The 55,946-nt window shown below is 70.3% G+C and carries 56 protein-coding genes (2 of these 56 cut by a window edge); 30 read left to right on the top strand and 26 right to left on the bottom strand.

The annotated features are described in order from the left end of the window. Positions 1-1,475: the 3' portion of an OmpA family protein gene (locus tag HNR00_RS11785; protein WP_183569427.1), read on the top strand. 472 nt of this gene lie to the left of the window's left edge; only the last 1,475 of its 1,947 coding nucleotides appear in the window; its start codon lies off the left edge, out of view; its stop codon occupies positions 1,473-1,475. Further along, positions 1,472-1,753: a hypothetical protein gene (locus tag HNR00_RS11790; protein WP_183569429.1), complete on the top strand. Its 282-nt coding sequence runs from the start codon at positions 1,472-1,474 to the stop codon at positions 1,751-1,753. The genes HNR00_RS11785 and HNR00_RS11790 overlap by 4 nt, the downstream gene beginning before the upstream one ends. On the opposite strand, the gene HNR00_RS11795 is transcribed toward HNR00_RS11790, so the two are convergent. From HNR00_RS11795 to HNR00_RS11805, 3 genes are all read right to left on the bottom strand, one after another. After that, complete coding sequence (locus HNR00_RS11795) at positions 1,693-2,964, bottom strand: adenylate/guanylate cyclase domain-containing protein (protein WP_183569431.1); 1,272 nt, start codon at positions 2,962-2,964, stop codon at positions 1,693-1,695. The two genes, HNR00_RS11790 and HNR00_RS11795, sit on opposite strands and share 61 nt — an antisense overlap. Before the next feature lie 91 nt (positions 2,965-3,055). Then, positions 3,056-3,826: a potassium channel family protein gene (locus HNR00_RS11800; protein WP_183569547.1), complete on the bottom strand. Its 771-nt coding sequence runs from the start codon at positions 3,824-3,826 to the stop codon at positions 3,056-3,058. Between the two features lie 251 nt (positions 3,827-4,077). Then, entirely contained in the window at positions 4,078-6,396 is a 2,319-nt protein-coding gene (locus HNR00_RS11805; protein ID WP_183569433.1) for a lytic transglycosylase domain-containing protein, read from the bottom strand. A gap of 310 nt (positions 6,397-6,706) precedes the next feature. On the opposite strand from HNR00_RS11805, the gene dapA reads away from it, so the two are divergent. From dapA to HNR00_RS11820, 3 genes are all read left to right on the top strand, one after another. Continuing rightward, positions 6,707-7,597, top strand: coding sequence for a 4-hydroxy-tetrahydrodipicolinate synthase (dapA, locus tag HNR00_RS11810; protein WP_183569435.1), 891 nt, complete (start codon positions 6,707-6,709; stop codon positions 7,595-7,597). A gap of 68 nt (positions 7,598-7,665) precedes the next feature. Then, on the top strand, positions 7,666-8,139 hold the full coding sequence (gene smpB, locus HNR00_RS11815; RefSeq protein WP_183569437.1) for an SsrA-binding protein SmpB: 474 nt from the start codon (positions 7,666-7,668) through the stop codon (positions 8,137-8,139). 38 nt (positions 8,140-8,177) lie between these two features. Beyond that, positions 8,178-8,747 carry a peroxiredoxin gene (locus HNR00_RS11820; protein WP_183569439.1) on the top strand — a complete coding sequence of 190 codons (570 nt, stop codon included), beginning with the start codon at positions 8,178-8,180 and terminating at the stop codon, positions 8,745-8,747. A 4-nt stretch (positions 8,748-8,751) separates the two neighbouring features. On the opposite strand, the gene HNR00_RS11825 is transcribed toward HNR00_RS11820, so the two are convergent. The 6 genes from HNR00_RS11825 to HNR00_RS11850 form a co-directional block, all read right to left on the bottom strand. After that, the gene (locus HNR00_RS11825) at positions 8,752-9,411 is read right to left on the bottom strand and encodes a LabA-like NYN domain-containing protein (RefSeq protein ID WP_183569441.1); all 660 of its coding nucleotides are present in this window, start codon (positions 9,409-9,411) and stop codon (positions 8,752-8,754) included. Between the two features lie 412 nt (positions 9,412-9,823). Further along, complete coding sequence (gene pyrE, locus HNR00_RS11830; RefSeq protein ID WP_183569443.1) at positions 9,824-10,414, bottom strand: orotate phosphoribosyltransferase; 591 nt, start codon at positions 10,412-10,414, stop codon at positions 9,824-9,826. Positions 10,415-10,562: 148 nt separating this feature from the next. Further along, positions 10,563-11,111, bottom strand: coding sequence for a fasciclin domain-containing protein (locus HNR00_RS11835; RefSeq protein ID WP_183569445.1), 549 nt, complete (start codon positions 11,109-11,111; stop codon positions 10,563-10,565). A 178-nt stretch (positions 11,112-11,289) separates the two neighbouring features. Further along, positions 11,290-13,494, bottom strand: a complete 2,205-nt coding sequence (locus HNR00_RS11840) for a RelA/SpoT family protein (RefSeq protein ID WP_183569446.1) — start codon at positions 13,492-13,494, stop codon at positions 11,290-11,292. 196 nt (positions 13,495-13,690) lie between these two features. Next, entirely contained in the window at positions 13,691-14,449 is a 759-nt protein-coding gene (locus tag HNR00_RS11845; protein ID WP_183569448.1) for an endonuclease III domain-containing protein, read from the bottom strand. Between the two features lie 41 nt (positions 14,450-14,490). Then, entirely contained in the window at positions 14,491-15,276 is a 786-nt protein-coding gene (locus tag HNR00_RS11850) for a GyrI-like domain-containing protein (protein ID WP_183569450.1), read from the bottom strand. A gap of 182 nt (positions 15,277-15,458) precedes the next feature. Here HNR00_RS11850 and dapF point away from each other — a divergent pair, with 182 nt between their 5' ends. Beyond that, positions 15,459-16,349, top strand: a complete 891-nt coding sequence (gene dapF / locus HNR00_RS11855) for a diaminopimelate epimerase (protein ID WP_183569452.1) — start codon at positions 15,459-15,461, stop codon at positions 16,347-16,349. Then, positions 16,346-17,563 (top strand): tRNA (N(6)-L-threonylcarbamoyladenosine(37)-C(2))-methylthiotransferase MtaB, encoded by a 1,218-nt coding sequence (gene mtaB / locus HNR00_RS11860; RefSeq protein ID WP_183569453.1) that lies wholly within the window; start codon positions 16,346-16,348, stop codon positions 17,561-17,563. Before dapF ends, mtaB begins: the two co-directional genes overlap by 4 nt. Before the next feature lie 129 nt (positions 17,564-17,692). Here mtaB and HNR00_RS11865 read toward each other — a convergent pair whose 3' ends face one another. Beyond that, positions 17,693-18,451 (bottom strand): RluA family pseudouridine synthase, encoded by a 759-nt coding sequence (locus HNR00_RS11865; RefSeq protein WP_183569455.1) that lies wholly within the window; start codon positions 18,449-18,451, stop codon positions 17,693-17,695. Positions 18,452-18,497: 46 nt separating this feature from the next. Between HNR00_RS11865 and ftsY the strand changes: the two genes are divergently transcribed. Together ftsY and HNR00_RS11875 are read left to right on the top strand one after the other, a co-directional pair. Then, positions 18,498-19,913, top strand: a complete 1,416-nt coding sequence (gene ftsY / locus HNR00_RS11870) for a signal recognition particle-docking protein FtsY (protein WP_183569457.1) — start codon at positions 18,498-18,500, stop codon at positions 19,911-19,913. Next, the gene (locus HNR00_RS11875; protein WP_183569459.1) at positions 19,910-20,536 is read left to right on the top strand and encodes a septation protein A; all 627 of its coding nucleotides are present in this window, start codon (positions 19,910-19,912) and stop codon (positions 20,534-20,536) included. The genes ftsY and HNR00_RS11875 overlap by 4 nt, the downstream gene beginning before the upstream one ends. 8 nt (positions 20,537-20,544) lie before the next feature. Here the strand turns inward: HNR00_RS11875 and HNR00_RS11880 are convergent, their stop codons facing one another. Further along, positions 20,545-21,441 (bottom strand): carotenoid 1,2-hydratase family protein, encoded by an 897-nt coding sequence (locus HNR00_RS11880; RefSeq protein WP_183569461.1) that lies wholly within the window; start codon positions 21,439-21,441, stop codon positions 20,545-20,547. Further along, positions 21,399-22,931, bottom strand: coding sequence for a 1-hydroxycarotenoid 3,4-desaturase CrtD (gene crtD, locus HNR00_RS11885; protein WP_183569463.1), 1,533 nt, complete (start codon positions 22,929-22,931; stop codon positions 21,399-21,401). The genes HNR00_RS11880 and crtD overlap by 43 nt, the downstream gene beginning before the upstream one ends. 117 nt (positions 22,932-23,048) lie before the next feature. Here crtD and HNR00_RS11890 point away from each other — a divergent pair, with 117 nt between their 5' ends. The 17 genes from HNR00_RS11890 to HNR00_RS11970 all read left to right on the top strand — a co-directional run bounded on the left by HNR00_RS11890 (position 23,049) and on the right by HNR00_RS11970 (position 39,734). Continuing rightward, positions 23,049-23,918, top strand: a complete 870-nt coding sequence (locus HNR00_RS11890) for a polyprenyl synthetase family protein (RefSeq protein WP_183569465.1) — start codon at positions 23,049-23,051, stop codon at positions 23,916-23,918. Positions 23,919-23,927: 9 nt separating this feature from the next. Continuing rightward, complete coding sequence (locus HNR00_RS11895; protein WP_183569467.1) at positions 23,928-25,082, top strand: methyltransferase; 1,155 nt, start codon at positions 23,928-23,930, stop codon at positions 25,080-25,082. Between the two features lie 100 nt (positions 25,083-25,182). After that, entirely contained in the window at positions 25,183-26,121 is a 939-nt protein-coding gene (gene bchC / locus HNR00_RS11900) for a chlorophyll synthesis pathway protein BchC (RefSeq protein WP_183569469.1), read from the top strand. Then, positions 26,118-27,122, top strand: coding sequence for a chlorophyllide a reductase iron protein subunit X (locus tag HNR00_RS11905; protein WP_183569471.1), 1,005 nt, complete (start codon positions 26,118-26,120; stop codon positions 27,120-27,122). Before bchC ends, HNR00_RS11905 begins: the two co-directional genes overlap by 4 nt. A gap of 3 nt (positions 27,123-27,125) precedes the next feature. Further along, positions 27,126-28,655, top strand: coding sequence for a chlorophyllide a reductase subunit Y (gene bchY, locus HNR00_RS11910; RefSeq protein WP_183569473.1), 1,530 nt, complete (start codon positions 27,126-27,128; stop codon positions 28,653-28,655). Continuing rightward, positions 28,655-30,121 (top strand): chlorophyllide a reductase subunit Z, encoded by a 1,467-nt coding sequence (gene bchZ / locus HNR00_RS11915; RefSeq protein WP_183569475.1) that lies wholly within the window; start codon positions 28,655-28,657, stop codon positions 30,119-30,121. The genes bchY and bchZ overlap by 1 nt, the downstream gene beginning before the upstream one ends. 71 nt (positions 30,122-30,192) lie before the next feature. Beyond that, positions 30,193-30,417, top strand: coding sequence for a hypothetical protein (locus tag HNR00_RS11920; protein WP_183569477.1), 225 nt, complete (start codon positions 30,193-30,195; stop codon positions 30,415-30,417). 148 nt (positions 30,418-30,565) lie between these two features. Continuing rightward, positions 30,566-30,796, top strand: a complete 231-nt coding sequence (gene pufB, locus HNR00_RS11925) for a light-harvesting antenna LH1, beta subunit (protein ID WP_183569479.1) — start codon at positions 30,566-30,568, stop codon at positions 30,794-30,796. 10 nt (positions 30,797-30,806) lie between these two features. Next, a complete protein-coding gene (gene pufA, locus HNR00_RS11930; RefSeq protein ID WP_137828900.1) occupies positions 30,807-30,995 on the top strand; it encodes a light-harvesting antenna LH1, alpha subunit in 189 nt (62 codons plus the stop codon). A 76-nt stretch (positions 30,996-31,071) separates the two neighbouring features. Next, entirely contained in the window at positions 31,072-31,896 is an 825-nt protein-coding gene (gene pufL / locus HNR00_RS11935; RefSeq protein ID WP_183569480.1) for a photosynthetic reaction center subunit L, read from the top strand. 105 nt (positions 31,897-32,001) lie between these two features. Then, on the top strand, positions 32,002-32,979 hold the full coding sequence (gene pufM / locus HNR00_RS11940) for a photosynthetic reaction center subunit M (protein WP_183569481.1): 978 nt from the start codon (positions 32,002-32,004) through the stop codon (positions 32,977-32,979). After that, positions 32,976-34,076, top strand: a complete 1,101-nt coding sequence (gene pufC / locus HNR00_RS11945) for a photosynthetic reaction center cytochrome PufC (RefSeq protein WP_183569482.1) — start codon at positions 32,976-32,978, stop codon at positions 34,074-34,076. The genes pufM and pufC overlap by 4 nt, the downstream gene beginning before the upstream one ends. A 586-nt stretch (positions 34,077-34,662) precedes the next feature. Continuing rightward, positions 34,663-36,414 carry a type I secretion system permease/ATPase gene (locus HNR00_RS11950; RefSeq protein ID WP_183569483.1) on the top strand — a complete coding sequence of 584 codons (1,752 nt, stop codon included), beginning with the start codon at positions 34,663-34,665 and terminating at the stop codon, positions 36,412-36,414. Then, the gene (locus tag HNR00_RS11955; RefSeq protein WP_183569484.1) at positions 36,414-37,760 is read left to right on the top strand and encodes an HlyD family type I secretion periplasmic adaptor subunit; all 1,347 of its coding nucleotides are present in this window, start codon (positions 36,414-36,416) and stop codon (positions 37,758-37,760) included. The genes HNR00_RS11950 and HNR00_RS11955 overlap by 1 nt, the downstream gene beginning before the upstream one ends. Before the next feature lie 157 nt (positions 37,761-37,917). Continuing rightward, complete coding sequence (gene ykgO / locus HNR00_RS11960; protein ID WP_003601867.1) at positions 37,918-38,043, top strand: type B 50S ribosomal protein L36; 126 nt, start codon at positions 37,918-37,920, stop codon at positions 38,041-38,043. An 81-nt stretch (positions 38,044-38,124) separates the two neighbouring features. Further along, positions 38,125-38,730 (top strand): hypothetical protein, encoded by a 606-nt coding sequence (locus tag HNR00_RS11965; RefSeq protein WP_183569485.1) that lies wholly within the window; start codon positions 38,125-38,127, stop codon positions 38,728-38,730. An 8-nt stretch (positions 38,731-38,738) separates the two neighbouring features. Then, positions 38,739-39,734 (top strand): alpha/beta fold hydrolase, encoded by a 996-nt coding sequence (locus HNR00_RS11970; protein WP_312886041.1) that lies wholly within the window; start codon positions 38,739-38,741, stop codon positions 39,732-39,734. A 33-nt stretch (positions 39,735-39,767) separates the two neighbouring features. On the opposite strand, the gene pyk is transcribed toward HNR00_RS11970, so the two are convergent. Beyond that, complete coding sequence (gene pyk / locus HNR00_RS11975; RefSeq protein WP_183569487.1) at positions 39,768-41,204, bottom strand: pyruvate kinase; 1,437 nt, start codon at positions 41,202-41,204, stop codon at positions 39,768-39,770. Positions 41,205-41,531: 327 nt separating this feature from the next. On the opposite strand from pyk, the gene HNR00_RS11980 reads away from it, so the two are divergent. Further along, positions 41,532-42,431 carry an outer membrane protein gene (locus HNR00_RS11980; RefSeq protein WP_183569489.1) on the top strand — a complete coding sequence of 300 codons (900 nt, stop codon included), beginning with the start codon at positions 41,532-41,534 and terminating at the stop codon, positions 42,429-42,431. A 118-nt stretch (positions 42,432-42,549) separates the two neighbouring features. On the opposite strand, the gene HNR00_RS11985 is transcribed toward HNR00_RS11980, so the two are convergent. Beyond that, positions 42,550-43,086: a hypothetical protein gene (locus HNR00_RS11985; protein WP_183569491.1), complete on the bottom strand. Its 537-nt coding sequence runs from the start codon at positions 43,084-43,086 to the stop codon at positions 42,550-42,552. Then, on the bottom strand, positions 43,076-43,975 hold the full coding sequence (locus tag HNR00_RS11990; RefSeq protein WP_183569493.1) for a ParA family protein: 900 nt from the start codon (positions 43,973-43,975) through the stop codon (positions 43,076-43,078). The genes HNR00_RS11985 and HNR00_RS11990 overlap by 11 nt, the downstream gene beginning before the upstream one ends. Before the next feature lie 256 nt (positions 43,976-44,231). Between HNR00_RS11990 and HNR00_RS11995 the strand changes: the two genes are divergently transcribed. Next, a complete protein-coding gene (locus HNR00_RS11995) occupies positions 44,232-44,630 on the top strand; it encodes an MAPEG family protein (protein WP_183569495.1) in 399 nt (132 codons plus the stop codon). A gap of 100 nt (positions 44,631-44,730) precedes the next feature. Further along, positions 44,731-46,218: a carbohydrate porin gene (locus HNR00_RS12000; RefSeq protein WP_376770379.1), complete on the top strand. Its 1,488-nt coding sequence runs from the start codon at positions 44,731-44,733 to the stop codon at positions 46,216-46,218. Positions 46,219-46,313: 95 nt separating this feature from the next. Here the strand turns inward: HNR00_RS12000 and phoB are convergent, their stop codons facing one another. The 6 genes from phoB to pstS all read right to left on the bottom strand — a co-directional run bounded on the left by phoB (position 46,314) and on the right by pstS (position 51,905). Next, positions 46,314-47,018 (bottom strand): phosphate regulon transcriptional regulator PhoB, encoded by a 705-nt coding sequence (phoB, locus tag HNR00_RS12005; RefSeq protein ID WP_183569499.1) that lies wholly within the window; start codon positions 47,016-47,018, stop codon positions 46,314-46,316. Between the two features lie 187 nt (positions 47,019-47,205). Further along, positions 47,206-47,919 (bottom strand): phosphate signaling complex protein PhoU, encoded by a 714-nt coding sequence (gene phoU / locus HNR00_RS12010; RefSeq protein ID WP_183569501.1) that lies wholly within the window; start codon positions 47,917-47,919, stop codon positions 47,206-47,208. 68 nt (positions 47,920-47,987) lie between these two features. Beyond that, entirely contained in the window at positions 47,988-48,803 is an 816-nt protein-coding gene (gene pstB, locus HNR00_RS12015; RefSeq protein ID WP_183569503.1) for a phosphate ABC transporter ATP-binding protein PstB, read from the bottom strand. A 43-nt stretch (positions 48,804-48,846) separates the two neighbouring features. Further along, positions 48,847-49,752, bottom strand: coding sequence for a phosphate ABC transporter permease PstA (pstA, locus tag HNR00_RS12020; RefSeq protein ID WP_183569505.1), 906 nt, complete (start codon positions 49,750-49,752; stop codon positions 48,847-48,849). Between the two features lie 26 nt (positions 49,753-49,778). After that, positions 49,779-50,756, bottom strand: coding sequence for a phosphate ABC transporter permease subunit PstC (pstC, locus tag HNR00_RS12025; RefSeq protein ID WP_183569507.1), 978 nt, complete (start codon positions 50,754-50,756; stop codon positions 49,779-49,781). A 105-nt stretch (positions 50,757-50,861) separates the two neighbouring features. Next, positions 50,862-51,905: a phosphate ABC transporter substrate-binding protein PstS gene (gene pstS, locus HNR00_RS12030; protein ID WP_183569509.1), complete on the bottom strand. Its 1,044-nt coding sequence runs from the start codon at positions 51,903-51,905 to the stop codon at positions 50,862-50,864. A 333-nt stretch (positions 51,906-52,238) separates the two neighbouring features. On the opposite strand from pstS, the gene HNR00_RS12035 reads away from it, so the two are divergent. Beyond that, the gene (locus tag HNR00_RS12035; RefSeq protein ID WP_376770375.1) at positions 52,239-52,553 is read left to right on the top strand and encodes a hypothetical protein; all 315 of its coding nucleotides are present in this window, start codon (positions 52,239-52,241) and stop codon (positions 52,551-52,553) included. Between the two features lie 23 nt (positions 52,554-52,576). Here HNR00_RS12035 and HNR00_RS12040 read toward each other — a convergent pair whose 3' ends face one another. The 5 genes from HNR00_RS12040 to HNR00_RS12060 form a co-directional block, all read right to left on the bottom strand. Beyond that, positions 52,577-52,783 (bottom strand): hypothetical protein, encoded by a 207-nt coding sequence (locus tag HNR00_RS12040; protein ID WP_183569511.1) that lies wholly within the window; start codon positions 52,781-52,783, stop codon positions 52,577-52,579. 183 nt (positions 52,784-52,966) lie between these two features. Then, entirely contained in the window at positions 52,967-53,104 is a 138-nt protein-coding gene (locus tag HNR00_RS12045; protein WP_183569513.1) for a hypothetical protein, read from the bottom strand. A gap of 105 nt (positions 53,105-53,209) precedes the next feature. After that, positions 53,210-53,548: a hypothetical protein gene (locus HNR00_RS12050; protein ID WP_183569516.1), complete on the bottom strand. Its 339-nt coding sequence runs from the start codon at positions 53,546-53,548 to the stop codon at positions 53,210-53,212. Positions 53,549-53,606: 58 nt separating this feature from the next. Next, positions 53,607-54,185: an NADPH-dependent FMN reductase gene (locus HNR00_RS12055; protein WP_183569518.1), complete on the bottom strand. Its 579-nt coding sequence runs from the start codon at positions 54,183-54,185 to the stop codon at positions 53,607-53,609. A gap of 63 nt (positions 54,186-54,248) precedes the next feature. Further along, on the bottom strand, positions 54,249-55,946 hold the 3' portion of the coding sequence (locus HNR00_RS12060) for a putative bifunctional diguanylate cyclase/phosphodiesterase (protein ID WP_183569520.1). 243 nt of this gene lie beyond the right edge of the window; 1,698 of the gene's 1,941 nt are visible here — the last part of the coding sequence; the start codon falls outside the window, past its right edge; it ends in the stop codon at positions 54,249-54,251.

The raw sequence follows: 55,946 nt of genomic DNA on the forward strand, positions 1-55,946 counted from the left end.
CGCCGGACTTCCCCGACGCGGCGGCCTACGCGGTCGAGCGGCTCGCCGACCTGACCACAGGCTCGGTCGCCACCGTCCACGACACCGTGATCTCGATACGCGGGGAGGCCGCGAGCCTGGCCGCCTACGATGCGCTCCGCACTGCCCTGGCTCGCCCGCCGCAGGGCTTCAGCCTCGGCACGGTCGAGATCCTGCCGCCCGTCGTCGCCGATCTGCGCCTCACGGTGGAGCGTCGGCCCGACGGCAGCCTCGAACTCGGCGGCCACGTCGCCTCGCCCGAGGCGCGCGAGGCGATTCGCGCCGCCGCTGCGGAGAGCGCCGAGGGCGCCGCGATCGACGACCGGATGCAGGACGCCCGCAGCCTCGGCCTCGACGGTCCGGCCGTCGCCAGGACGTTGCTGAAAGTCGCCGCCCTGCTCCACGAGGGCCGCGTCGCCTACGAGCAGGGCCGCATCTCGGTCGCCGGCATCGCGCTCGATGCCGGAGCGGTCGGCGAGATCGAGGCGCTGCTGCGCGACGACCTTCCCTCCGGCCTCGCCGCCGGCTCCGTCGCGCTCACCGCCCGGCCGATCGTGCCCTACGTCCTGCGGGTGCGCCGCGGCGCGGACAGCGTGACGCTGAGCGGCCATCTGCCCGACGAGGCCGCCCGCGAAAGCCTGCTCGCCCGCCTGCGCCCGCGCCTGTTCCGCGAGGCGGTCCGGGACCGCACGCGGCTGGCGGCCGGCGCACCGGACGGGTTCACGATCGCCGTCGCAGCCGGACTCGACGCGCTGACGACGCTGTCGGGCGGCGAGATCGCCGTCCGCGGCACGAGCGTTCGGCTGTCGGGCACGAGTCTCTACCCGGAGGCCGCCGCCCGATTGTCGCGCACGCTGCCCGCGGCGATGCCGGCGGGCTGGAGCGCCGCCGTCGCGGTCTCGGGCGGCGAGACGGCGGCGCGTCTCGATCCGCAGGAATGCGGGCGCCGCCTCGCCGAACGGATCGTCGGGCACCCCTTGCGCTTCGCGCCGGGCAGCGCGGCGCTGGCGGCCGAATTCTACCCCGTCCTCGACGCCGTGGCCGCACTCGCCCGCGATTGCCCGACCGAGCGCATCGAGATCGTCGGCCATCTCGACCCGCCGAACGCCAAGCCGGCCGAGGCCGATCCCGTCGCGGCGGAGGCCGCGCGCGAATCGGCACCGAAGCCGACGCCCGCCCCGGCGAAGAAGGCGGAAGCGAAGTCGGCCAAGGACGAGAAGGGCAAGGACGACAAGAGCAGGGCGAAGCGGGACGACAAGGCCGACGCCAAGCCAGCTCAGATCGAGAAGCCCGTTCCCGCCCCGGTGGAGACCGGTGCCGATCTCGCGCGGGCGCGGGCGCTCGCCGTCATCGACTACCTGCAGAAGGCAGGCGTGCCGCTCGGCCGCGCCACGCTCGCGGAGGGCGCCGCGCCGCTCACCGAGCGCCAGGGCATCGGCCTCGCGCTTCGCTCGTGATCTCCCTCGTCGTCCCGCTCTGGCCTGGGCTCGCCGCCTCCCTCGCGCTCGGCCTCGCCATCGGCGCCCTCGCGGGTGTCCCGCGCGTGCGCGCGACGAGGATCGCCGCGGGCCTGCCGCTGCTCGCGCTCGGCCTGCTTCTGGGTCTCGCCGGGCTCGATACCGTGCCGGGGCGTGCCGGCCTGTGGATCGAGATCGCCGCGCTGGTGCTCGCCTGCTATCTGGCCGGCTGCTCGCTCGGCGCGCTCGCCCGGATGCTGTCCGGCCGCACCTCCTGAGGCAGGGCCCAGATCCGCTGCGCCCGCTCGACCCCGCGCAGGGCGAAGGCGCCGACCTCCGTCAGCGTGGCGGCGCACCGGCCGGCGAAGGCGTCCGAGATCAGGAGATGGCGGTCGAGCGCGTCGCAGAGCCGCTCGATCCGGCTCGCCTCGTTCACGGCGCGGCCGATCATGGTGAAGTCGAGGCGCCGGTCGGTGCCGACATTGCCGTACACCAGCGGCCCGAAATGCAGGACGAGGTCAGCCTCCAGCGTCGGCAGGCCGCGTCGGCGACGCGCGGCGTTGAGTTCGCCGTTGCGGGCCAGCGCCTCCTGCGCGGCGGCGAGCGCCCCGGCGCAGGCCGGGCAGGCGTGTTCCTCCGGATCGGCCGCGGAGAACACCGCGAGAAACCCGTCGCCGAGGAATTTCAGGATCTCGCCGCCGTGGCGCCGCACCGGCTCGCCGAGCGCATCGAAATGTTCGTCGAGCCAGCCGACGACCTTGAGCGGATCGTCGCGGTCGGCCAAAGCCGTGAAGCCGCGCAGATCCGCGAGCAGGATCGCCGCCGGCACCACCGCGCTCTGCCCGCGGCGGATTTCGCCCGCCAGCACCCGCGTGGCGGTGGCGGGGCCGAGATAGGTGCCGGCAACCTCGCGCAGGGTGTGAGCGAGGCTGAGCTTCGACGTCGCCAGGGCGATCGCCGGCACCAGCGCCGACAGCGCCTCCAGGTCCTCCGGCGTGAAGCCGCCGGCCCGGTCGGTGGAGAACGAGATGCCGGCGCCCTCGATGGCGCTGCCCGGCGCGAAGCCGACGAGGTGGAGCAGGTAATCGGTGCCGCCCGCCCTCCGAAGCTCGCCGAGCAGCGGGAGATCGGGCACCGACACCGCGCCGTCGAGCCGCCAGCGCACGCTCTCGCGCTCGTTCTCGTGCAGCCACGCGATCGGGCTGCGGGCGTAGCTCGCCTCGCCCTCCGGCCCGTGCGCGGCGGGGAACAGGGCGAGCCCCTCGCCGCGGCGCCACGCGAGGCTCGCGCCGCGGAACAGCGGATCGATCGTCGGCACCGACAGGCTGAGGCGCCAGAGCGGAAGCCCGGCGGCGACGAGGCCTTCGCAGAGTTCGGTCACGATCGCGTCGCCGTCGTCCGAGGCCACCGCCCCGGCGATGAGCCGGGCTTCGACGGCCCGAAGGTCGGACGCGCGGGCAACGGAGGATGGGGACGAGGACTCGGGCATGGCGCCCGGATTGTAGCGGAAACGGCGCCCCGGTGTCGTGCCGGCGTCTCGCCGGTCCCTTGCAGGCCCCTTGCCGACCCCTTGGCCGCGCTCAATCCGCGCCCTCGTCGGGAATGTTCAGGAGGTTGCCGCAGGCCTTGCAATGCACGGCGTCGGGCTCGTGGCGCAGCAGGCCGCAGGCCTTGCAGGGAAAGCGCACCTTGTAGGGGCGGAACACCACCTGGGCGAGGCGGAAGAACAGGGTCACGCCGCAGATCATCACGAAGACCGAAATCAGCCGGCCCGTCGTCCCCGGCAAGGTGATGTCGCCGTAGCCCGTGGTCGTCAGCGACGTGACGGTGAAGTAGAGCGCGTCGACCGGCGTGACGATCGCCGGGTTGCTGCCTTGCTGGGTCGTGTAGACGATGCCGGTCATCGTGAACACGAACACCGCCAGGTTGGTGGCGGCCAGGATCGCTTCCTCGTTGCGGCGGAACACGGCGCTGTCCGACCGCAGGCGCTCCAGCAGATGATAGGTGCGCAGCAGGCGCAGCGTGCGCAGGATGCGCAGGAACCCGACGCCTTCCACGAGGACCGGCGCGAGGAACGAGGCGACGGCCACCATGTCGGTCCACGTGCTCAGGCGCAGGAACTCGCGGCCCGGGCGCCGGCTGATGCTCAGGCGGGCGGCGAAATCGGCCAGCACGCACAGCCCCAAGGCGACGTCGCAGGCGATGATCCAGGGCACGAGCGGCAGGAACGAGGTCACGACCACGAAGGCGATCGTGGCGATATCGAACACGAGCAGCGCGTAGCGGAAGCGCTGCGCCCGGTCGGTGTTTCCCTCGTAGAGTTCGTGCAGGGTGGCGGTCAGGTCGCGCATCGGTCGCAGCATCGGAGCGTCGGGTCTCGCGCGTCGGCAGGGCGGGCGCGACCGGAGCGGATGCGCTGACGGAAGGCTTCGGTCCGGCTCCGTGCGCCGCCACCGATCCGGCGGCGCGCGCTCGATCTCCGGGCTGGCGTGCCGGAAAAACGACGCCATCGCGGCGGCGGCGGCTCGGTGCAGCGAGAGCGGGCCGCATTCGGTCCATCGCCGGGACCGCGCCGCAGCCGGTCGGCCACCGGGGCGGGCTTCTACGGCGTCGCCGGCTGCGCCTCGGCGCTCACCGCGGCGCGGGCGCCGCGGGCGAGATCACGCTCGATGGCGAGCGTGCTCTTGCCGTCGAGGCGGTTGCGGTAGACCTGCAGGTTCTCCATCACCCGCTGCACGTAGTTGCGCGTCTCGGTGAAGGGGATGCGCTCGACCCAGTCGATGGCATCGACCTCGGGCCGGCGCGGATCGCCGTAGGCGTCGATCCACTTCTTCACGTTGCCGCCGCCCGCGTTGTAGGAGGCGAAAGCGAGGATGTAGGAGCCCTTCCAGTCCTCCATCAGTTCGCCGAGATGGGCCTGCCCCAGCCGCGCGTTGTAGGCCGGATCGCTGGTCAGCCGGTCGGTGTCGTAGCTCGTCGAGACGCGCCGCGCCGTGCGCTGGGCGGTGGCCGGCATCATCTGCATAAGGCCCCGCGCCCCGACGCCCGACTGGGCGCGGGGATCGAACTGGCTCTCCTGGCGAGCGATGGCGAACACCATCGCCCGCTCCACCTGCGGCACCGCCGTGAAGGTCTCGTAATCCGGGATGCCGATGGTCGGGTAGGCATGGGTGTCGAGCGCCAGCCCGCGCTGCGTCGCGAGCTTGCCGATCGCCACCAGCGCGCGGGCGTCACGCGCCTCCACCGCGGTCTCGCCGAGGGCGTTGACCTGCGCCTCGTCGGTCAGCGACTTGGCCGCGTCGATGTAGAGCGGCAGGGCCAGTTCCTTGAGGCTCGCCGCGGCGAGCAGCTTGAGGCCCCGCACGAATAGGCGGTCGTCGAAGGCGGCCCGCGCCGGGGCCGACAGCACCGCGGCCTGCCGCAGCGGCAGGCTGTTCTGGCCGAGCTTGGCCCGCGCGAGCTGGCCGTAATAGGCGATCGGCTGGAGCGCGGCGCGCTCGTAGAAGTTTTTGGCGTCGGAAGCCTTCCCCGCGGCCTCCGCGGCGCGGCCCTGCCAGTAGGCGACGCGGGCGAGCGAGATCGGCGTCTCGGCGATTGCGGCGGCGAGCGCGAAGTGGCGCTCGGCCGCATTCGGATCGTCGAGGTAGCGCAGCGCGATCCAGCCGGCGTGGAACTCGGCCTCGATCCGCTTCTCGGTGGTGCGGGCGGAATGCCCCGCCGCGACGGCCTGGGCGGTCCTGGCGTCGCCGGCATCCATCAGCTTGCGGGCGACGATCCGGCGCTCGACCCACCACTCGTCGCCGTCGACCAGGATCTCGGGGTTGGACGGCGCGGCGAGCAGGACTTTTGCGGCTTCCTCGTTCTTGTCGGCCCGGCGGAAATACTGCGCCCGCGACAGCAGGTAGGAGGCGTCGTTGCGAAGCGACGGCGGCACGGCGTTGAGGGCCGAGGCGCCCCCCGACTTGTTCTCGACGGCGCGGCGCGCCCGCACGAGGCTGGCATAGGAGCCGCCCGCATAGTCGGCGGCGCGGCCGGCGGCGGAATAATCCTCCTTCAGGAGGGCGCGCTCCATCCGGGCGCGATGGTCGATCACGGTCAGCACGCCGGGGAAGGCGTCGGTCACCTTAGTCTCGAGGCTCTTGCCGAAGCTGTCCTCGCGCCAGAGGTCGCGGATCAGGGTCGCGGCGTCGGAATCGAGCCCCTCGGCGCGGAACGCCAGGGCGAGGGCGAACTTGCCCGGCGCGCTCGCCGGCTTCGAGGTCGCGAAGTAGGCCCGCACGATGGCGGGGCTTTTCTTCTCGGAGAGCAGCATCTCCTCGGCGCGCCGCCGCAGCAGCGGGCCGGCGGGCCAGTCGGGATTGGCGCGGGTGAAGGCCACGACCCGCTCGAAGCCGATGCCGGCGCCCGCGCGGATCGCCACCCATTCGAGCAGGGCGCGTGTCGCCGGATCGGTGAAGCCCGCGGCGAGCCGGTCGCCGTCCGAGACCTTGCCCTTGCGGTAGAGGTCGATCGCCTGCCGAAGCTGGTCGAGATCGGTGCTGCCGGAGAGCACTGGCCGGTTCGGATCGGGCACCTCCGGCGCGGGCGCCGCGGGCGAGACCGAGGCGTCGGGCAGCGGAAAGGCGACCGGCGCATCCGAATCGGTCGAGGCGTAGCCGGAGACCGCCGCGGGCAGCACCTTGTCGGCGGTCTCGCCGGTCCCCGTCGGATCGAGGCGGAGCGCATCGGCCGCGACCGGATCGGCGGCGGGCTTGGCCGCCTCCTTCACCTGCGCGGCGGGCGCCGTGGCATCGCTCGCGGGCAGAGCCGGGGCGGAGGCCGGATTCGGGTTGCGGATGTCGGCCTGCTGGGCGGCCAGCACGGCGCTGCCGGTCAACGCGAGACCGAGGAGGAGGGGCAGGGAGCGGGCGGGGAACGCCATGTGTGAAGACACCCCGACTCGTGAGGCCAAAGGGAAAGAGGGCCAAGCCTCAAGCTGGGCCCACGGTCGTTAAGAAGGGATAAACCACGCCGGGAATCGGACACCGATCCTGACGGATCGGCGCCCATCCCCGGCTTGTCCTGTCGGCGCGTCGGCTTGCGCCGAACCGGCCCCCGTTTCGGCTGCCGGGCGCGCAAGCGAAGCGTTTGCGCGAGGGCGAGGGAGCGCCTATGTCTGCGCGTCCCGTCGGCGGGCGGCCCTTGAGCCTTGCCCGCGCGAGGACACGAGACCTACGGCCGGGAACGCCAGGATGACCGAGACCCACGCCCGCCTCCGCGGTTCGATGACCGCGCTCGCGACCCCGTTTCGCGACGGCGCGTTCGACGAGGCGGCCTTCCGAAAGTTCGTGAACTGGCAGATCGAGCAGGGCACCCACGCGCTCGTGCCCACCGGCACCACCGGCGAGAGCCCGACGCTGAGCCACGCCGAGCACGACCGCGTGGTCGAGACCTGCATCCGCGAGGCCAATGGCCGGGTGCCGGTGATCGCGGGCGCCGGCTCGAACTCGACCGCGGAAGCCGTGGAACGAGCCCGTCATGCGGAAAGCGTCGGCGCGGACGCGGTGCTCACGGTCACGCCCTATTACAACAAGCCGACGCAGGAGGGGCTCTTCGCCCACTTCAAGGCCGTCAACGACGCCGTCGGCATCCCGATCATCATCTACAACATCCCCGGCCGCTCCGTGGTCGACATGAGCGTCGACACGATGAAGCGGCTGTTCGAACTGAAGAACATCGCCGGCGTGAAGGACGCCACGGCCAAGATCGACCGCGTCAGCCTCCAGCGGCAGGCTTTGGGCGAAGACTTCATCCAGCTTTCTGGCGAAGATGCGACGGCGCTCGGCTTCAACGCCCATGGCGGCCACGGTTGCATCTCGGTGGTGTCGAACGTGGCGCCCCGGCTCTGTGCCGACCTGCAGGAGGCGAGCCTCAAGGGCGACTACGCCAAGGCGCTGGCGATCCAGGACCGGCTGATGCCCCTGCACGTCACCATGTTCTACGAGTCGAACCCGGTGCCGGCGAAGTACGCCCTGTCGCGCCTCGGCCTGATGTCGCCGGAGGTGCGCCTGCCGCTGGTGCCGGCCACCGAAGGGTGCCGTCAGGCGGTCGATGCCGCGTTGGCCCATGCCGGGCTGATCTGAAGCCTCGCCTCCGGGCGCGGTTCTCCCCATATCGGAGGACCGCCGCCTTCAGGCTTCGAACGAAAAAAATGGCACCCAAACCCGAACCCGGCCGGCGCGTCGTCGCCGACAACCGCTCCGCGCGCTACCACTACGCCATCGAGGACGTGATCGAGGCCGGCATCGCCTTGACCGGAACCGAGGTGAAGTCCCTGCGCGGCGGCAAGGCGACGATCGGCGAATCCTATGCCGGGCCCTCGGGCAACGACCTGATGCTGTTCAACGCCTACATCCCGGAATATCTGGAGGCGAACCGCTTCAACCACGACACCAAGCGGCCCCGCCGCCTGCTGCTCCACCGCCGCCAGATCAACAAGCTGATCGGCGCCACCCAGCGCCAGGGCTACACGGTGATTCCGCTGAAGATCTACTTCAACGACAAGGGCCGGGCGAAGGTCGAGCTGGGGCTCGGCAAGGGCAAGCAGCTCCACGACAAGCGCGAGACCGTGAAGGAGCGCGACTGGCAACGCGACAAGGCGCGGCTGATGCGCGACAAGGGTTGAGCGCAGGGCAAGGGTCGAGTGCTGGGAAGGGGAACGCCGTGGCCGGACCGGATTTTTCGAGCCTTCCCGACGATCTGCCGGTGCCTCAGGACGACGGCGCCGCCGACCACCTAACCGGTTTGAGGCTCCCGGACGTGGCCCTTCGGGCGACCGACGGGAGCCTCGTCTCGCTGGCGCGCCTGCCCGGCCGCACGGTGGTCTTCGCCTATCCGCGCACCGGCGTGCCGGGCCAGCCGAACCTCGTGGCGGATTGGGACGCGATCCCCGGTGCGCGCGGCTGCACGCCGCAGGCCTGCACCTTCCGCGACGCCCATGCCGAGCTGCTCCGCCGCGGGGTCGAGCGCGTGTTCGGGCTCTCGACGCAGGACGGCGCCCACCAGCGCGAGGCGGCGACGCGCCTGCACCTGCCCTACGCGATCCTCTCGGACCGCTCCCGGGCGCTCGCGCTGGCGCTGCGCCTTCCAACCTTCGAGGCCGGCGGCGAGACGTTATTGAAGCGGCTCACGCTGGTGATCGACGACGGCGTCGTCGCAAAGGCGTTCTACCCGGTCTTCCCGCCGGACCGCAGCGCCGAGGCGGTGATCGCCTGGCTCGACGCCGCGGTCTGACCGATCAAACCTCCGAATCGTCGGACGGCGGGGCCGGCGGGCGGATGCCGTAGCGGCTTTCCAGGCCGGGATTGGCGCGGGGGCCGCGGTCGGCGAACTCGCGGCGGGGGCCGTCGCCGGGGGCGCGGATCGTGCGCTCGCTCGGATCGCGGCCGATGCGGCCGGCCAGATGGGCGAGGTCGACGAACTCGTCGGCCTGACGGCGCAGGTCGTCGGCGATCATCGGCGGCTGGGTCTGGATGGTCGAGACCACCGAAACGCGCACGCCCTTGCGCTGCACCGCCTCGACGAGGGAGCGGAAGTCGCCGTCGCCGGAGAACAGCACCATGTGGTCGAGATGGGCCGAAAGTTCGAGCGCGTCGATCGCCAGCTCGATGTCCATGTTGCCCTTGATCTTGCGGCGGCCGGAGGAATCCGTGAACTCCTTGACCGGCTTGGTGACGACCCGATAGCCGTTGTAATCGAGCCAGTCGATCAGCGGCCGGATCGAGGAATATTCCTGATCCTCGATCATCGCGGTGTAGTAGAACGCCCGGATCAGGTTGTCGCGGCTCTGGAAGTCCTTCAACAATCGCTTGTAGTCGATGTCGAAGCCGAGCGCCTTGGTGGTGGCGTAAAGGTTGGCGCCGTCGATGAAAATCGCGGTACGCTGACGTTCACTCATCGGATTGTCCATGCGTTCGAGCTGAAAGAAAAATGACGACCGCAATCGCGGCAAAGAATGTCCGTGATGAAATCGTATGGCACAGAAGACGTCCGCGCCCCCCGCGGGACCGCCGCCCCCGCAAAGCTGTTCGCGATCCTGCGACCGCGCGCGGCAGCGCCGATCCATCCGGCCCTGGGTCCATCGACTCCAAGACCGGACGATCCGCGACGGGATTGACGCAACTCGTCTGGCCGAGCTCGCACAAGGTGTCAAGAAAAACAAAAGGTAAGAAATTTACGCTCGCGATGTGTCTGCGAATTGGGTCGGACAAAGTCCGACTCACGGTTGCGGTTTTGTATTTTGTCGCACCATGGATGATCGCCAACGGGATTAACGTTGACTTCAGGTTGCCGCGCGCGATCCCGGCCGATCAGGGCTTCATTGCCGCACGACTGCCCGGCTTGGTTGCCGGGATGGCGGCGAGCTCGGGCGGCAGGGCGTCGGCCGGATAGGTTGGGATGTCGAGGGCGGCGAGCGAGACCAGCGGCAGGCCGATCTCGCCGCGTCCGCCCGAGCGGTCGATCAGGCAAGCCGCACCCACGACCTCGCCGGCCTCGTCCTGGAGCGAGGCGAGACATTCGCGGGCGGAGAGGCCGGTTGTCACGATGTCCTCGACGATCACCGCACGGGTACCGACCGGGATGGAAAAGCCGCGCCGCAGGGTGAAAGGCCCGCCGGGATCGCGCTCGACGAAGATCGCCTTGGCGCCGAGGTGCCGGGCGGTCTCGTAGCCCGGCACGATGCCGCCGATGGCCGGCGAGACCACGATGTCGACCCGCCCGAACCGCGCCGTGATCGCCTCCGCCAGCGCCCGGCACAGCCGCTCGGTCCGCACCGGATCGGAGAAGATCGTCATCTTCTGCAGGAAGGTCGGCGAGCGCAGACCCGAACTGAGGATGAAATGGCCCTGGAGCAGCGCGCCCGCCGAGCGGAATTCTTCGAGGACGTCGTCCGCTTTCATCGTCGCCTACCTGCAAACCCTCGTTCGGGCGCTTGTCGCAGTGGGACGGGTGGGGCGCAAGCGTGCAGCGTTGCGGCCCCGTTCGGGAGACGGCGATCCCTCGAAGGCGCGAGCCGGGCCCCGGCGGATGCCGGAGCCCGGATGCCGATCAGGGCATGAGCACGCCGTTGACGACGTGGATCACGCCGTTCGACTGCATCACGTTGGCCACGGTGACGGTGGCGGTGTTGCCCTTGGTGTCGGTGACGTAGATCTTCCTGCCCTTGGCCTCGACCGAGAGCGCGCCGCCATTGACGGTCTTGAGGGTGGCCTGACCGCCGCCTTCCTTGACCATCGCCATCAGATCCCTGGCCGTGAGGGCGCCCGGAACCACGTGGTAGGTCAGGATGCCGGTGAGCTGCGCCTTGTTCTGCGGCTGGACCAGCGTCTCGACCGTGCCCGGCGGGAGCTTGGCGAACGCGGCGTTGGTCGGCGCGAACACGGTGAAGGGGCCGGGCCCCGACAGGGTCTCGACGAGCCCCGCGGCCTTCACGGCGGCGACCAGCGTGGTGTGGTCCTTCGAGTTGACCGCGTTCTCCACGATCGTCTTGGAGGCGTACATCGGCGCGCCGCCGACCATCGGATTCTTGGCGAGCGCCGGGGCTGCGGCGCCGACCAGAGCGAGGCCGAGCGCGAGGCGGAGAAAGGTCTTGGACATGGTGTCTCCCTGAAGCTTCGCCCCTTCGAAAGGGCGTCGCGAACCTCTACGGAGATGAGGGGCCGGAAAGTTTCAACGCAGCGCTGCGGCTTTGCGCGGTTCGTCGAACGGCCCCGCGGCGCGACGGGGTCGGACGGTCCGACGACGGAGGCCCCCGGCGCGCCCCGATCCGAAAAACCTACCCGTTGATCCGCTCCACCCGGCTCACCGAGCGCTTGCCCCGCAGGTCCGCCACGATGGCGGTGAGGTGCTTGAGGTCGGGCACCGAGAGGTCGATGGCGATGTCCGTGAAGTCCTGGGTGCGGCGCTTCATCGAGACGTTGTCGATGTTGCCGTCGTGCTCGGCGATGACCTGGGCGATCTGGGCGAGCGTGCCGGGCTCGTTCATCGATTCCAGCGCGATGCGGGCGGGGAAGCGCTCGTTCGAATCCTCCACGTCCCAGCGCACGTCGAGCCAGCGCTCCGGCTCGTTGTCGAAGGCGGCGAGCGCCGCCGACTGGATCGGATAGATCGTCACGCCGATTCCGGGCGTCAGGATGCCGACGATGCGGTCGCCCGGCAGCGCGCCGCCGTTGGGGGCGAAGCTCACCGGCAGGTCGCCGGCCAGTCCCCGGATCGGGATGGGCCCCTGCGACGAGCCGTCGCCCGAGAAGGTCAGACGCATGGTCTGGTCGCCCGAGCGCGTCAGGCGCCCGGCCGCGCCGTTGGCCGCCGGGCCGCCGGCGCGGCGCTCGTCCTTGAAGTCGGGATAGACCGCCTTGACCACGTCGCCCGAGAACATCTCGCCACGGCCGACCGCGGCGAACACGTCCTCCGTCGAGGCACGAGCGAGCCGGGGCAGGGCGCCGCGCAGCTTCTCGTCGGAAAAACTCTTGCCCGCCCGCTCGAAGGCGCGGTCGAGGATCTGGCGGCCGAGACCGGCATATTGGCGCCGCACCGCGGCCCGCGTCGCCCGCCGGATGGCGGCGCGCGCCTTGCCGGTGACGACCAGCGATTCCCAGGCCGCGGGCGGCGCGGCGCCGTCCGAGCAGGCGATCTCGACCTCGTCGCCGTTGGCGAGTTCGTGCAGAAGCGGCGAGAGCCGGCCGTTGATCTTGGCGCCGACCGCCGAATTGCCGATGTCGGTATGGACCGCATAGGCGAAGTCGATCGGCGTCGCGCCCCGCGGCAGGGCGATGAGCCGGCCCTTCGGGGTGAAGCAGAACACCTGATCCTGGAACAGCTCGAGCTTGGTGTGCTCCAAGAACTCTTCCGGCGAGTCGCCCTCGGCCAGGAGCTCGATGGTGCGGCGCAGCCACTGGTAGGCGCCGCTCTCGGTGCCGAGGCGCGGATGCACCTCGCCGCTCTCCGAGCCCTCCTTGTAGAGCGCATGCGCGGCGATTCCGTACTCGGCGATCTCGTCCATCGCCGCGGTGCGGATCTGCAATTCGACGCGGCGCTGCTTCGGCCCGATCACGGTGGTGTGGATCGAGCGGTAGTCGTTCTGCTTCGGGGTCGAGATGTAGTCCTTGTAGCGGCCCGGCACCATCGGCCAGCTGGTGTGGACGACACCCAAAGCCGCATAGCACTCGGCCAAAGTCCCGACGATGACGCGGAATCCGACAATATCCGAAAGTTGCTCGAAGGCGACCGACTTGCGCTCCATCTTCGACCAGATCGAGTAGGGGCGCTTCAGCCGGCCCTTCACCTGCGCGGTCAGGCCCTGCGCCGCGAGCCGGGCGGTGAGATCGTGCTCGATGCTCTCGATGACGTTGCTGGATTTCGCCGAAAGGTCCTCCAGCCGCTTGGCGATGGTGGCGTAGACCTCGGGCTTGAGCACGCGGAAGGACAGGTCCTCCAATTCGTCGCGCATCTCCTGGATGCCCATGCGGCCGGCGAGCGGCGCGTAGATGTCCAGCGTCTCCTCGGCGATCCGGGTGCGCTTCTCCGGCGGCATGAAGTGGAGGGTGCGCATGTTGTGGGTGCGGTCGGCGAGCTTGACCAGCAGCACCCGCACGTCCTCGGCCACCGCCAGCAGCAGCTTGCGGAAGTTCTCGCCCTGCACTGCGCGCTTGGAGACGAGATCGAGGCGCTTGAGCTTGGTCAGCCCGTCGACCAGCGCGCCGATCTCGTCGCCGAAGATGCCGCGGATTTCGTCCAGCGTCGCGGCGGTGTCCTCCACCGTGTCGTGCAGGACGGCGGCGACGATGGTCGCGTCGTCGAGATGCAGGTCGGTGAGAAGCGCGGCGACTTCGAGCGGGTGGGCGAAGAACGGATCGCCCGAGGCGCGCTTCTGCGTGCCGTGCGCGCGCATGGCGTAGACGTAGGCGCGGTTGAGAAGCGCCTCGTTCGTGGCCGGGTTGTAGCGCTTGACCCGCTCCACGAGTTCGTATTGGCGCATCATCCGCCGGGAAATCCCAAAAGGCTCGATTGCACGACCGGGCCGGGATGGCCGCGACGTTCCGCGCTCAGCTTCCCGCATCGGGGACCTTCGCGCCAGATGCAAGGCGTCGCAGATCGCGCAGGTCCTTCGTCCTTATCCCGCATGCGGTGCATGAGGGCGTGCGATCCGCCCCATCGCGGCACGAACGGACGGCGCGTCAGGCCATGGTGCGTGCCTGCCCGGTCGGACACAGATCGAGCAACACGCAGGCGCCGCAGGCCGGGCCGTGGTGGAAGCACACCTTCTGCCCGTGCAGCATCAGCACCTCGTGATTGTCGTAGAGCGCCTGGGCCGACCAGTCGGCGGGAAGCTGGGCCCGCAGGATCGGATGGCTCGGGCCGACGTCCACGCTCTTGCCGATCAGCCCGGTGCGCTGCGCCACCCGGTGGTGATGGCTGTCGACGGGAAGCGCCGGCATCCGCAGGGTGCTGAAGGAGAGCACCGCCGCGCTGGTCTTGGGGCCGATGCCGGGGATCGCCTGGAGCCATGCGCGGGCCGCGTCCACGCCGAGGTCGGCCAGGCCATCGAGGTCGAGCGCGCCGTTGCGCTCGCGGACGGCCGCGAGCACCGCCTTGATGCGCGGCGCCTTCAGCTCCGGCCACGTGACGCCGCGGATCGTCGCCTCGATCTCGGCCACGTCGGCGGCCTCGACCGCCGCCCAATCCGGCCAGCGCGCCCGCAAGGCCTTGAAGGCGCGGCCGGACTCGGCGTTGCGGGTGCGGTGGGACAGGAGCGAGGAGATCAGCTCGGAGAGCGGATCGAGGTTGTGGAAATACGGGATCGGGCAGCCGTAGACGCCGCAGAGCCGGCGGTGGACGGCGAGCGCCTTCTCCTTCAGCGCCTCGGTCGGCGCGGGCGGCTCCGCGCGGCGGGCGCGGCGCGGGGCGGGGGTATCGAGTCCGGGCAGCATCGGCATGTGAGCCGAATCCGCGACCGGACTCGCCGGTTCCCGCGACCTTATTTCGCCTGATCTTTGATCGGCTCTTTCGGCAGAGCGTAGATGTTGATATCGAGCTTCTCTTCGGCGCCGCCCTTGAGGTCGCCGACATATTCCTCGACGAAGCGGTCCTGCACGTCGATCTCCTTCACTTCGAGATAGGCCGTCAGGGTCTCGTAGGTGCCGTCGATCTCCTCGTAGGTGCCGGTGTGCTTGTACCGCAGCGCCTTGCCCGAAGGCGTCGCGCCGAAGCGCACGCCATCGACCTCGGCGCCGCCCGCGGGCGCCGCCTCGATCGGGATCATCGCCTCGTACTGGAAGCCGTCCTCCTCGGTCTTGGTGAAGACCGAGAGCGGGCGCCCGGTGGGCTTGAGGCCCGCTTTGGCGAGCGCCGCCTCGATCTTCCGGAACGCGGCCGTCAGACTCGCCACCGCGTCGTCCCACTTGGTCTGCCCCGAGACGATCGCCGCGGGCTTGGCCGGGAGCGTCACCTCGTCGACATCGTTGGCCTCGCTGGGCGCCGGCACCAGGGTCGGCAGCGCGGAGGCGTTCGGCTTGGCCACGGGGGCCGGATCCGCGCCGCCGGGATTGCGCACGGGCGCCTGCTCGGGGGCGGGCATCGCCGTGCCGGGGCCGGATTTCGACGGGTCCGGCGCGGTCGTCAGCGGCAGCGGCTGGGTCTCGGCCGGGGAGGGGGCGTTGGTCGGCGGGGGCGCGCCTTTCGGCGCCTCGCCGGGCGCCTGGGCGAGGGCGGCGAGCGGACCGAGAACCAAGAGGCCGGCGGCAACGAGGGCGAGACGGGTCAAGGCGCGAGGCTCCATCGGTGCCGCGGCGTCGGGCGCGGGCCGTGCCTCAACGTTAGGGCCGAACGCACGGTTTCGCGAGGGTGCAGACCGGCCCCGCGTCGGCTCCCGCGACGCGGGCGCCGGTTTGGGCTATGGGGCGGCCCACGTCAGTTCATCCGCCGCATTCTCCGCAAAGAGGTCGCATGAGCCCTCTCGCAGACCGCCGCTTCCTGAAGATGCACGGCGCGGGCAACGCCATCGTGGTGCTGGACCTGCGCGGCACCGACCTGCGCGTCACCGCGCAGGAGGCCCGCGCCATCAGCGCCGACCCGCGCTCGCGCTTCGACCAGCTGATGGTCGTGCACGATCCCGTGAGCCCCGGCACCGACGCGTTCATGCGCATCTACAACACCGACGGATCGGAATCGGGCGCCTGCGGCAACGGCACCCGCTGCGTCGCCTATGCGCTCCACGACGATCCGGCGATGGCGCGCCCGACCGAGGGCGGGCGGCTGACGCTGGAGACCAAGGCCGGCCTCGTCGCGGTCGCCCGCGTCGGCGAACTCGCCTTCACCGTCGACATGGGCCAGCCGCGGCTCGCCTGGGACGAGATTCCGCTGGCCGAGCCGTTCCCCGACACGCGCCGCATCGAGCTGCAGGTCGGGCCGATCGACGATCCGGTGCTGCACTCGCCCGCCGCCGTCAGCATGGGCAACCCGCACGCGATCTTCTTCGTCGAGCGCGACCCGGACGGCTACGATCTCGGCCGCATCGGGCCGCTGCTGGAGGCGCATCCGATCTTCCCGGAGCGCGCCAACATCTCGATCGCCCAGGTCACGGGCCGCGAGACGATCAAGCTCCGGGTCTGGGAGCGCGGCGCGGGACTGACGCTCGCCTGCGGCACCGCCGCCTGCGCCACGGTGGTGGCGGCCGCGCGCCTGCGCATGATCGGGCGCGCCGCCCGCGTGGCCCTGCCCGGCGGCGAATTGTCGATCGAGTGGCGGGCCGACGACCACGTGCTGATGACCGGCCCGGTCTTCCTCGAAGGGGAGGGCACCTTCGCCCCCGACATCTTTTCCGGGGCGGCCGGATGAGCGTCGAGACACTGACCTTCGGCTGCCGGCTCAACACCGTCGAGTCCGAGGTGATGCGCGCCCGCGCCGAGGCGGGGGCCGCCGACCGCGACCTCGTGCTGGTCAACACCTGCGCGGTCACGACGGAGGCCGGGCGGCAGGCCCGCAAGGCGATCCGGCGGCTCGCCCGCACGCGGCCGGGCGCCGAGATCGTTGTGACGGGTTGCGGCGCCGAGGTCGAGCGCGAGGCCTACGCGGCGATGCCGGAGGTGGCCCGCCTCGTCGGCAACGCGGTGAAGCTTCGGCCCGAAAGCTGGAACGAGCGCGCCGACATCATGGCCGCGCGTAACGCCGAATCGACGGGCATCGACCGGATGGCCGGGCACACCCGCGCCTTCGTCCCCGTGCAGAACGGCTGCGACCACCGCTGCACCTTCTGCATCATCCCGTTCGGCCGCGGGAATTCCCGCTCGGTGCCTATGGCGGATGCGGTGGCGCAGGTCCGCCGCATCGTCGAGCATGGCGGGCGCGAAGTCGTGCTGACCGGCGTCGATCTGACCGCCTACGGCCGCGATTGGGACGCCGACCTCACCCTCGGGCGCCTCGTGCGGGCGATCCTGCGGGAGGTGCCCGATCTCGCGCGGCTGCGCCTGTCCTCGATCGATTCGGTCGAGGCCGATCCCGACCTGATCGCGGCGTTCGCCGAAGAGCCTCGGCTGATGCCGCATGTCCATCTCTCGCTCCAGGCCGGCGACGACCTGATCCTCAAGCGGATGAAGCGCCGCCATTCCCGCGACGACGCGATCCGCTTCTGCGATGACATGCGCCGGCTCCGCCCCGCCATGGTTTTCGGGGCCGATCTCATCGCGGGGTTTCCCACCGAGACCGAGGCGCAATTTTCCCGCTCCCTCGACCTCGTGGCGGAATGCGGGCTGACGCATCTGCACGTCTTCCCCTACTCGCCCCGCCCCGGCACGCCGGCTGCCCGGATGCCGCCGGTGGCGGCGGAGGCCATTCGCAGCCGCGCCGCGCGCCTGCGCGAGGCCGGGGCGGCGGCGTTGGCGCGCCATCTCGATGGGGCGGTCGGGGCGAGCCGGCTCGTGCTGACGGAGCGGGGTGGCATGGGGCGAACGGAGGATTTTTCGGGGGTGCGGTTCGCGAGCGAGGTGCCGGCGGGGGAAATCCGCGAGGCAAACATCACCGGCCACGACGGCCAAGTGCTGATCGCGGCGTAGACGCTGTGTGTCCTTCTTCCCTCTGCGGGAGAAGGTGGCCGCCGAAGGGGGTCGGATGAGGGGAGACCCCGCGTCAGGTTCTGTCGATGAGCCGGAGGGCAGGCGTTTCGTCCTGCACCGTCGCTCCCCTCACCCGCCCGCTCCGCGGGCACCCTCTCCCGCAGAGGGGAGAGGGTTGTTTTCGGCGCCGTCCGCTACCATCCCGCAAGCGGTGAGCCCCTCCCGCATATGCGCCGGCGCCGGCGCCGCGACCACAATCGCCTCCCGCTTCGGATACAACGGCACGCTCAACCCTCGCGCATGAAGCTGCAACACGCCGTCGCGCCCGGCGCTGCCGTAGATCGCGTCCCCGACGATCGGCCAGCCCATCGCCGAACAGTGGACGCGAAGCTGATGCGTGCGCCCCGTCACCGGCCGCAACTCCATCCAGGCGCGGCCCTCCGTCCGGCCGAGCACGCGAAAATGCGTCAGCGAGGGCAGGCCCGCGGGATCGGCCTTCATCCACCAGCTGCGCGGATCGTCGGTGCGGCGGGCGAGCGGCAGCTCGACGCTCCCCTCGTCGGGCGGCACCCCCTCCACCAGCGCCCAGTAGGTTTTTTGGACCTTGCCGTCGGCGAAGAGCCGGTTCAGCCGCGCCAGCGCCTTGGCGTGCCGCCCGAGCACGAGGCAGCCCGAGGTGTCGCGGTCGAGCCGGTGCGCGGCCTCGGGGCGGCGCGGCAGGCCGAAGCGGAGCGCGTCGAGTCGATCGGTCAGCGTCGGCCCGCCCTTCGGCCCCGGATGCACCGGCAGGCCGGCCGGCTTGTCGATGACGAGCATCAGGGCATCGCGGTAGAGGAGGGAAAGCCCTATCTGCGGATCGACGCTGCGGTTCGGTGCCTCGGGGATCATGCCCCTGGGCTAGTGTGCCGGACCTTCGTGAGCAAGGTTTTCGAGGATGAGCGACGACGAGAAGCCCGGCTGGTTCGGGCGCCTGTTCGGGCGGAAGGCGGAGCCCAAGCCGTCCGAGGAGGCGGTACTCCCCGAGCCGACCTCGCCGGCGTCCGAATCCGAGGGCGTGCCGGACTTCGCCACCGGTGCCGACGACGTCGCTCACGTGCCCCCGCCGGTGAGCGAGCCCGCTCCCGACGATCCGGACAAGAACCGCATCCCCGACGAGATCGAGGGCGCCGACCTCCAGCCCGAGCCGCAGCCGCCGGTGGAGGACGTGGCGTTCGAGGAGCCGCCGGAGACCGAGCCCGAGCCGGCCGCCGAGCCTGAGCCGGCCCCCGCGGATAAGCGCGGCTGGTGGTCCCGTGTCGTCGGCGGTGAGGCTCAACCTGCGGAGCTAACGGCCCCGGCGGAAGCCGACATCCAGCCCGCGGACAGCGCCGCCGCGCTCGCGAGCGACGCGGTCCAGGGCGCGGTCGAAGGCACGGAGAAGCGAGGCTGGTGGTCGCGCCTCACCGGCGGCCTCATGCGCACCTCCTCGGCCCTGTCCGACCGGGTGACGGGCCTCTTCACCAAGCGCAAGCTCGACGCCACCACCCTCGAAGACCTCGAGGACGCGCTGATCCAGGCCGATTTCGGCGTCGAAACCGCCACGCGGATGGCCGAGGCCGTCGGCAAGGGCCGCTACGAGAAGGGCATCTCGCCCGACGAGGTGCGGGCGATCCTGGCCGCCGAGATCGAGCGAGCGCTGGACCCGGTGGCGGTGCCGATCACGCTGGACACGGCGAAAAAACCCTACGTGATCCTGACCGTCGGGGTGAACGGCGCCGGCAAGACCACGACGATCGGCAAGCTCGCGCTCAAGTTCAAGGCGGAAGGCCGCAGCGTCATGCTGGCGGCGGGCGACACGTTCCGCGCCGCGGCGATCGAGCAGCTTCGGGTCTGGGGCGATCGCACGGGCGTGCCGGTGATCAGCCGCGAGCAGGGCTCGGACGCCGCGGGCCTCGCCTTCGACGCCTTCAAGGAAGCCCGCGAGACCGGCACCGACGTGCTGCTGATCGACACCGCGGGCCGGCTCCAGAACAAGGCCGGCCTGATGGCCGAACTCGAAAAGATCGTGCGGGTGATCCGCAAGCTCGACGCGGAAGCGCCGCACGCCACCCTTCTGGTGCTCGACGCCACGGTGGGGCAGAACGCGCTGAGTCAGGTCGAGCTGTTCTCGCAGGCGGCCCCCGTGTCGGGCCTCGTGATGACCAAGCTCGACGGCACGGCGCGCGGCGGCATCCTCGTGGCGCTCGCCGCCAAGTTCGGCCTGCCGGTGCACTTCATCGGCGTCGGCGAGGGCGTCGAGGATCTGGAGCCGTTCGCGGCCCGGGACTTCGCCCGCGCCATCACCGGCCTGCCCAGGGAGGAGCGCGCATGATCACCGACCGGACGGGCGCGACCGTGGAGAGCGTGCCCCCGCGCCGCCACCTGCCGCCGCTGCTCAAGCTCGCCCTGGAGATGGGCCCGCTCGTCGTGTTCTTCCTCGGCAACGCCTATGCCGAGCGCTTCGGCGTGCCCCCCGAGAGCAAGCTGTTCGTGGCGACCGGCGTGTTCATCGCCGCCACCGCGCTCTCGCTCGGAATCCACTTCGCCCTGCTGCGGCGCCTGCCGATCATGCCGCTCGTCTCCGGCGTCGTCGTGCTGGTCTTCGGCGGCCTGACGCTGGCGCTTCAGGACAAGACCTTCATCATGATGAAGCCGACCATCGTGAACACGCTGTTCGGCCTCGTCCTGCTCGGTGGCCTCGCCTTCGGCAAGCCGCTGCTCTCGGTCGTGCTCGACAGCATGTTCGCCCTCTCCGACGAGGGCTGGCGCAAGCTGACCTTCCGCTGGGGCCTGTTCTTCCTCGCGCTGGCGGTGCTCAACGAAGTGGTCTGGCGCACCCAGACCGAGGATTTTTGGGTGAACTTCAAGGTGTTCGGCATCATGCCGCTCACCGTCGTCTTCGCGCTGGCGCAGACGCCGCTGTTGTTGAAGCATGAGAGGAAGGAGGGGACCTGAGCGGTCTCTCAGCCGATCCGTCGCGGCATCCGGAACGGCAGCATGAACTGCACCGCCGGGTTCCGGAACCGCCCGAGCGACAGGCTCTCGTGCACCGGCCGCACCGCCTCGCCGTCGAGCGTCGAGGCGAGCAGCGAGCGGGCGTAGAACGGCGTGTCCTCGAAGGTCTCGACCACACTCGCCCGCCCGTCGTCGCTGCGGGTCGGGCGCGGCATCTTCCAGAAGCGCGTCTTCGGTAGGTCGGCCGCGAGCGGCGGGCGGATGTCGCGGCGGCTGCCGTCGGCATCGAAGCGGAGTGTCAGGTTCTGGCTGCTGCCGTCCTTGCGATTCACATCGTAGAGGATCGCCGAGCCGCGTTTCATCGTGGCCCGGCACCACGTCCAATCCGAAAAGGAATCCTCCAGCCGCCCGTCGCCGTCGTTGGTGTCGAGGTAGCCGCTGCCGCGCCACGTCAGGTCGGGGGCGGTGAAGGCGGCCTCGACCTCGCAGGACGGCGCCATCGGCCACCACCGATGCAGGCCGTGGGCATCGAGGGTGAAGGGCTGGGCCGTGATCGCCTTTGGCCGCACCCGCACGGTGCCGCGCAAGGCCCGCGGGATCGGCGCGCCGCGCTCGTCGAGGCGGATCGTCAACACGCTGCCGTCCCAGTCGAGCGAGGACGGACCAATGGCGATGGAGGTGGCGTCGCGCGTCAGCGAGCGAGCGTTGCGCTCGGTCATGGTGAAGCGCTTGTCGGCGCCGTAGAGCACGACGTTGACGGCGCAGTGGTTAAACGGGTCCTGCTTCGCGTTCTGGACGTAGTAGGGCGAAAACACACTGCCGATGAAGGCGATGACGGTCAGCCCATGGCGCCCGTCCTCGCTCAGCGCATCGACGTACCACCAGACATAGCCGCCCCGCGCCACGTCGGCGTCGAAGCGAGGTCCGCGATCAGTGCCGCCGCCGCGAGCCGGCCGGATTGCGCCGCCAGCGGTACGCCCGGCCCCGGATGCACGCTCCCCCCCGCGAGGTAGAGCCCCGGCACCCGCGTCCGCGCCCCCGGCCGCTTGAAGGTCGCCGTCCAGCCGTGCGAGGCCCGGCCGTAGAGCGCTCCCCCCGTCCCCGGAAACAGTTTTCCGAAGTCCTCCGGCGTCGTTGCCTGACCCGAGCCCGCCGGCTCCAGTGTCAGCCCGCAGGCCGCGAGTCTCCTGGTCCAGCTCGTCTCGCATGCGGCGATCTCCTGAGGGGTGAAGCGGCGCTCGCCGTCGGCGGGCGCGTTGACGAGGACGAGCAGGCGCTCAGGGCCGTCCGGGCCGGCGCCCGCATCGTCCCGGTCCTGCGCGCAGACATAGACGGTGGGGTCCGGCGGCAGGCGCCGCCCGCGCAGGATCGCGTCGAACTCGGCGCGGTAATCGGAGGAGAAGAACACGCTGTGATGCGCGAGCGGGAAGCCGCGCGCCCGCGCGTTCAGGCAGAACGTCACCGCCGAGAGCGAGCGTTCGCGCGCCGGCACCCGGTCGCCCTCGCGCGCCGCATCCGGCCCGAGCAGGCCCGCCCCGAGCGCCGCCACGTCGCCGCCCGCGATCACCGCCTCCGACTCGATCCGCTCGCCGTCGGCGAGTTGCACGCCCGCGATGCGGCCCCGCTCGATCAGGATTCTGGCGACATGCGCGCCGGTGCGGATGCGCGCCCCGCGCCGCTCGGCGAGGTCGGCGACCGCGCGGGCGAGCCGGCTCAGGCCGCCCTCGACGGTCCAGACACCGGCCTGCTCGACATGGGCCACGAGCATCAGGGTCGCGGGCGCGGCGAAGGGCGAGGCGCCGCAATAGGTGGCGTAGCGCCCGAACAGCTGGCGCAGCCGCGGGTCCGAAAAGTAGTCGCCGAGCGCCGACCACAGCGTCGCGAAGGGCTGGATGCGCCAGAGGTCGCCGATTCCGGTGAGCCCGACGCGCTTGCCGAGTTCGACCGGGTTCGGCCGGTCCGAGCGGATGAACGGACCTTCCAGCGTGCGATAGACCTCCGCAGCCCGCGCGCAGAAGCGGCGGTAGCCGTCGGCCTCGCGCGGGCCGGCGAAGGCGGACACCGCTGCGGCCGAGGCATCGATGTCGGCGAAGAGGTCGAGCCGCTCGTTCGCCGTCCAGGCGTGGCGCGCCAGCACCGAGGCGGCCCGCAGCCGCACCTCCGATTCGAGCGAGGCGCCCGCTTCGGAAAAAAGCTCCTCGAACACCCAGCGCATGGTGAAGACCGTGGGGCCCGCCTCGATCGCGGCACCGCCCACCGGCAGCGCCCGCATCTTGCCGCCCACAATGTCGGCACGCTCCAGCACCGTCACGTCGAGGCCGCGCGCGGCGAGCGTCAGGGCGGTGGAGAGCCCGCCGATGCCGGCGCCGACGACGATGACGCGCTTCTCCGCCACGAAACCCTCATGAAAGCCCCTGGCCTGCCGCCATCAGCGTTGATCCGCGAAACGGAAAGTGTCAATCTGGAATGACAGACAAAGAGACAACATAACTTGACATAGGGAGAGGTCGCCATGGATGTCGGCAGGCGGATCGAAACGGCCCTCGATGTGGCGGTCTCGCATCTGGAGGCGCCGGGCGCGCCGCCGCAGCTCGCGGAGGCGATCCGCTACGCGGTCTTCCCCGGCGGCCATCGTATCCGGCCCCGCCTGTGCCTCGCGGTGGCGCTCGCCTGCGGCGACGACGACCCGGCCGCCTCCGACGCGGCGGCGGCCTCGATCGAGTTGCTGCACTGCGCGAGCCTCGTCCACGACGATCTGCCCTGCTTCGACGACGCGGCGACCCGCCGGCAGAAGCCCTCGGTCCACGCCGCCTTCGGGGTGCCGCTCGCGGTGCTGACCGGCGACGCGCTGATCGTCGCCGCGTTCGAGACGCTGGCCCGCGGCGCCGCCCGTCGGCCGGAGCGGCTCGCGGCCCTCGTCGGCCTCGTGGCGCGGGCCGCCGGCTCGCCCGCCGGCATCGTCGCCGGGCAGGCCTGGGAATCCGAATCGTACGTGGACCTGAGTGCGTACCAGCAGGCCAAGACCGGCGCGCTGTTCGCCGCCGCCACCGTGGCGGGTGCGGCCGCCGCGGGTGCCGCCCCCCTCCCCTGGCGCCTGCTCGGCGAGTGCCTGGGCGAGGCCTATCAGGTCGCCGACGACCTGCGCGACGTCGCCTGCCGCCAGGAGGAGATCGGCAAGCCGGCCGGCCGCGACGCCACCCTCGGCCGCCCCAACGCCGCGGCCCTGCTCGGTATGGGCGGCGCGCTGGATCGGCTCAAGCGCCTCACCCGCGAGGCGATCGAGGTGATTCCGACCTGTCCGGGCCTGGAGACGATCCGCGCTGAAATCGAGGCGCAGAGCCGGCTGTTCCTGCCCGCCTCGCTCCGCCCCGCCCTGGTCTGAGGGCGGCCGGTGCCGGTCGCGATCACGGAGACCGAGCCGCGGACGGCACCCCGCCGCCGCGGCTGGCGCGAGCGCTGGCTCGCCTTCCGCAACGGCACGGTGGCGAGCACGGCCTTCCAGCGCTGGGCCGCCGGCTTCCCGCTCACCCGCGGCATCGCCCGGCGCAACACCCGGGCCCTGTTCGATCTCTGCGCCGGCTTCGTCTACGCGCAGGTTCTATTCGCCTGCGTACGGCTCGATCTGTTTCGCCTGCTCGAAGCCGGCCCTCTCGCACCGGACGTGATCGCCCGGCGGCTCGACCTGCCGCAGGAGCGCGCCCTGACGCTGCTCAAGGCCGCCGCCGCCCTCGATCTGCTGACCCGCCTGCCCGACGGCCGCTTCGGCCTCGCCGACCTGGGGGCCGCGATGATCGGCAACCCGTCGATCGCCGCGATGGTCGAGCATCACACCATGCTCTACGCCGACCTCGCCGACCCGGTCGCCCTGCTGCGCGAGAGGCCCGAGCGGACCCGCCTCTCGTCCTATTGGCCCTATGCCGAAGATCGCGCGGCGGTCGCCCCCGAATCGGTCGCGGCCTATAGCGGGCTGATGGCCGCCTCCCAGGCGATGATCGCGGGCGACGTGCTCGACGCGCTGCCGCTGTCCGACCGCAGCTGCCTCATGGATGTCGGGGGTGGGGAGGGCGTGTTCCTCGCGCAAGCCGCCCGGCGCCATCCGCATCTGTCGCTGCGCCTGCTCGACCTGCCGCCGGTCGCCGAGCGCGCCCGCGCGCGGTTCGAATCGGCCGGGCTCGGCGGCCGGGTCACCTGCCACGGCGGCAGTTTTCGCGACGACGCCCTGCCCCAGGGCGCCGACGCGGTCTCGCTGGTGCGGGTCGTCCACGACCACGACGACATCGTGATCGAGCCGCTGCTCTCCGCCGTCCACGCCGCGCTCCCGCCCGGCGGCCTCCTGGCCATCGCCGAGCCCATGGCCGGCACGCCGGGCGCCGAGCCCATCGGCGACGCCTATTTCGGCTTCTACCTCATGGCCATGGGCAGCGGGCGCCCGCGCACGGCAGCGGAACTCTCCGCCATGCTGACCCGCGCGGGCTTTGTCGACATCCGCGAGCGCCCCACTCGCCGGCCGCTGCTCGCCAGACTGATCACGGCAAAGCGCGCGTAGAAGTGTAAACTCCGCTTGACGCATCGAAGTGTCAGTCTAGGATGACACTAAGGCTTCACCCACCGGGGGGAGTCGCAACAACAAGGGCGGAGGCAGGGACATGGACGCTTTGGCCGTCGTCCTCGAGCGACCGGAGCACTTGGCGCTCAGCCGCCTCGCGCTGACGCCCGCCACCGGTGGCGATGCCGTCGTCGCCGTCTCGTGGAGCGGCATCAGCACCGGCACCGAGCGCCTGCTGTGGTCCGGCCGGATGCCGACCTTCCCCGGCATGGGCTACCCCCTCGTTCCCGGCTACGAATCCGTCGGCACCGTCATCGAGGCCGGCTCCGATTGCGGGGTCGCGGTCGGGCAGACCGTGTTCGTGCCCGGCGCTCGCTGCTTCGGCGAGGTGCGCGGCCTGTTCGGCGGCGCCGCCTCCCATCTCGTCGTCCCGGCCGCGCGTCTCGTTCCGGTCGATGCCGACCTCGGCGACAAGGCCTGCCTGATCGCGCTCGCCGCCACCGCCTACCACGCCCTGTCCGGCGTCACGCCGGGCTCCGTCAGCCTCATCGTCGGCCACGGCGTGCTCGGGCGGTTGCTCGCCCGGCTGACCGTGCTGGCAGGCGGCCAGCCGGTGGTGTGGGAGCGCGATCCGGTCCGCCGGCTCGGCAGCTTCGGCTATCCGGTGATCGCGCCGGAGGACGACACCACCCGTGACTACGCCACCATCACCGACGTGAGCGGCGGCAGTGGCCTCCTCGACACGCTGATCGGCCGCCTCGCGCCCCAGGGCGAGATCGTGCTCGCGGGCTTCTACGAGGCGCCGCTCTCCTTCGCCTTCCCGCCCGCCTTCCTGCGCGAGGCCCGCATCCGGGTCTCGGCCGAATGGCGACCGGACGACCTCGCCGCGGTGACGGCGCTGGTGCGGGGCGGCGGCCTGTCGCTCGACGGGCTGATCACCCACCGCCTCCCCGCGGCCAGCGCCGAGGAGGCGTACCGCACCGCGTTCACCGACCCGGCCTGCCTCAAGATGATCCTCGATTGGAGGGCCTGCGCATGAACGTCCAGCTCAACAAGGCGTCGCTGAACGCCGCGGAGAAGCTGCGCGAGGAAGCCGCCCGCGAGCCGGATCCGGTCGCCACCGGCCCGGTCAAGAGCGAGACGCAGATCATCGCGATCTACGGCAAGGGCGGCATCGGCAAGTCGTTCACGCTGGCCAACCTCAGCTACATGATGGCCCAGCAGGGCAAGAAGGTGCTGCTGATCGGCTGCGACCCGAAGAGCGACACCACCTCGCTGCTGTTCGGGGGGCGCGCCTGCCCGACCATCATCGAAACCTCGACCCGCAAGAAGCTCGCGGGCGAGGCGGTCGCCATCGGCGACGTCTGCTTCAAGCGGGACGGCGTCTACGCGATGGAGCTCGGCGGCCCCGAGGTCGGCCGCGGCTGCGGCGGGCGCGGCATCATCCACGGCTTCGAGCTGCTGGAGAAGCTCGGCTTCCATGAATGGGGCTTCGACTTCGTCCTGCTCGACTTCCTCGGCGACGTGGTCTGCGGCGGCTTCGGCCTGCCGATCGCCCGCGACATGTGCCAGAAGGTCATCGTCGTCGGCTCGAACGACCTGCAATCGCTCTACGTCGCCAACAACGTCTGCTCGGCGGTCGAATACTTCCGCAAGATGGGCGGCAATGTCGGCGTCGGCGGCCTCGTCATCAACAAGGACGACGGCACCGGCGAGGCACAGGCCTTCGCGGACGCCGCGGGCATCCCGGTGCTGGCCTCGATCCCGGCCAACGAGGACATCCGCCGCAAGAGCGCGAACTACGAGATCATCGGCAAGCCCGACGGGCAGTGGGGTTCGCTCTTCGCGGAGCTGGCGCAGAACGTGGCGGACGCCGCGCCCCACCGCCCGACCCCGCTCAGCCAGGACGGCCTGCTCGGCCTGTTCTCCAGCGAGACGACCGGCCGGGACTACGTGCTGGTGCCCGCCACCATCGAGGACATGTGCGGGGTCTCGACGCTCACCAAGCCGTCCCTCGAAGTCGTCTACGACGAGGTCTGAGGCATGGCCGTCTCCCTCGACATCGGCGCCTTGCGCGCCCGCCGCCCGGCGGAACCGGTCAACGTCGAAGCCACCAAGGGCGACGGCCTCGGCTGCCACGCCGGCAAGGACGCGATGCGGGCCGCCGCCGAGGCGGCCGGCATGTCGGAGACCCTGGAGCAGCTGCGCCAGGATTATCCGGCCGGTCCCCACGACCAGCCGCAGAGCATGTGCCCGGCCTTCGGCTCGCTTCGCGTGGGCTTACGCATGCGCCGCACCGCGACGATCCTCTCGGGGAGCGCCTGCTGCGTCTACGGGCTGACCTTCACCTCGCATTTCTACGGCGCGCGCCGCTCGGTCGGCTACGTCCCGTTCAATTCCGAGACGCTCGTCACCGGCAAGCTGTTCGAGGACATCCGCGAGGCGGTCCACGCCTCCGCCAAGCCCGAAGAGTGCGACGCCGTCGTCGTCATCAATCTCTGCGTCCCGACCGCATCCGGCGTCCCGCTGCGGCTCCTGCCGAAGGAGATCGACGGGGTTCGCATCATCGGCATCGACGTGCCGGGCTTCGGCGTCCCGACGCACGCCGAGGCCAAGGACGTGCTGGCCGGCGCGATGCTCAAGTTCGCCCGCTCCGAGGCCGAGCGGGGTCCGGTTCAGGCGCCCCGCGGCGGCCGATCCGAGCGCCCGAGCGTCGCGCTGCTCGGCGAGATGTTCCCGGCCGATCCGGTGGTGATCGGCGCGCTTCTCGAACCGCTCGGCCTCTCGGCCGGCCCCGTGGTGCCGACGCGCGAATGGCGCGAACTCTACGCGGCGCTCGACGCCACGGCGGTCGCGGCGATCCACCCGTTCTATACGGCCAGCATCCGCGAGTTCGAGGCGGCCGGGCGCCCCATCGTCGGCTCCGCCCCGGTCGGCCACGACGGCACCGCGGACTGGCTCTCGGCCATCGGCAACGCCTGCGACGTGCCGGCGGAAAAGATCGCGGCGGCGCAGAACCGCATCCTGCCCGCGATCCGCGGCGCGCTCTCCGCGATGCCGATCAAGGGCCGCATCACGCTCTCGGGCTACGAGGGTTCGGAGCTTCTGGTCGCCCGCCTCCTGATCGAGAGCGGCGCCGAGGTCCCTTACGTCGGCACCGCCTGCCCGCGCACGCCCTGGTCCGAGCCGGATCGGGTCTGGCTGGAAGAGCGCGGCGTCACGATCCGCTACCGCGCCTCGCTCGAAGACGACCTTTCCGCGTTCCACGATTTCCGGCCGGACCTCGCGATCGGCACCACGCCGGTGGTGCAGCACGCCAAGGAGCGCGGCACGCCGGCCCTCTACTTCACCAACCTGATCTCGGCCCGCCCCCTGATGGGCGCCGCGGGTGCCGGCTCGCTCGCCCGCGTGATCAACGCGGCGCTCGCCAACAAGCCGCGCTTCGACGCGATGCGCGACTTCTTCGAGGGCGTCGGCACCGGCCACGCCGCCGGCATCTGGCAGGAGATTCCGACCCGGAAGGCCTCGCCGAAGGTCGCCGCCCCCGTGAAACCTGTCGGGGAGATGGCCTGATGCTCGTCCTCGATCACGACCGCGCCGGCGGCTACTGGGGCGCCGTCTACGTCTTCACCGCCATCAAGGGTCTGCAGGTCGTCATCGACGGTCCCGTCGGCTGCGAGAACCTGCCGGTCACCTCGGTGCTGCACTACACCGACGCGCTGCCGCCCCACGAACTGCCGATCGTCGTCACCGGCTTGGCGGAAGAGGAACTCGGCCGCCACGGCACCGAGGGCGCGATGAAGCGGGCGCATGCCACGCTCGATCCGGGCCAGCCCAGCGTCGTCGTCACAGGCTCCATCGCCGAGATGATCGGCGGCGGCGTCACCCCCGAGGGCACTGGCCTCCAGCGCTTCCTGCCGCGCACCATCGACGAGGACCAGTGGCAGGCCGCCGACCGGGCGATGTCCTGGCTCTGGCAGGAATACGGCGCCAAGCGCTTCGCCAAGAAGGGCATTCCGGCCCGCCCGGAGCGGAAGGCCGGCGAGCGCCCCCGCGTCAACATCATCGGCCCGGCCTACGGCACCTTCAACATGGCGTCCGACCTCGCCGAGATCCGGCGCCTGGTCGAGGGGATCGGCGCCGAGGTGAACCTGACCTTCCCGCTCGGCTCGCATCTCGCCGACGTGCCGAAACTCGTCAACGCGGACGCCAACATCTGCCTCTACCGCGAGTTCGGGCGCCTGCTCTGCGAGAGCCTGGAGCGGCCCTACCTCCAGGCGCCGATCGGCGTCCTCTCGACCACAAAGTTCCTGCGCTCGCTCGGCGAGATCTTGGGTGTCGACCCGGAGCCGTTCATCGAGCGCGAGCGCCACACCACGATCAAGCCGGTCTGGGACCTGTGGCGCTCGGTGACGCAGGACTTCTTCGGGACCGCGAGCTTCGGCATCGTGGCCACGGACACCTACGCCCGCGGCGTGCGCCACTTCCTCGAAGACGAGATGGGCCTGCCCTGCCACTTCGCCTTCAGCCGCACCGCCGGCCAGAAGCCGGACAACGCCGCGGTGCGCGAGGCGATCAAGGCGAACCCGCCGCTCGTCCTGTTCGGCTCCTTCAACGAGCGGATGTACCTCGCGGAAAGCGGCGGGCGGGCGGCCTACGTGCCGGCTTCCTTCCCCGGCGCGATCATCCGGCGGCACACCGGCACGCCGTTCATGGGCTATTCCGGGGCGACCTATCTCGTCCAGGAAGTCTGCAACGCCCTGTTCGACATGCTCTTCCACATCCTGCCGCTCGCCCGCGACATGGATGCGGTCGAGGCGACACCGGCCCGCCCGCATCGCGAGCTTCCGTGGCACGAGGCCGCGCGGGAAAGACTCGACGCCCTGGTCGAGGCGCAACCGGTGCTGGTGCGGATTTCGGCGGCCAAGCGCCTGCGCGACGCCGCCGAGCGCGCCGCCCGCCGCGCCGCGGCGAACGAAGTCGCCCCCGCTCATGTCGAGCGGGCGCAGGCCGACCTCACCGTGGGGGCCGCCGCATGAGCGCCGCCGCCACCTCCCCCCTTCACCGTCCGGCTTGCGCGAGCGCCGGACCCATCGCGGAGAGCCACTCCATGCAACGCTCCATGACCGCTCCGTCCCGCCAGCACAACGAGGCGATCCAGTTCCGGATCATCCTGGCGGCGACCTACCCGTTCTTCCTCGCCGCCGCGGTGGTGCAGCGTGTGCTGCCGGGCCGGGCTCCGGCGCGGCGCGGCCTGCCCGCCGCCCGCCGCTCGGTCTTCGGCGAGGCCAAGGCCATGGCGGTGTCGGCGATCCCCTTCGCCTTCATGGGCTGATTCTTTCGGCTGACCGGCGCCCGTCGCCGGCCCGTGCTCGAACCTTCCGTGCGGTGTCACGGGGGATCCTGCGCCGCGATGTCATCGAGTTGCGGCGTCACCCGCCCCGTCCTTCCAAGGACGCGGGCCTAACCAGCGGAGGTTATCGATGGCCAACGGAGTGACCGAAAGACCGAGCAGCCTCTCAGGGCTGACGGAACCGGAAGCCAAGGAGTTCCACGCGATCTTCCTGACGAGCTTCATCATCTTCACGGCGATCGCCGTGGTCGCCCACATCCTCGTCTGGCTGTGGCGCCCCTGGCTTCCCGGGCCGAAGGGCTACGCCATGCTCGACGGCGTGCAGCAGGCCGCGCACGGCCTTGTCTCGATGATCGTCTGAGGAGGTTCGCATGCACAAGGTTTGGCTTCTGTTCGATCCGCGCCGCACGCTGGTGGCGCTCTTCACCTTCCTGTTCATCCTGGCGCTGCTGATCCACTTCATCCTGCTCAGCACCGACCGGTTCAACTGGCTGGAAGGCCCGAAGGACGCCAAGGCGGCGGCCGCCCACAGCCTCGTCCTCCCGACGATGCCGGGCTGACGCGACATCCTCGCCGCGGGCAGGTCTCGATCCGCCCGCGGCATTCCCTCTCCGACCACCCGGGAGGAACCGGCCCATGGCGATGCTGAGTTTCGAGCGCAAATACCGGGTTCGCGGCGGCACCTTGCTCGGCGGCGACCTGTTCGACTTCTGGCTGGGGCCGTTCTACGTCGGCTTCTTCGGGGTCACGACGATCTTCTTCTCGGTGCTCGGCACCGCCCTAATCGTCTACGGGGCCGCCATCGGCCCGACCTGGAACATCTGGCAGATCAACATCGCCCCGCCGGACCTGAAATACGGTCTCGCGCTGGCGCCCCTGAAGGAAGGGGGGCTGTGGCAGATCATCACCTTCTGCGCGATCGGGGCGTTCTCGTCCTGGGCGCTCCGCGAGGTCGAGATCTGCCGCAAGCTCGGCATCGGCTACCACGTGCCGTTCGCCTTCTCGGTGGCGATCTTCGCCTACGTGACCCTGGTGGTGATCCGTCCGCTGCTGATGGGCGCCTGGGGCTACGGCTTCCCCTACGGCATCCTGAGCCATCTCGATTGGGTGTCGAACACCGGCTACCAGTACCTGCACTTCCACTACAATCCGGCGCACATGCTCGCGGTGAGCTTCTTCTTCACCACGACCTTCGCGCTGGCGCTGCACGGCTCGCTGATCCTGGCCTCGACCAACCCGCCTAAGGGCGAGACGGTCAAGACGCCCGAGCACGAAGACACCTACTTCCGCGACACGATCGGCTACTCGATCGGCACGCTCGGCATCCACCGGCTCGGCCTGTTCCTGGCCCTGTCCGCGGGCTTCTGGAGCGCGGTCTGCATCGTCATCAGCGGCCCGTTCTGGACCCAGGGCTGGCCCGAATGGTGGGGCTGGTGGCTCAACCTGCCGATCTGGCGCTGAACCCGACTCATCGGCCGGCGCCCGCGCCGGCCGGACCAACCGAAAGACCGATCGACGGGCACGAGGGTCACCTCGGGCGACCGTAGGTCCAGGGAGGGAGAATCCGTGGCCTACTACCAGAACATTTTCACCGCGGTGCAGGTGCGCCCGCGCGAGCCGGAGCACGGCATCCCGGTCGCGGTCGACAACCGCATCGGCAAGCCCTTCAACAGCTACCTGTTCGGGCTCATCGGCAACTCGCAGGTCGGACCGATCTACGGCGGCTATCTCGGGGCGCTGTCGCTGACCTGCGGCCTGATCGCCTTCGAGATCATCGGCCTCAACATGCTGGCCTCCGTGAACTGGGATCCGATCCAGTTCGTGCGCCAGCTCCCCTGGCTGGCGCTCGAACCGCCGCTGCCGAAATACGGCCTCAAGGTGCTGCCGCCGCTCGCCGAGGGCGGATGGTGGCTGATCGCCGGTTTCTTCCTCACCGCCTCGATCCTGCTGTGGTGGGTGCGCATGTACCGCCGCGCCCGGGCGCTCGGCATCGGCACCTACGTGCCCTGGGCCTTCGCCGCCGCGATCTGGCTCTACCTCGTGCTCGGCTTCATCCGCCCGCTGCTGATGGGCTCGTGGAGCGAGGCGGTTCCCTTCGGCATCTTCCCGCACCTCGATTGGACCGCCGCGTTCTCGCTGCGCTACGGCAACCTGTTCTACAACCCGTTCCACATGCTCTCGATCGCCTTCCTCTACGGATCGACGCTGCTGTTCGCCATGCACGGGGCGACCATCCTGGCGACCAGCCGCTACGGCTCGGAGCGTGAGATCGACCAGATCGTCGATCGCGGCACGGCGACGGAACGCGCCGCCCTGTTCTGGCGCTGGACCATGGGCTTCAACGCCACGATGGAATCGATCCACCGCTGGGCGTGGTGGTTCGCGGTGCTCACCACGATCACCGGCGGCATCGGCATCCTGCTCACCGGCACGGTCGTCGACAACTGGTATCTCTGGGCGGTCAAGCACGGCGTCGCGCCGGCCTACCCGCAGGTCTACGGGCCGATCACCGATCCGCTCAGCACGCCGGGGGGGGCGCCATGAGGACATTGCTCGTCGTCGCCGGCGCCGTCGTCGCCACCTTCCTCACCATCGCCCAGTTCGGCACCGCCGGCTGGACGAGGCCCCCGATCCTGGCCCAGCAGCACGGCTATCGCGGCACGGGCATGGACCAGATCCAGACCAAGGCAGGGGCGGCCGCGCTCAAGGCCGCCAACGTCGCCCCGGCCCCGGCCGAGCCGGTCGAGCAGGGCACGGAGAAGGCCGGCGCGACCTACCAGAACGTCCAGGTGCTGAAGGACGTCAGCGTCGAGGAATTCAACCGCCTGATGACGTCGATGACCGAGTGGGTGGCGCCCGAGCAGGGCTGCACCTACTGCCACAACACCGAGAACATGGCCGACGACAGCCTCTACCAGAAGAAGGTCGCCCGGCGCATGATCCAGATGGTGCAGCACATCAACACCACCTGGAAGGAGAAGCATGTCGGCGAGGCGGGCGTGACCTGCTACACCTGCCACCGCGGACAGCCGGTGCCGGCCAACATCTGGTTCGAGAATCCGGGCCCGAACTACAAGACCGCGTTCACCCCGCGCAACAACGGGCAGAACATGGCCTCGGCTTCGGTCGGCCTCGCCTCGCTGCCCTACAACACCTTCGCCGAGTATTTCGGCAAGAAGGACGTCGACGAGAACGTGATCCGCGTCAACGCCACGACCGCGCTTCCCGAGAGCAAGGGCAAGCCGATCCAGGACGCGGAGAAGACCTACGGCCTGATGATGCACATGTCGTCGTCGCTCGGCGTGAACTGCACCTACTGCCACAACACCCGGGCGATCTCGAACTGGGAGCAGAGCACGCCGCAGCGGACGCTCGCCTGGCACGCGATCCGGATGGTACGGGACCTGAACGGCGACTACATCGAGCCGCTGACCGGGACCTTCCCGGCCAACCGCCTCGGCCCGACGGGCGACGCGCCGAAGCTGAACTGCGCCACCTGCCACAACGGCCAGAACAAGCCGCTCGCGGGTGCCCACGTGGTCGAGACCTATCCGGAGCTGACCCAGGTGACGGCCGATGCCGGCGCGGCACCGGCCCAGGACAAGGCGCCGCCCACGGCACCGGCCCCGGCCCCGCAATAACGCGGCCCGACCGCCACGCGCAGAGGCCGACACCGAGAACGAAACCGCCGGCCCGGGCATTCCGGGCCGGCGGTTTCGTCGTGCGCAGCCTCTTCCCGGAAACGGCCTCGGCGCGCTCCCCTCGGCGTGCGGCGCGGTCCGGCGCATCGGCGTGATCCGGATCACGGTTGCGGCGACACCGTCATGCCATCGTTGCGAAACGGGACGATGCGAGGAGCGGTGGAGAACTTTCCGCACGCACGATTCGCCGAACTCTCATCCGTCATGAGTTCGAACGAACACGTGCGTGCGTCGTAACGGATCTTCTTCGAGGAAGAGTTCAAACATCGACCGATCTGTTCGAGAGAGATAGTCCGTCAATCAGCATCGTCTCGACGGCAATTCATGCCCGTCGGCGGCACTGATCTGCGGATGTCTCGACTCGGCGCCTCGGCACCGAGACTAGCTTTGCAGTTCGTGCGGGTAAAATGCGAGACCGCCGCTTAAATTTGGACGCAATTCGCGATATGAACGTCGATCGGACGCATCCGGACGGCAGAAGCCCGACGGGAGGGCGACATATCGCCGACGGTCGGGGGGCAGGGCGGTGAGCAAAGCGCGCGAGAAGAACGAGATCGCCGCCGCATTGGCGCAGTGCAAGACGGCCTTCATCGGCGTCGCCGTGATGAGCGGCCTCGTCAACATCCTGTACCTCACCGGCTCGTTCTACATGCTCGAGGTCTACGACCGCGTGATCCCGAGCCGCTCCGTGCCGACGCTGGTCGGCCTCAGCGTGCTGGCGCTGGTGCTCTACGGCTTCCAGGGCGTGCTGGAGGCGATCCGCTCGCGCATCCTTGCGCGCATCGGCGCCGCCCTCGACGAGTCGCTCAGCGGCCGGGTGTTCGACATCGTCGTGCGCGCCCCCCTCAAGGGTGCGGTGCCCGGCGACGGCCTGCTGCCGTTGCGGGATCTCGACCAGATCCGCTCGTTCCTGTCGGGCACCGGCCCCTCGGCCTTCTTCGATCTGCCGTGGATGCCGATCTATGTCGGCATCTGCTTCCTGTTCCATCCCTACATCGGCATGGCGGCGATCGCCGGCACCGCGATCCTCGCCGGCCTTACTTTCCTGACCGACCGGGCCACCAAGACCCCGACCCAGGCCGCAACCGGCCACGGGCTGCGCCGCAACGGGCTCGCCGAGTCGGGCCGGCGCAACGCCGAGGTGCTCGCCGCCATGGGCATGCAGCAGCGGCTGGCCGCCCGCTGGTCGGTGGCCAACCGCGACTACATGGAGTCGCACCAGAGCGTGGCGGATGTCGGCGGCGGCTTCGGCGCCGGCTCGAAGGTGTTCCGCATGGCGCTGCAATCGGGCGTGCTGGCGCTCGGCGCGTGGCTCGTGATCCACAACGAGGCGACCGCGGGCATCATCATCGCCGGCTCGATCCTCGTGTCGCGCGCCCTCGCTCCGGCCGAACTCGCCATCGCCAACTGGAAGGGCTTCGTCGCCGCCCGCCAGAGCTGGCGGCGCCTGTCCGAGCTGTTCGCCAAGCTACCGGCCAGCGAGCAGCCGCACGCGCTTCCGGCCCCGAGCCAGGCGATCTCGGTGGAGGGCGTCAGCATCGCCCCGCCCGGCACGGCGCGCATCGTCGTGCAGGACGTCACCTTCACGCTGAAGGCCGGCCAGGGCGTCGGCGTGATCGGCCCCTCGGCCTCGGGCAAGTCCTCGCTGGTGCGCGCCATGGTCGGCGTCTGGCCGCCGGTGCGCGGCAAGGTCCGCCTCGACGGCGCCGCGCTCGATCAGTGGTCGAGCAACGATCTCGGCCTGCATCTCGGCTTCCTGCCGCAGGAGGTCGAGCTGTTCGCCGGCACGGTCGCCGAGAACATCGCCCGGTTCGAGCCGAACCCGCCCTCCGAACTCGTGATCGCCGCCGCCCAGGCGGCCGGTGTCCACGACCTGATCCTGCGCCTGCCCGAGGGCTACGACAGCCGCATCGGCGAGGGCGGGGCCGGCCTTTCCGCCGGCCAGCGCCAGCGCATCGGGCTCGCCCGCGCGCTCTACCGCGATCCGTTCCTCGTCGTGCTCGACGAGCCCAACGCCAACCTCGACAGCGAGGGCGAGAACGCCCTGACCCAGGCGATCCTGGGCGTGCGCCAGCGCGGCGGCGTCTGTGTCGTCGTCGCCCACCGCCCGAGCGCGCTCGCCGCCGTCGACCTGATCCTGATGATGGCCGAGGGCCGCGCCCAGGCCTTCGGGCCGAAGGACGAGGTGCTGAAGCGCGTGCTGCGCCCGGCCCCCGCCCCGGTGGCGGCCCCGGCCGCCGCGCAGCCGATCGCCAATGCCCGGCAGGAGAGCGCCTGATGTCCACGAGCCTCGCTTCCGTCGCGGGCTTGAGCCCGGCCCTGCCGCGGCCGACCGCCCACGGCTCGATCCGCCGCCACCTCGCGGTGACGCTCGGGCTCGCCGTCATCCTCGTCTTCGGAATCGGCGGCTGGGCCACCTTCACCCATGTCTCGGCGGCCGTGATCGCGCCGGGCCAACTCGTGGCGGAGACCGACATCAAGAAGGTGCAGCACCCCACCGGCGGCGTCGTCGGCCAGCTCCTCGTGCGCGAGGGGCAGAAGGTGTCGGCGGGCGAGGTGCTGATCCGCCTCGACGAGACCCAGACCCGGGCCAATCTCGACATCGTCCTCAAGGCGATGGACGAGCTCGCCGCCCGCCGCGCCCGCGACGAGGCCGAGCGCGACGGCCACAAGGTCATCCAGTTTCCCGACGAGCTGGTCTCGCGGATCGACAGCGACCCGTCGGTCACCCGCCTCATCGACGGCGAATCGCGCCTGTTCGCCTCGCGCGTCGCCGGGCGCGAGGGCCAGAAGGCGCAGCTTCGCGAGCGGGTCGATCAGCTCCGCCAGGAGATTTCCGGCCTTACCGAACAGGCGTCGGCCAAGGACCGCGAGATCGTCCTGATCGGCCAGGAGCTGAAGGGCGTGCGCGAGCTCTATGCCAAGAACCTCGTGCCGCTGTCGCGCGTCACCGCGCTGGAGCGCGACGGGGCGCGAATCGAGGGCGAGCGCGGCCAGCTCATCGCCTCGACCGCCTCGGCGCGGGGCAAGATCGCCGAAACCGAGCTGCAGATCTTCCAGATCGATCAGGAGATGCGCACCGAGGTCGGCAAGGACTTGGCCGAGATCCGAGGCAAGTGGTCGGAGCTGCGCGAGAAGCGCGTCGCGGCGGAAGACCAGCTCAAGCGCATCGAGATGCGCGCGCCGCAGGACGGCTACGTCCACCAGATGACCGTGCACACCATCGGCGGCCTCGTGACGCCGAGCGAGCCGGCCATGCTGATCGTGCCGGCCGCCGACCAGCTCCTCGTCGAGGTGCGGGTGCAGCCCCAGGACATCGACAACGTCCGCGTCGGCCAGAAGGCGAACCTGCGCTTCTCCGCCTTCAACATGCGCACGACGCCCGAGATCGACGGGCAGGTGGTGCGCGTCTCGGCGGACGTGACGACGGACCCGAAGACCGGGATGAGCTTCTACACGGCGCGCATCCGCATCGCCGACGACGAGAAGGGCCATCTCAAGGGCCTGCGCCTCGTGCCCGGCATGCCGGTGGAGTCCTACACCCAGATCGGCGAGCGCTCGGTGCTGTCCTACCTGATGAAGCCGCTGACGGACCAGCTGGCGAAGGCTTGGCGCGAGCGCTGAGCGACACCTTGCCTGTGAAGGCTTTTGTCTGATATGGCGGCGGCCTTCCCGCGATGTCCTGAACCGCCATCGCCGGAGTGCCGTCCGCGGCGCTCCGTTCCGAGAAACTCTTTCCGACAACAGGCGGCCGGTCTCGATCCGCGCCGACGTGAGACCGATGAAGATTCGCAACTCCCTCAAGTCCCTGCGCGGCCGTCACCGCGACAACCAGCTCGTCCGCCGCAAGGGCCGGGTCTACGTCATCAACAAGACCCAGAAGCGCTTCAAGGCCCGCCAGGGTTAAAAGCCCTTCACGTCGGCGCCCGAACAAGGCGCGGCGTGCGGGCGCGTTGACGCTCCCGGTGACCGGGTGGATGTTGGGTCCATGCCCGTCCGCCCGCTCCCGATCCTGACCCTCCTCCTCGCCCTTGCGGGGACGAGCGCCTTCGCCGCCCCGGCGCCCGAGCCGGGTGGGCGCGAGCAGCCGGAGAAGGAGCGCAAGGCGCATCCGCCGGTCAGCCTCGACGACCTCTACAAGCGGCTCAAGGACTCGGACGACGAGGCCGAATCGAAGGCCGTCGCGACCCTGATCGAGCGCCGCCTCGGCCGCTCCGGCAGCGCCACCGCCGACCTCCTCTCCGACCGCGCCCGACAGGCCATGGCCGGCAACGAATTGCCGCTCGCCGTCGAGCTGATGGACCGGGCCGTGGCCCTGGAGCCGAACTGGGCCGAGGGCTGGAGCCGGCGCGCCACCCTGTTCTTCCGCCTGTCCGACTCGCAGAGCGCCATCGCCGATCTGCAGCGCGCCCTGGTGCTGGAGCCGCGCCACTTCGAGGCCTGGGCGGCGCTGGGCAAGCTCTACCTCGCCGCGGACGACAAGGGCCGCGCCATGGATGCCTTCCGGCGGGCGGAGGCGCTCTATCCGCGCTGGGACGTGCTCAAGAAGGCGATCGACCGCCTGAAGCCCGACGTGGACGGCCGCGACCTCTGACCCCGACCGTGTCCGACCTCCTGCGCTTCGCCGCCGGCTTCCTCGCGGTCGCCGCCGGCCTGATCGCCCTGGCGCTCGGTGCGGCCGCGGCGGCGACCCTGGTGATCGCCGCGCGGGTCGAGGCGCGCTATCCGCCGGCCCAAAGCCGTGTCGCCGTCACGGATGGCCACCTCGCCTATCTGGAGGACGGGCCAAGGGAGGGCGCGCGAGCGACCGTCGTGCTGCTGCACGGAGCCTCGGCCAATGCCTACGACCCGTTTGCAGGCGTCGGGCGCCGGCTTGCCGCCGCGGGGTTCCGCGTCGTCTCCTTCGACCGGCCGGGCTACGGCGGCAGCGATCGGCTGGCCGGGGCTGAGGCCGCGACGCCGGCCTTCCAGGCGCGGGCGATCAGCGAGGCGATCGACCGGCTGGGGCTCGGGCCGGTGATCCTGATGGGCCATTCGTGGTCGGGCGCGCTGGCCCTGCGCATGGCGCTCGACCGGCCGGAGCAAGCGGCGGGCCTCGTGCTCCTCGCCCCCGTGGCGATGCCGTTCCCGCCGACCGCACTGCCGTGGTGGGCCGGGCTGGCGCTGCAGCCGCCGGTGACGTGGCTGCTGACGCGGACGATCGCGGTGCCGCTGGGGATGGTCTACCTGCCGGGCGTCGCCAAGGGCGTTTTCCGGCCGGAGCCGCCGGTGGAGGATTACGTCGCGCGCAGCCGCGCGCCGCTGATCCTGCGGCCGGGGCCGGCGCTCGCCAACATCCAGGACCTCGCCGGCCTGCCCGCGGCGCTCGCCGAGCAGGCGCCGCGCTATCGCGATCTTCGGGTGCCGACGGTGATCGTCTCGGGGGAGGGCGATCCGGTCGTGGTGACGGAGAAGCAGGCGGAGCCTTTGAGCCGGGCGCTGCCGGAGGCACGCCTCGTCACCCTGCCGGGGGCCGGCCACATGATCACCTACACCGCCCCGGACGCCATCGTGCGGGAGACGGAGAGCCTGCTCGCCCGGCTGCCCGGACGCTCGTGAGGCCGGGCCCCGCAGGACGCGGGGCCCGAACCGTCACGCCCGATCGGCGTGTTCGCGGGTGACGAAGGCGATGCGGACCATGTTGGTGGCGCCGGGGATGCCGAACGGCACGCCGGCCACGACGATGACCCGATCGCCCAACTCGGCGAAGCGCTCGCGCACGGCGAACTTCGCGGCGCGGAAGGCCATGTCGTCGATGTCGCTGGCGTCCTTCGTCACGATCGGGTGCGTGCCCCACACCATGGTGAGGCGACGCGCGGTCTCGCGCTTGGGCGTCAGGGCGATCACGCTGGCGTTCGGCCGGGCGCGGGCGAGGCGCTGCACCGTCGAGCCCGAATGGGTCCAGGCCATGATGGCGCGAAGCCCCAGGGCGTCGACGATCTGGTGGGCGGCGGCGGCGATGGCGTCGGAGGCGGTCGGCTCCGGGCCGGTGCGCTGCGCCATCAGGATCGACCAGTAGAGCGCGTCGCGCTCCACCTGCTCGGCGATGCGGCTCATCGTGGTGATCGCCTCGACCGGGAAGGCGCCGGCCGCGCTCTCGGCCGAGAGCATCACGGCGTCGGCGCCCTCGTATACGGCGGTGGCCACGTCCGAGACCTCGGCGCGGGTCGGCACCGGCGCGGTGATCATCGATTCGAGCATCTGCGTCGCGACGACGACGGGCTTGCCGAGGCGCCGGGCGCCGCGGGTGATGCGCTTCTGCACGCCGGGCACTTGCTCCAGCGGCATCTCCACGCCGAGATCGCCGCGGGCCACCATGATGCCGTCGGAAATCTCGATGATCTCGTCGAGGCGAGTGAGGGCCTGCGGCTTCTCGATCTTGGCCATCACCAGGGCGCGGCCGGCGGCGACCTTCTTCACCTCGGCCACGTCCTCCGGGCGCTGCACGAAGGAGACCGCGATCCAGTCGGCGCCCGCGGCGAGGCCGGCGTCGAGATCGGCGCGGTCCTTCTCGGTCATGGCCGGAAGCGGCACGACGGTGTGGGGCAGCGACACGCCCTTGCGGTTCGAGATGCGCCCGCCGACCTCGACGCGGGTCACCGCGCGGCCCTCGCTCACCTCGGTCACGATCAGGCGCAGCTTGCCGTCGTCGATCAGGATGGCGTGCGTCGGCTCCAGCGCCGAGAGGATCTCGGGATGGGGCAGGTAGCAGCGGTGCACGTCGCCCGGCGTCGGGTCCGAATCGAGCACGAAGGTCTGGCCGTTCTCCAGCTCGGCGGCGGTGTCGACGAAGGTGCCGAGCCGGAGCTTCGGACCCTGAAGATCGACCAGAATGCCGATGGGGCGCTTGGCCTCGCGCTCGATCGTGCGGATCACCTCGATGCGCTCGGGCAGCTTGGCGCGGTCGAGATGGCTCATGTTGATGCGGAACACGTCCGCGCCGGCCTGGAACAGCTTGGCGATCATCTCCGGCGTGTCGGAGGCGGGCCCCAGGGTTGCGACGATCTTGGTGCGGCGCGAGCGCTTCAATCCAGCCTCCATGACCCGCTGGACCCGCCGGGTCGCGGGAGCGCGAGGGCGGGAACGGCCCGGATGACGCGCGACGGATGGGGGCGGTCGGCGGCCGGACGGGGGCTTGCCGGGCCAGAAGCATCGCTCCACCCCGCAGGTCAAGGTCGGTCTGCCGCCGCCCCGGCCGCGCCGCGCCGGCGGATGCCCGCAGAAGTTTCGAGGAGGCGGCCGGACAGCCGTGCCCACGTCAAGTGGCGGCTGCGTGTTGCTTCGTTGCCATAGGCAGCTTGGCCGTCCTGCTGCTACGGTCACGCTACGAATTCTTCAGTTCAAGGCGGTCATTCCGTGATCAAGGCTCTTCTCCTCGGCGGCGCAGCGGCGCTCGCGTCCACCGCGGCTCTCGCCGCAGACCTGCCGCGCCGGGCCGGGCCGCCGCCGGTGTTCACGCCGGTCCCGGTCTTCACCTGGACGGGCTTCTACGCCGGCCTGCACACCGGCTACGCCTTCACCGACAACGCCAACATCCGCACCGTCGGCAACCAGGCCGGCACGGCGCTCAACGTCACCAACAACTTCCGCCCCGCCTCGCTCAAGAGCGAGGTCGATGGCTTCTCGCGGATCGGCGGCGGCTTCGGCTACAATCTCCAGTTCACGCCCGGCTCCGGCTTCGTCGTCGGCGCGGCCTTCGACATCACGTGGCTGGATCTGGACAAGAACACCGGCTTCGTCGGCGCTCCGAACCCGGTGCTCGTCGGCGGCGTGCCGACCGCGCTGCCCGCCACGCCGAACGCCAGCGTCTTCACGCAGAACCTCGACTATCTCGGCACCGTCAACGGCAAGATCGGCTACGCCTTCGACCGGTTCCTCGTCTACGGGACCGGCGGTCTCGCCTTCGGCCAAGTGAACTACGGCGCCAGCTTCTACGGCACGATCACCCAGGGCCTGCCGCTGCAGTTCCTCGGCGGCTACGACAAGCAGTTCGAGACCGGCTACAACTACGGCGGCGGCGTCGAGTACGCGATCCCGGCCGACAGCTTCCTGAGCTACTTCGCCTTCGGCAAACTGCTCGGCATCAAGTCCGACGTGACGCTCAAGGCGGAGTACATCCGCTACGACCTCGGCAGCCGCAGCGTCGTGGTCCCCGGCGTCCTGGCCGGCAATGCCGGCTTGAGCTACACCTCGACCTTCAAGACCGAGGGCAGCCTGGTCCGCGCCGGCTTCAACTACAAGTTCAGCGCGTACTGAGCGTCTTCGCCTGACCGACAAGACCGATGCGGGCGCCCCTCGGGGCGCCCGTTTTCGTTTCGGGCGCGTGGAGGGCCGCGCGGGGCCGAGCGCGGGGCCCGCCCCGAGGTCGGGCGCGTCAATCCTTCCGCTTCTTGCCCTTCTTCTTCTCGGTCTCCTTCCGCTCCTTCTTGCCCGCTCCCTTCGGCGCCGCGTCGTCCTTCGCGGAGAGGGGAGCGTCGTGGTCGACGCCGTCCCAGGTCGCCGCGAAGGGGCGGCTGCCCAGAGCCCGCGCTGCCGGGGCCGGCGGATCGGCCCGCTCCGGAGGGGCCGGATCGCCCCGACGCACGGGAGCTTCCCCGGCGGCGAGGGCCGCGAGGCGGCGGCGGCACCAGCCGGGGGTGGCCTGCTTCAAGGTTGGGTGATGCGGGTCGAGGCGGGCCACCACCGCCTTCACCTCAGCGTCCGTCATGCCGTCGGCGATCAGGGCGAAGGCCTCCGTGCCGATCACGTCCCGGATCATCCGCAGGGCGTGCGGCTTCAGGCCCCGCGCCTTGAGCTGGCGCACCACGAGGGCACGGGCGGCCTTGGGGATTTCGGCGCGGATGTCGGGGAAGGCCTCGGGTGCCGAGGCCATGGCCTGCAGCACCGCGTATCCATCGACATCAAGAGCCATGGAGAATGTCCTTCACTTCCGCGACGAGGGGGATCAGCACGTTCGGCACGTGCGCGCCGTACTTGGACGAGAAGGTCGGCGGCGCGCCGCCGACCGGGACGAGGGCGTCGGCGAGCGCCGCCGCCTGGGGAACGCGGGTATCGAGCAGGCGGAAGCCCGCATCCGCCGACGCCGCCTCGGCAACGAGGCGGGCCAGCGTCTGCTGGTGCTGGCGCACCTGCGCCTGATAGCGGGTCACGAGCACGTAGGGCGCGCTGCGCGGAGCGATGTGCCCATCCTTGCGCCCGCTGCGCCGCCAGATCGTCTCGACGAAGGCGTTGAGGCCGTAGGTCGAGAGGAAGTCGGGAATCGAGGTGACGAGGACGAGGTCGGCGGCGCGCACCGCGACCTCGGTCATCGGCGAGATGCCGGGCGCGCAATCGAAGAAGACGTAGTCGTAATCCTGCGCAAGCGGCGCGAACTCGTCCTGGAACAAAGTCCAGAGCCGGGCCTCGATGTCGCTCATCGAGAACTTCCGCTCGGTCAGCTCGTAGAGAATCTCGCGCTCCACGAGGCGAAGATGTGGGCCGGACGGCAGCAGCGCGAGTTCGAGCGGCCGGTTCTTGTGCGTCGTCAGGCTGACGCCCGGTTGGATGCGGGCGCGCAGATCCGGCTTGTGCCGGGTGATGAGCTTGAGGGCGAGGTAGGCCTCAAGCGTCCGGCCGCGGGAGATCATCTGCGCGAGCAGATCGTCGCCCGCGAGGCAGACCGAGACCGAGGCCTGGGGATCGAGATCGACCACCAGCACCCGCGCCCCGTCGGCGGCGAGCGCCTCGGCCAACATGACGACCGTCGTCGTCTTGCCGACGCCGCCCTTCATGTTGGCGACCGCGATCAGCTTGCCGCTCAACGTGCGTCCTCCCTGCAAGTCCCGACGCCGACATCGGCGCGAAGCGAGACAGACATATGTCAGTCTTCGCACGTCCCGAGCGATGGGACGCGTCGCGATGGCGGGACAATCCACAACGCGTGACACGGACGCCGAAGGGGCGTTCACGTCCGCGCGGGTGCCGGAACCAGCCAAAGCCACGCCGATTGGTGCCTTTGCCGCACCATGGCCGAATCTTGGCCGCACCATGGCCGAACCACGACGGAGACCGACACCCGTGATCTTTCCGACCATCACCGCCTTCTATGCCGGCATCCTCGGCCTGATCTATGCCGGATTGTCCGCCTGGGTGATCGGCGGGCGCGTGAGCGGCAACGTGCTGTTCGGCGACGGCGGGCAGGACGGATTGCAGCGGCGCATCCGCTCGCACGCCAACTTCATGGAATTCGTGCCGTTCACGCTCCTGCTGATCGCCCTCTACGAGGCGGGCGGCGGCGCGAAGGGCTGGGTGCAGGGACTGCTGATCGTGCTGGTGATCGCCCGCATCCTCCACCCGATCGGCATGTTCGCCGGCACCAACACCCCGCGCCAGTTCGCCTGCCGCGGCGGCGGCATCATCGCGACGGTCGCCGTCATGGCGGTCACGGCGATCCTGCTGTTGCTGCGCGCCGGCTAACCCCACGACGGTCTCAGCCCTGTCATCCGCGCCTGCTTGATGGGATGAGGATGCTCGGCCGGCTCGCGGCCGGGGAGAGGCGCGGCGGCACCCCTTGAGCGTGGAGAGACGGCCTTCGCGCCGGGGCGCGGCGGGACGAGCGCGGCGGCGCGCCGTCCTCGCGCTCGCGGCTTGCCTGGGCTCGGGCGCCTCCGCCGCGGCGCAGGACTTCCTGCTCCCGCTCACCGGTGCCGGCGGCGATCCGCAGACCGCGGTGGCGCAATCGCGCACCTCGGATCAGGTCTCGGTCACCAACAAGGGCTCGATCGAATCCTCGCTCGGGCCCGACAGTGATCCGTTCGGCCTACGCGCCTATCTGGCGCAACGCGGCATCACCTACGTGCTCACCTATATCGGCGAGGGTCTCGCCGACGTGTCGGGCGGCCTCAGGCGCGGCGCGACCTACGGCGGGCGCCTCGACACGGGCCTCGACATCGACCTCGATCGCTTCATGGGCTGGGAGGGCGCGCGGTTCCACACCGACTTCTTCCAGATCCACGGCCACGGCATGTCCCGCGCGTTCGTGAACAACCTCACGACGGTGAGCGGCATCGAGGCTTTGCCCTCGACCCGGCTGTTCGAGCTGTGGGTGGAGCAGCGCTTCCTGGGCGAGAAACTCTCGATCAAGGTCGGGCAGGTCTCGGCGGACACCGAGTTCGCCATCGCGCAGTCGGGCGTGGTCTTTCTGAACGCCGGCTTCGGCTGGCCGAATGTCGGCGCCGTGGTGCTGCCGAACGGCGGGCCGATCTACCCGCTGGCGACGCCCGCGATCCGGGTGAAGTACGTGCCGACCGACGCGCTGTCGTTCCAGGCCGCGCTCTTCAACGGCGACCCGGCCGGCACGCCGAAATCCGACGATGGGATCGACCCGCAGCGGCGCAACCGCCACGGCACGGATTTTCGCGTCAACGATCCCGCGCTGCTGATCGGCGAGGCGGCCTACGCCTATCCCTCGCTTCCCGGTACGACGGGCCTGCCCGGCACGGCGACGCTCGGGGCGTGGCACCATTTCGGCCGGTTCGACAGCCCGCGGCTCGATAGGGTCCAGGGGCGATTGCTCGCCGACCCGGAGGCCAGCGGCATCGCCCGGCGCTTCCGCGGCGACAGCGGCGTCTACGCCATCGTCGACCAGACGATCTTCAACGAGCCCGGCGCGCCGGGGGAGGGCGCCTCGGCCTTCGTCCGGCTCTCGGCGGTGCCGGGCGACCGCAACCTGATCGACCTCTACGTGGATGCCGGCATCGCCTACAAGGGGCTGATCCCCGGGCGCCCCAACGACACCGCCGGCCTCGGTGTGATCCACTCGCGCCTCTCGCCCGCCGCCCGCGGCATCGACCGCGACGGGATCATCCTCGGCACCGGCACGGGGCCGGTCCGCAGCAGCGAGACGGTGATCGAGGCGACCTACCAGGCCGAGATCGTGCCCGGCTTCACCCTCCAGCCGGACCTTCAATACGTCATGCGCCCCGGCGGCGGATTGCCGGATGCGAACGGGCGACGCATCCGCAATGCCACCGTGATCGGGCTGCGGGCGACGGTGAACTATTGAAGCGGCGTCTCACCGGCTGCCCCGACCCATCCCCCCTCATCGCGAGGTGCCGCTTCAGGATGAGGGAGTTGGGTGGGAGGCCGCTTTTTGAAAAACTACTCGGCCACCGCGAACATCTCGTCGAACGAGTAGCCGGAGCCGCGCACGGTGCGGATCGGGTCGCTCTGGCGGGGCCGATTGATCGCCTTGCGCAGGCGGCCGACATGGACGTCGACGGTGCGCTCGTCGATGTAGACGTCGTGGCCCCACACGCCGTCGAGGAGTTGCTCGCGGGAGAAGACCCGGCCGGGGCTCTGCATCAGGTATTCGAGCAGCTTGAATTCGGTCGGCCCGAGATGGATCTCGCGGCCCTGGCGGCGGATGCGGTGGCTCACCCTGTCGAGCTCGATATCGCCCGCGGTCAGCATGTCGGCGACATGGGCGGGCTTGGACCGGCGCAGGAGCGAGCGCACGCGGGCGAGCAACTCCGGCACCGAGAACGGCTTGACCACGTAGTCGTCGGCCCCCGTCGAGAGGCCGCGCACACGGTCGGCCTCCTCGCCGCGGGCGGTCAGCATGATGACCGGCAGCCGCTCCGTCTCGCGGCGGGCGCGGATGCGGCGGCACAGTTCGATGCCGGACAGGCCCGGCACCATCCAGTCGAGCAGGACGAGGTCGGGGGTGGTCTCGTGCAGGCGGAGGTCCGCCTCGTCGCCGCGGGTCGCCACGTCGACCACGAAGCCCTCGGCCTCGAGGTTGTAGCGCAGCAGCGTGGTCAGCGATTCCTCGTCCTCGACGATCAGGATGCGCGCGCTCGTCATCGAACGTTGTCCCATTCGCATTTTTCGCCAGGAGCCTCCTTCGTCACCGCAACGGTGACGGAGGCGCACGCGGGAATCCAGTCCCGGCGCTCGGGTAGTCCCGGCAAACAGCGTCTCACGTCCGTCTTCGCGCGATCCGATACCCGGCTCGCGCGAAGACCATGCACATCACGTCGACCGAAAGGCCTCAGGCGCCCGGCTGAACGGTGGCGTAGTTCGAAGCGTCGTTCTTCGGGCGCTCGCCCTGAGGCGCCTCGCCAGTGGCGAGGTACTGGATCGTTTCGGCGACGTTGGTGGTGTGGTCGCCGATGCGCTCGACGTTCTTGGCGCAGAACAGCAGGTGCGTGCAGAACGAGATGTTGCGCGGATCTTCCATCATGTAGGTCAGGAGTTCGCGGAACAGCGAGTTGTAGAGCGCGTCGATGGCCCCGTCCCGCTCCCACACGTCGTGGGCGGCGGCGGTGTCGCGGCTGGCATAGGCGTCGAGCACGTCCTTGAGCTGCTCCTGCACGAGGTCGCTCATGTGCTGGACGCCGAGCACGATCTTCTGCGGCTGGGCCTGATCGCTGATCGCGACGACGCGCTTGGCGATGTTCTTGGCGAGATCGCCGATCCGCTCCAGATCGCCCGCGACGCGAATCCCTGAGATAGTCTCGCGCAGGTCGATGGCGAGCGGCTGGCGCCGGGCGATGAGCAACACGGAGCGCTCCTCGATCTCGCGCTGGAGCGTATCGAGGCGCTTGTCGGCGGCGATCACCGCCTGGGCGAGCGCCGTGTCGCGACGCACCAGCGCGTCGGTGGCGTCGGCCAGCATTTTTTCCGCGACGCCGCCCATCTCGGCGATGGAGCGGCGCAGGTTCTCGAGATCGTTGTCGTAGGAGGAAACGATATGCTCGGCCATGGTCTTCGAAGTCTCCGGTGAAGCCGATCCGTCGCAACAAAGGGGTCGCGACACGAAATGGGGGCGGATCAGCCGAAGCGGCCGGTGATGTAGTCCTGGGTCTGGCGCTTGGCCGGGTTCATGAAGATCTTCGAGGTCGCGTCGAACTCGATCAGCTCGCCGAGATACATGAACGCGGTGAACTGTGAGATGCGGGCGGCCTGCTGCATGTTGTGGGTCACGATGACGATCGTGAACTCCGAGCGGAGCTGCTCGATCAGCTCCTCGATGCGGCCGGTCGAGATCGGGTCGAGCGCCGAGGTCGGCTCGTCGAACAGGATCACCTCCGGGCGCTGGGCCACGGTGCGGGCGATGCAGAGGCGCTGCTGCTGACCGCCGGACAGGCCCATGCCGGACTGCTTGAGCTTGTCCTTCACCTCGTCCCACAGGGCGGCCTTGCGCAAGCTCTCCTCGACGCGGACGTCGAGCTCGGCCTTGGGCAGCTTCTCGTAGAGGCGCAAGCCGAAGGCGACGTTGTCGTAGATCGACATCGGGAACGGCGTCGGCTTCTGGAACACCATGCCGATGCGCGAGCGCAGTTCGTTGAGGTCGATCCTGGGATCGAGCACGTTCTGGCCGTCGAGGAGGATCTCCCCTTCCGCGCGCTGCTCGGGGTAGAGGCTGTAGATCCGGTTGAAGGTGCGCAGCAGGGTCGATTTTCCGCAGCCCGAGGGGCCGATCAGCGCGGTCACCTGCCGGTCGCGAAAGTCGAGGTTGATGTTCTTCAGGCCGTGGAAGGAGCCGTAGTAGAAGTTCAGGTCCTTGACGGCGATGCGCACGGGTGCGGCGTGGTCGGCCGGGTTGCGGCCGTCGAGCTGGCTGCGGATCGCGGGGGAGGCGCTCATCGGAGGTCTCTCGTCGGGTAGGAGGTCGGGACGCGGGTAGCGATCAGCGCTGCCGCTGTTCCTTGATCACGAAGCGGGCCGTCACCGAGAGAGCCAGGATGGTGACGGTGATGAGGAGCGCGCCGGCCCAGGCGAGGCTCTGCCAGTTGGGGTAGGGCGAGAGCGCGAACTGGTAGATCATCACCGGCAGGTTCGGCACGCCGCCGAGCAGGTTGGCGTTGAACCACGAGTTGTTGTTGAGCGCGGTGAACAGCAGCGGCGCGGTCTCGCCGGCGATGCGGGCGAGCGCCAGGATGATGCCGGTGACGATGCCCGCGGAGGCCGCCCGCCACGTGATCGCACGGATCACCAGGGAACGGGGGGCGCCGAGCGCCGCGCCGGCCTCGCGCATGGGGCTCGGCACGAGGCGCAGCATGTCCTCGGTGGTGCGCACGATGACCGGCACGGCGATGATGGCGAGCGCCACCGCGCCGGCCCAGCCCGAATAGGTCCCCATCGGCCGCACCATCAGGGTGTAGACGAACAGGCCGATCAGGATCGAGGGCGCCGAGAGCAGCACGTCGTTGAGGAAGCGGATGACGTCGGCGATCTTCGAGGTCTTGCCGTACTCGGCGAGGAACGTGCCGGCCATCAGCCCGATCGGCGTGGCGATGACGATGCCGATGAAGGTCATGATCAGGCTGCCCAGGATGGCGTTGGCGATGCCGCCGCCTTCCGAGCCGGGGCCGGGGGTCGGCGCCGTGAACAGCGCCGGGGTGAAGCCCTTCACGCCCTCGATGATCAGCATCAGCAGGATCGAGCCGAGCACGATGATGCCGAGCAAGGTGGCGAGCGTGCTCGCCACGATCAGGATGCGATCGGCGACCCGGCGGCCGGAGCGCACGCGGCTGGCGCGGGGCGCAGGATCGGGCGTCTGGCCGGTCGTCGCGATGGGGTTGGTGGCGTCCATGGTCGGCGCTCGTCCCGGTTGGTGGCTCAGGCGACCTTGGCGCGCCGCACCAGCAGGCGCGCGATGATCAGCACGAAGAAGGTGATGATAAAGAGCAGGCAGCCGAGCGCCATCAGCGAGGAGAGCTGGAGGCCGTCGGCCTCGTTGAACTCGTTGGCGATGCGCGAGGCGATGGTCGAGCCCGGATCGAAGATCGAGGCCGAGAGGCGGTTGGCGTTGCCGATCACGAAGGTGACCGCCATGGTCTCGCCGAGCGCGCGGCCGAGGCCCAGCATGATCGCGCCGATGATCGACACCGAGGCCTGCGGCACGAGCACGTGGCGCACGACTTCCCAGGTGGTGCAGCCGATCCCGTAGGCGCTCTCGCGCAGCACGGTCGGGATCTGGTCGAGCATGTCGCGGGTGATCGAGGCCACGAAGGGCACGATCATGATGGCCAGGATGATGCCGGCGGTGAGCACGCCGACGCCCGAGGGGATGCGGGCGTAGAGGATCGTGCCGACGATCGGCAGGCCCTCGACGAGGTTCGAGACCGGCACCTGCACGAAGTGCGCGAAGAGGGGCGCGAACACGAACAGGCCCCACATGCCGTAGATGATGCTCGGCACCGAGGCGAGCAGTTCGATCGTCATCGCGACCGGCTTGCGGGCCCAGCCGGGGCAGAGCTGCGTCAGGTAGACCGCGATCCCGAGGGAGATCGGCACGCCGATGAGGAGCGCCAGCAGCGCCGCCGCGACGGTGCCGATGATGGCGGGCAGCGCCCCGAACTGCTCGGTGCCGATGTTCCAGGCGGAGGAGGTGAGGAAGCCGAAGCCGAACTCGGCGAAGGCCGGCCACGCGCCGTAGACGATGGAGCCGAGGATGCCGGCGAGCACCAGCAGCACCAGCAGCGCCGAGGCGTAGGACAGCCCCTGGAACAGCCGGTCCCCGGTCTTGCTCGGGGCGGTGCGGGCGGCGACGCCGCTCTCGCGGGCCAGGGCGACGGATTGGGTCAAGGCGGTCATCCGCGAAAGCTCATCGAATGCGGGGCGTGTAGCGCGGTCGCGGGCGGGAGGCGAGCGGACCGCATGAGAAGGGCCCCTCCCGAGGGGGAGAGGCCCGATGACGCCTTACATGCTGCCGAGGATCGGCTTGCCGTCCTTGCCCTTGATGGTCTTCCACTCTTCGTGGATCAGGCCGACCACGTTGTCGGGAAGCGGCACGTAGTCGAGTTCGCTCGCGAGCTTATCGCCGTTCTTGTAGGCCCAGTCGAAGAACTTCAGCACGTCGGCGGCCTTGGCCGGGTCGGCCGGCTCACGGTAGACGAGGATGAAGGTCGCCGCCGTGATCGGCCACGCGTCGTCGCCGGCTTGGTTGGTCAGCGCGATGCCGAAGCCGGGGGTCGACTTCCAGTCGGCGCTGGCGGCGGCGGCCTGGAAGGCCTTGTCGTCGGGCTGCGGGAACTTGCCGGCCTTGTTCTGGATCAGGGCGTAGGCGAGCTTGTTCTGCTTGGCATAGGCCGACTCGACGTAGCCGATCGCGTTGGGGACCTGCTTGACGGTGGCGGTGACGCCCTCGTTGCCCTTGCCGCCCTGGCCGACCGGCCAGGAGATGGTCGTGGCGGCGCCGAACTCCTTCTTCCAGCTCTCGGAGACGCCCGAGAGGTAGGTGGTGAAGATATTGGTCGTGCCCGACGCGTCGGAACGGTAGATCGGGGTGATGTTGGCCTCGGGCAGCTTCACGCCGTCGTTCAGCTTGGCGATCTTCGGGTCGGACCACTTCTGGATCTTGCCGGCGTAGATGTCGGCGACGATCTCGCCGGTGAGCTTGAGCTTGCCGGGCTCGAGGCCGGCGATGTTCACCACGGTGACCACGCCGCCCATGACGGTCGGGAACTGGACGAGGCCGTCCTTCTCGAGCTGGGCGGGCTTCAGCGGCGCGTCGGTGGCGCCGAAATCGACGGTCTTGGCCTGGATCTGCTTGATCCCGCCGCCGGAGCCGATCGACTGGTAGTTCAGGCCCATGCCGCTATCCTTGCGGTAGGCCTCGGCCCACTTGGAATAGACCGGGAACGGGAAGGTGGCACCGGCGCCGGTGATGTCGGCGGCGAGCGCCGAGGTCGCGAGCTGGGCGGCGGCGAGGCCGACCGCCAGGGCGTAAGCGAAGGGTTTCACGAGCATCTCCGTAACGTGTCGGGCGCTGCCGCGGTCGGGGGCCTCTCGGGCGTCCCGGCCAGTCCATCGAGGGATCGGCCTCCCGCCGCGACCGGCCTAGCCCTAACCGGCTGACGCGCCGGCTCTATGACGGCCACATGACGGGGACATGACAGAGACGGCCGCGTTCCACGTCCGGCCGAATTTCGCTGCGGACGGGACCGCTTGGCGGCTCTCGGGCGTTGAGGGGGATCGAGGCCGTCGCGCCCGGTCGGGCTTGGGACCGGTCGGGATAGCGGGGCGGGGTCTAGAACGAGGGCCTCGCATCGGAGGCGCACAGAGGAGATCGTCAGCGTGGCGGAGCCATCCCGCAGAACCGACCGGTCGGCGGAGGCGGCCGATCCGAAGGCGAACGACCCGCAGAGCGGGGATGCGGTCGAGGTGCTCGATCCGCAGGAGGCCGCCTATCGTGCGCTGCACGGCGAGCGGGACGCCCTGGAGCGTGCCCTGGCCCTCGTGCAGCACCGCCAACGGTTCGGCGACGACGACGACGTCGAGGCGGCCCGCGCCAGCGAGATGGAGCTTCTGCGGGATCTGGACCGGATTCTGACGATGATTCGCGCTGCGGAGATCCGGCGCAGCCAGCCGCAAGCGCGGCGCTGGCAGTAGGGCGCCGCCTTCGATGCGGCGCGTCAGGCGCCGCGGCGCTGGTCCCGCTCCTTCTGGCGCAGACGCAACAGCAGTTCGACCTGCACGTCGGTGATCGGGCGCGATTCGCAGGTGTCGACGTAGGCCTCCCGCAGGGCCCGGCCGAGCCGGTTGCGCGTCTCGCCGCTCAGACCCGGCATCGGTGCCTGGGCGAGGGCGTCGGAGGCGAAGTCGGTCGCGAGCTGTGCCATGATGGACCGAAGCGAGGGTGAAGGTTTCGTCACCGTGCGGACGCAAATCCGCGACTGAGGATGTAGTCTGCGCCGAGATGGTTAACGAAAGCTTACCGTCCGGGTGTCTCGCCGCGAACTTCTCGAGACGAACACGGCATTCGGTCCCCGCCGCGCCCGGCGCAGCGGGGACAGTTCCGTCCGTCAGCCGATGAAGAGCAGGTCGAGCACGATCGTGGCGATGCCGCCGACCACGGCGAGGCCGAGCAGGATCACGCTGCTGACCTGATCGACGCTGTCGACATCGTGGCCGACGCGGTGGGTGAGATCGTTCGCGGACATGGGCGGTTCCTTCCGTTTGCCTCCGCCGACCATCGCGCGAGACGCCTTTCGGTTTCAGGGAGCGCGCTCGCTCCGGCGCGCTCCCGATCGCCCGCCGCGTCCGGCTCAGCCGGTCGAGGCCGCCTTGCGGATGCGCTCGACCGCGGCGTCCACGTCGAAGTCCGGCGCCAGCAACGCGTCGAGGGTCAACGGCGATTGCTGCGGCAGGGTGAGGTTGATCCGGCCCTCCATCGGCTGGAACTCCGGCGCCTCCGCAGCTCGGACCGCGAGCGTCCAGGCGCCGTCCATCCGCAGTCCGTCCGGATCGGGCGGGGCATCGCGGAGCGCGGCGAGCCCCACGACGGCTTCGTTCCGGAAGGCGAGGCTCAGGCGATCCTCCGACACCAGCGCTGCCTTGACCAGTTCGGTCAGGACGTCCCTGACCCTGTCGACGCTCCTGTTCATCCGTCCCTCGCTCCGCCTCTGCCGTGAGGAAGGGCGGGCAAGCGCGATGCCAGAGCGTTCAATACGGCGTGCCGGCCTCGCGCCGGGCTCGCAGCGCTTCGGCATACCACGTCAACTCGTCGAGGAACTTTTGGGCCGACTTCCTCAGCCAGTCCTCGGAGGGCTCGCCCGCCTCGCTCAGCGCCTTGTGGATGCGCGGGATCGGCAGCAGGGACGGGATGCTCGGGGTGCCGAGTTCGGCCAGCATCGCCCGCAATTGCATCGCCGCGCGCACGCCGCCGTACTGCCCGGCCGAGTAGCAGCAGATGGCGGAGGGGCGCCAGAAATACTCCTCCAGGAAGTGGTCGAGGGTGTTGGAGAGGGCCGGCGGGATCGCGTGGTTGTACTCGGCCGAGACGACGACGAAGGCGTCCGCACGCCGATAAAGTTCGGCCAGCCGCTCCAGCGGCTCGGGCGCCTCGCCCTTCGGATACTCCTTGTACATCCGGTCGAGCAGGGGAAGATTCAGCTCCGCCGGATCGACCAGCGGCGCCGCGTGGCCGCGGGCTTCGAGCTGTGCGACGAGGAAGCGGGCGGCCCGGATTCCCTGGCGCTCCGAGCGCACGGAACCGAGGATGACGGGAACGGTCAGGGACATGGACGGACTCGCGGGTCGTTGCCGGGAGACCGAGTCTATCCCGCCGCGCCGGCTTCGTCGCCGTCACGCCACCGCGGACAGACTAGGCGGCGCAGCCGGCACCGGGATCGATCGCCCGGCGACCATGGCCTCGAAGGCCGCGATCTCACCGGACGGCATCGGCTTTCCGAACAGGTAGCCCTGCATCGACCGGCACCCGACCGAGCGCAGGAGCAGCATCTGCTCCGTCGTCTCCACGCCCTCGACGATGCAGTCCAGGGACAGATGCCGGCACAGGTCGAGGATCGCACGCACGATGGCGAGCGACGTCTCGTCACCGTCGAGTTGGGTGACGAAGCTGCGGTCGATCTTCAGCCGATCGACCGGAAGGCGCTTGAGGTAGCTCAGACTCGAATAGCCGGTTCCGAAATCGTCGAGGGCGATGCACGGCCCGAGGGACTTGAGGGCGCTCAGCGCCCGCCGGGCATCGCCGAGATCGCGCATCAGCCCGGTCTCGGTCACCTCGAAAACGATCCGGCTCGGATCGATGCCGCTCGCGACGACGAGGGCGATGAGCGCCTCGACGCTTTCGGGCGTGGCGATGTCGTGGGCCGAGAGATTGAAGGAGAGGCGCCGGTCCGCGGGCCAGCCGCGCACCGCATCGAGCGCCTTCGCGAGCAGCACCCGGGTCAGATCGAGGATCAGACCGCTGCGCTCGGCCACCGGAATGAAGTCGGCCGGCGAGACGGCCCCGAGGGTCGGGCTGTTCCAGCGCGCCAGCGCCTCGTAGGCCTCGACCTGCCCGCCCGCCACATCGACGATCGGCTGGTAGAGCAGGTGGAACTCCGTCGCGAGGTCGGCCCGCCGAAGGGCCTGTTCGACGGCCGCATGCCGGCGCAGGGCGGCCTCGTGATCCGGGGCGAAGAGCACGGCCTTGCCCCGATGGAAGGCCTTGGCGTGGTAGAGGGCGAAATCGGCCCGCTCCACCAGGGTCTCCGCGCTCGCGGCGGCCTCGGGGAAGCGGGCGAAGCCGACGGAGGCGCCGATCTGCGCCATCCCTTCCCGCAGCGCGTAGGGTTGCCCCAACAGGCTGCAGATCCGCCGGCCCAGCCCGTCGAGATCCCCCTCGCCCTCGACGATGATGCCGAACTCGTCGCCGCCGAGGCGGGCGGCCCAGCCGATGCCGGCCCCCTCCAGGCGCCGGGCGACCTCGCGCAGCACGGCATCGCCCGCGCCGTGGCCGAGGCTGTCGTTGACCGGCTTGAAGCCGTCGAGGTCGATCATGCCGACGCCGAACTGCGCGCCCGTGGCGGCGGCCTGCGTGACCGTCTCCTCCAGCCGCGCCACGAACGAGCGGCGGTTCGGCAGGCCGGTCAGCGCGTCGGTATGGGCGAGCCGGCCGTTCTCGGCGGTGAGATCGACGAGGTGGCAGAAGTCGCGGTAGGCGAAGCTCTGCATCGCCGTCGAGCCGACCAGCACGAGGACGTAGCTGATCACCGCCATCTGCACCAACGGCTCGCCGACGGCGATGAAGTAGACGCAGTAGGGCACCGCGATCGTGGCGAGGATATGCGCGGCGCTGCGCAGGTGCGCGAGGCACTGCATGCAGAACATCATCGTGATGGTGAGGAAGAAGATGATGTGCATGTCGCTGGCGCTGTTGCCGTGGCCGAACAGCAGGCTGGCCCAGAGCGAGGCGCCGATTCCGAGGATCGCGGTGAACCGGTTGACCATCCGCAGCCGGGCGATGGCCTCCTTCCCCTGGAGCGGGCGCCGGGCCGT

It is taken from the genome of Methylorubrum rhodinum (assembly GCF_014199935.1).
Taxonomy (GTDB): Bacteria; Pseudomonadota; Alphaproteobacteria; order Rhizobiales; family Beijerinckiaceae; genus Methylobacterium; species Methylobacterium rhodinum.

Excerpts from the sequence above, each read along its gene's own strand:
- HNR00_RS11795 (WP_183569431.1), bottom strand. The coding sequence starts at position 2,964 with ATGCCCGAGTCCTCGTCCCCATCCTCCGTTGCCCGCGCGTCCGACCTT.
- HNR00_RS11800 (WP_183569547.1), bottom strand. The coding sequence starts at position 3,826 with ATGCGCGACCTGACCGCCACCCTGCACGAACTCTACGAGGGAAACACC.
- HNR00_RS11805 (WP_183569433.1), bottom strand. The coding sequence starts at position 6,396 with ATGGCGTTCCCCGCCCGCTCCCTGCCCCTCCTCCTCGGTCTCGCGTTG.
- dapA (WP_183569435.1), top strand. The coding sequence starts at position 6,707 with ATGACCGAGACCCACGCCCGCCTCCGCGGTTCGATGACCGCGCTCGCG.
- smpB (WP_183569437.1), top strand. The coding sequence starts at position 7,666 with ATGGCACCCAAACCCGAACCCGGCCGGCGCGTCGTCGCCGACAACCGC.
- HNR00_RS11825 (WP_183569441.1), bottom strand. The coding sequence starts at position 9,411 with ATGAGTGAACGTCAGCGTACCGCGATTTTCATCGACGGCGCCAACCTT.
- pyrE (WP_183569443.1), bottom strand. The coding sequence starts at position 10,414 with ATGAAAGCGGACGACGTCCTCGAAGAATTCCGCTCGGCGGGCGCGCTG.
- HNR00_RS11835 (WP_183569445.1), bottom strand. The coding sequence starts at position 11,111 with ATGTCCAAGACCTTTCTCCGCCTCGCGCTCGGCCTCGCTCTGGTCGGC.
- HNR00_RS11840 (WP_183569446.1), bottom strand. The coding sequence starts at position 13,494 with ATGATGCGCCAATACGAACTCGTGGAGCGGGTCAAGCGCTACAACCCG.
- HNR00_RS11845 (WP_183569448.1), bottom strand. The coding sequence starts at position 14,449 with ATGCCGATGCTGCCCGGACTCGATACCCCCGCCCCGCGCCGCGCCCGC.
- dapF (WP_183569452.1), top strand. The coding sequence starts at position 15,459 with ATGAGCCCTCTCGCAGACCGCCGCTTCCTGAAGATGCACGGCGCGGGC.
- mtaB (WP_183569453.1), top strand. The coding sequence starts at position 16,346 with ATGAGCGTCGAGACACTGACCTTCGGCTGCCGGCTCAACACCGTCGAG.
- HNR00_RS11865 (WP_183569455.1), bottom strand. The coding sequence starts at position 18,451 with ATGATCCCCGAGGCACCGAACCGCAGCGTCGATCCGCAGATAGGGCTT.
- ftsY (WP_183569457.1), top strand. The coding sequence starts at position 18,498 with ATGAGCGACGACGAGAAGCCCGGCTGGTTCGGGCGCCTGTTCGGGCGG.
- HNR00_RS11875 (WP_183569459.1), top strand. The coding sequence starts at position 19,910 with ATGATCACCGACCGGACGGGCGCGACCGTGGAGAGCGTGCCCCCGCGC.
- HNR00_RS11890 (WP_183569465.1), top strand. The coding sequence starts at position 23,049 with ATGGATGTCGGCAGGCGGATCGAAACGGCCCTCGATGTGGCGGTCTCG.
- bchC (WP_183569469.1), top strand. The coding sequence starts at position 25,183 with ATGGACGCTTTGGCCGTCGTCCTCGAGCGACCGGAGCACTTGGCGCTC.
- HNR00_RS11905 (WP_183569471.1), top strand. The coding sequence starts at position 26,118 with ATGAACGTCCAGCTCAACAAGGCGTCGCTGAACGCCGCGGAGAAGCTG.
- bchY (WP_183569473.1), top strand. The coding sequence starts at position 27,126 with ATGGCCGTCTCCCTCGACATCGGCGCCTTGCGCGCCCGCCGCCCGGCG.
- bchZ (WP_183569475.1), top strand. The coding sequence starts at position 28,655 with ATGCTCGTCCTCGATCACGACCGCGCCGGCGGCTACTGGGGCGCCGTC.
- HNR00_RS11920 (WP_183569477.1), top strand. The coding sequence starts at position 30,193 with ATGCAACGCTCCATGACCGCTCCGTCCCGCCAGCACAACGAGGCGATC.
- pufB (WP_183569479.1), top strand. The coding sequence starts at position 30,566 with ATGGCCAACGGAGTGACCGAAAGACCGAGCAGCCTCTCAGGGCTGACG.
- pufA (WP_137828900.1), top strand. The coding sequence starts at position 30,807 with ATGCACAAGGTTTGGCTTCTGTTCGATCCGCGCCGCACGCTGGTGGCG.
- pufL (WP_183569480.1), top strand. The coding sequence starts at position 31,072 with ATGGCGATGCTGAGTTTCGAGCGCAAATACCGGGTTCGCGGCGGCACC.
- pufC (WP_183569482.1), top strand. The coding sequence starts at position 32,976 with ATGAGGACATTGCTCGTCGTCGCCGGCGCCGTCGTCGCCACCTTCCTC.
- HNR00_RS11955 (WP_183569484.1), top strand. The coding sequence starts at position 36,414 with ATGTCCACGAGCCTCGCTTCCGTCGCGGGCTTGAGCCCGGCCCTGCCG.
- ykgO (WP_003601867.1), top strand. The coding sequence starts at position 37,918 with ATGAAGATTCGCAACTCCCTCAAGTCCCTGCGCGGCCGTCACCGCGAC.
- HNR00_RS11965 (WP_183569485.1), top strand. The coding sequence starts at position 38,125 with ATGCCCGTCCGCCCGCTCCCGATCCTGACCCTCCTCCTCGCCCTTGCG.
- HNR00_RS11985 (WP_183569491.1), bottom strand. The coding sequence starts at position 43,086 with ATGGCTCTTGATGTCGATGGATACGCGGTGCTGCAGGCCATGGCCTCG.
- phoB (WP_183569499.1), bottom strand. The coding sequence starts at position 47,018 with ATGACGAGCGCGCGCATCCTGATCGTCGAGGACGAGGAATCGCTGACC.
- phoU (WP_183569501.1), bottom strand. The coding sequence starts at position 47,919 with ATGGCCGAGCATATCGTTTCCTCCTACGACAACGATCTCGAGAACCTG.
- pstB (WP_183569503.1), bottom strand. The coding sequence starts at position 48,803 with ATGAGCGCCTCCCCCGCGATCCGCAGCCAGCTCGACGGCCGCAACCCG.
- pstA (WP_183569505.1), bottom strand. The coding sequence starts at position 49,752 with ATGGACGCCACCAACCCCATCGCGACGACCGGCCAGACGCCCGATCCT.
- pstC (WP_183569507.1), bottom strand. The coding sequence starts at position 50,756 with ATGACCGCCTTGACCCAATCCGTCGCCCTGGCCCGCGAGAGCGGCGTC.
- HNR00_RS12040 (WP_183569511.1), bottom strand. The coding sequence starts at position 52,783 with ATGGCACAGCTCGCGACCGACTTCGCCTCCGACGCCCTCGCCCAGGCA.
- HNR00_RS12045 (WP_183569513.1), bottom strand. The coding sequence starts at position 53,104 with ATGTCCGCGAACGATCTCACCCACCGCGTCGGCCACGATGTCGACAGC.
- HNR00_RS12050 (WP_183569516.1), bottom strand. The coding sequence starts at position 53,548 with ATGAACAGGAGCGTCGACAGGGTCAGGGACGTCCTGACCGAACTGGTC.
- HNR00_RS12055 (WP_183569518.1), bottom strand. The coding sequence starts at position 54,185 with ATGTCCCTGACCGTTCCCGTCATCCTCGGTTCCGTGCGCTCGGAGCGC.